54 protein-coding genes (2 of these 54 running past the window's edge) are annotated in these 54715 nt (G+C 67.4%); 27 read left to right on the top strand and 27 right to left on the bottom strand.

The window, feature by feature from the left end:
• The 6 genes from ACE3RQ_RS01085 to ACE3RQ_RS01060 form a co-directional block, all read left to right on the top strand.
• Positions 1-530: the 3' end of a multicopper oxidase family protein gene (locus tag ACE3RQ_RS01085; protein ID WP_374519048.1), read on the top strand. It extends 874 nt beyond the left edge of the window; only the last 530 of its 1404 coding nucleotides appear in the window; its start codon lies off the left edge, out of view; its stop codon occupies positions 528-530.
• Positions 530-1048 carry a plastocyanin/azurin family copper-binding protein gene (locus ACE3RQ_RS01080; RefSeq protein WP_374519046.1) on the top strand — a complete coding sequence of 173 codons (519 nt, stop codon included), beginning with the start codon at positions 530-532 and terminating at the stop codon, positions 1046-1048. Before ACE3RQ_RS01085 ends, ACE3RQ_RS01080 begins: the two co-directional genes overlap by 1 nt.
• A gap of 5 nt (positions 1049-1053) precedes the next feature.
• Entirely contained in the window at positions 1054-1536 is a 483-nt protein-coding gene (locus tag ACE3RQ_RS01075; RefSeq protein ID WP_374519044.1) for a DUF411 domain-containing protein, read from the top strand.
• A gap of 20 nt (positions 1537-1556) precedes the next feature.
• Entirely contained in the window at positions 1557-1919 is a 363-nt protein-coding gene (locus ACE3RQ_RS01070) for a copper-binding protein (protein ID WP_374519042.1), read from the top strand.
• A gap of 128 nt (positions 1920-2047) precedes the next feature.
• Positions 2048-3622, top strand: a complete 1575-nt coding sequence (locus ACE3RQ_RS01065) for a methyl-accepting chemotaxis protein (RefSeq protein ID WP_374519040.1) — start codon at positions 2048-2050, stop codon at positions 3620-3622.
• Between the two features lie 74 nt (positions 3623-3696).
• On the top strand, positions 3697-5076 hold the full coding sequence (locus ACE3RQ_RS01060) for a TAXI family TRAP transporter solute-binding subunit (protein WP_374519038.1): 1380 nt from the start codon (positions 3697-3699) through the stop codon (positions 5074-5076).
• Here ACE3RQ_RS01060 and ACE3RQ_RS01055 read toward each other — a convergent pair.
• From ACE3RQ_RS01055 to ettA, 3 genes are all read right to left on the bottom strand, one after another.
• The gene (locus ACE3RQ_RS01055; RefSeq protein ID WP_374519036.1) at positions 5037-7100 is read right to left on the bottom strand and encodes a DUF1631 family protein; all 2064 of its coding nucleotides are present in this window, start codon (positions 7098-7100) and stop codon (positions 5037-5039) included. The two genes, ACE3RQ_RS01060 and ACE3RQ_RS01055, sit on opposite strands and share 40 nt — an antisense overlap.
• Before the next feature lie 100 nt (positions 7101-7200).
• Positions 7201-7749: a DUF1415 domain-containing protein gene (locus ACE3RQ_RS01050; RefSeq protein ID WP_374519034.1), complete on the bottom strand. Its 549-nt coding sequence runs from the start codon at positions 7747-7749 to the stop codon at positions 7201-7203.
• Between the two features lie 5 nt (positions 7750-7754).
• Positions 7755-9416 (bottom strand): energy-dependent translational throttle protein EttA, encoded by a 1662-nt coding sequence (gene ettA, locus ACE3RQ_RS01045; protein ID WP_374519032.1) that lies wholly within the window; start codon positions 9414-9416, stop codon positions 7755-7757.
• Positions 9417-9729: 313 nt separating this feature from the next.
• Between ettA and ACE3RQ_RS01040 the strand changes: the two genes are divergently transcribed.
• Positions 9730-11472 (top strand): DEAD/DEAH box helicase, encoded by a 1743-nt coding sequence (locus ACE3RQ_RS01040; RefSeq protein WP_374519030.1) that lies wholly within the window; start codon positions 9730-9732, stop codon positions 11470-11472.
• Positions 11473-11491: 19 nt separating this feature from the next.
• On the opposite strand, the gene ACE3RQ_RS01035 is transcribed toward ACE3RQ_RS01040, so the two are convergent.
• Positions 11492-11875: a hypothetical protein gene (locus ACE3RQ_RS01035; protein ID WP_374519028.1), complete on the bottom strand. Its 384-nt coding sequence runs from the start codon at positions 11873-11875 to the stop codon at positions 11492-11494.
• A 140-nt stretch (positions 11876-12015) separates the two neighbouring features.
• Here ACE3RQ_RS01035 and ACE3RQ_RS01030 point away from each other — a divergent pair, with 140 nt between their 5' ends.
• Positions 12016-12678, top strand: coding sequence for a response regulator (locus ACE3RQ_RS01030; protein WP_374519026.1), 663 nt, complete (start codon positions 12016-12018; stop codon positions 12676-12678).
• Positions 12675-14078, top strand: coding sequence for a sensor histidine kinase (locus ACE3RQ_RS01025; protein ID WP_374519024.1), 1404 nt, complete (start codon positions 12675-12677; stop codon positions 14076-14078). The genes ACE3RQ_RS01030 and ACE3RQ_RS01025 overlap by 4 nt, the downstream gene beginning before the upstream one ends.
• A gap of 14 nt (positions 14079-14092) precedes the next feature.
• Here the strand turns inward: ACE3RQ_RS01025 and ACE3RQ_RS01020 are convergent, their stop codons facing one another.
• A complete protein-coding gene (locus tag ACE3RQ_RS01020; protein ID WP_374519022.1) occupies positions 14093-14674 on the bottom strand; it encodes a DUF4148 domain-containing protein in 582 nt (193 codons plus the stop codon).
• A 158-nt stretch (positions 14675-14832) separates the two neighbouring features.
• On the opposite strand from ACE3RQ_RS01020, the gene ACE3RQ_RS01015 reads away from it, so the two are divergent.
• Positions 14833-15765 (top strand): LysR family transcriptional regulator, encoded by a 933-nt coding sequence (locus ACE3RQ_RS01015; RefSeq protein ID WP_374519020.1) that lies wholly within the window; start codon positions 14833-14835, stop codon positions 15763-15765.
• A gap of 47 nt (positions 15766-15812) precedes the next feature.
• Here the strand turns inward: ACE3RQ_RS01015 and ACE3RQ_RS01010 are convergent, their stop codons facing one another.
• Positions 15813-16313, bottom strand: a complete 501-nt coding sequence (locus ACE3RQ_RS01010; protein ID WP_374519019.1) for an OmpA family protein — start codon at positions 16311-16313, stop codon at positions 15813-15815.
• On the opposite strand from ACE3RQ_RS01010, the gene ACE3RQ_RS01005 reads away from it, so the two are divergent.
• On the top strand, positions 16312-16938 hold the full coding sequence (locus ACE3RQ_RS01005) for a gamma-glutamylcyclotransferase (protein WP_374519017.1): 627 nt from the start codon (positions 16312-16314) through the stop codon (positions 16936-16938). The genes ACE3RQ_RS01010 and ACE3RQ_RS01005 overlap by 2 nt on opposite strands.
• Positions 16939-16983: 45 nt before the next feature.
• The gene (gene pdxH, locus ACE3RQ_RS01000; RefSeq protein ID WP_374519015.1) at positions 16984-17616 is read left to right on the top strand and encodes a pyridoxamine 5'-phosphate oxidase; all 633 of its coding nucleotides are present in this window, start codon (positions 16984-16986) and stop codon (positions 17614-17616) included.
• 12 nt (positions 17617-17628) lie between these two features.
• Here the strand turns inward: pdxH and folK are convergent, their stop codons facing one another.
• Genes folK through ACE3RQ_RS00975 form a run of 5 tightly spaced genes read right to left on the bottom strand, consistent with a single transcriptional unit; the run spans position 17629 to position 22170 of the window.
• Positions 17629-18099: a 2-amino-4-hydroxy-6-hydroxymethyldihydropteridine diphosphokinase gene (gene folK, locus ACE3RQ_RS00995; protein ID WP_374519013.1), complete on the bottom strand. Its 471-nt coding sequence runs from the start codon at positions 18097-18099 to the stop codon at positions 17629-17631.
• Positions 18086-19729 carry a polynucleotide adenylyltransferase PcnB gene (gene pcnB, locus ACE3RQ_RS00990; RefSeq protein WP_374519011.1) on the bottom strand — a complete coding sequence of 548 codons (1644 nt, stop codon included), beginning with the start codon at positions 19727-19729 and terminating at the stop codon, positions 18086-18088. The genes folK and pcnB overlap by 14 nt, the downstream gene beginning before the upstream one ends.
• A complete protein-coding gene (locus ACE3RQ_RS00985; protein WP_374519009.1) occupies positions 19726-20394 on the bottom strand; it encodes an HAD family hydrolase in 669 nt (222 codons plus the stop codon). Before ACE3RQ_RS00985 ends, pcnB begins: the two co-directional genes overlap by 4 nt.
• A gap of 3 nt (positions 20395-20397) precedes the next feature.
• Complete coding sequence (gene hda, locus ACE3RQ_RS00980) at positions 20398-21084, bottom strand: DnaA regulatory inactivator Hda (RefSeq protein ID WP_374519007.1); 687 nt, start codon at positions 21082-21084, stop codon at positions 20398-20400.
• A gap of 9 nt (positions 21085-21093) precedes the next feature.
• Positions 21094-22170: an AI-2E family transporter gene (locus ACE3RQ_RS00975; RefSeq protein WP_374519005.1), complete on the bottom strand. Its 1077-nt coding sequence runs from the start codon at positions 22168-22170 to the stop codon at positions 21094-21096.
• A gap of 133 nt (positions 22171-22303) precedes the next feature.
• Between ACE3RQ_RS00975 and purM the strand changes: the two genes are divergently transcribed.
• Entirely contained in the window at positions 22304-23341 is a 1038-nt protein-coding gene (purM, locus tag ACE3RQ_RS00970) for a phosphoribosylformylglycinamidine cyclo-ligase (RefSeq protein WP_374519003.1), read from the top strand.
• 178 nt (positions 23342-23519) lie between these two features.
• Here the strand turns inward: purM and ACE3RQ_RS00965 are convergent, their stop codons facing one another.
• The 5 genes from ACE3RQ_RS00965 to murJ all read right to left on the bottom strand — a co-directional run bounded on the left by ACE3RQ_RS00965 (position 23520) and on the right by murJ (position 28058).
• Entirely contained in the window at positions 23520-24164 is a 645-nt protein-coding gene (locus ACE3RQ_RS00965) for an NAD-dependent dehydratase (RefSeq protein WP_374519001.1), read from the bottom strand.
• Positions 24161-25063 (bottom strand): PA2778 family cysteine peptidase, encoded by a 903-nt coding sequence (locus ACE3RQ_RS00960; RefSeq protein ID WP_374518999.1) that lies wholly within the window; start codon positions 25061-25063, stop codon positions 24161-24163. The genes ACE3RQ_RS00965 and ACE3RQ_RS00960 overlap by 4 nt, the downstream gene beginning before the upstream one ends.
• 53 nt (positions 25064-25116) lie before the next feature.
• Positions 25117-25509, bottom strand: a complete 393-nt coding sequence (locus ACE3RQ_RS00955) for a PA2779 family protein (RefSeq protein ID WP_374518997.1) — start codon at positions 25507-25509, stop codon at positions 25117-25119.
• Positions 25510-25609: 100 nt separating this feature from the next.
• Complete coding sequence (locus ACE3RQ_RS00950; RefSeq protein WP_374518995.1) at positions 25610-26467, bottom strand: SirB1 family protein; 858 nt, start codon at positions 26465-26467, stop codon at positions 25610-25612.
• Between the two features lie 25 nt (positions 26468-26492).
• Positions 26493-28058, bottom strand: a complete 1566-nt coding sequence (murJ, locus tag ACE3RQ_RS00945; RefSeq protein WP_374518993.1) for a murein biosynthesis integral membrane protein MurJ — start codon at positions 28056-28058, stop codon at positions 26493-26495.
• A 116-nt stretch (positions 28059-28174) separates the two neighbouring features.
• Here murJ and rpsT point away from each other — a divergent pair, with 116 nt between their 5' ends.
• Positions 28175-28468 carry a 30S ribosomal protein S20 gene (gene rpsT / locus ACE3RQ_RS00940; RefSeq protein ID WP_374518991.1) on the top strand — a complete coding sequence of 98 codons (294 nt, stop codon included), beginning with the start codon at positions 28175-28177 and terminating at the stop codon, positions 28466-28468.
• 158 nt (positions 28469-28626) lie between these two features.
• Here rpsT and ACE3RQ_RS00935 read toward each other — a convergent pair whose 3' ends face one another.
• The gene (locus ACE3RQ_RS00935) at positions 28627-28944 is read right to left on the bottom strand and encodes a DUF3579 domain-containing protein (protein ID WP_374518989.1); all 318 of its coding nucleotides are present in this window, start codon (positions 28942-28944) and stop codon (positions 28627-28629) included.
• A 278-nt stretch (positions 28945-29222) separates the two neighbouring features.
• Here ACE3RQ_RS00935 and ACE3RQ_RS00930 point away from each other — a divergent pair, with 278 nt between their 5' ends.
• The 8 genes from ACE3RQ_RS00930 (at position 29223) to kynA (ending at position 35871) form a co-directional block, all read left to right on the top strand.
• A complete protein-coding gene (locus ACE3RQ_RS00930) occupies positions 29223-30422 on the top strand; it encodes an aspartate aminotransferase family protein (protein ID WP_374518987.1) in 1200 nt (399 codons plus the stop codon).
• A 17-nt stretch (positions 30423-30439) separates the two neighbouring features.
• Positions 30440-31387 carry an ornithine carbamoyltransferase gene (gene argF / locus ACE3RQ_RS00925; protein ID WP_374518985.1) on the top strand — a complete coding sequence of 316 codons (948 nt, stop codon included), beginning with the start codon at positions 30440-30442 and terminating at the stop codon, positions 31385-31387.
• 61 nt (positions 31388-31448) lie between these two features.
• A complete protein-coding gene (locus ACE3RQ_RS00920; RefSeq protein WP_374518983.1) occupies positions 31449-32381 on the top strand; it encodes a class I SAM-dependent methyltransferase in 933 nt (310 codons plus the stop codon).
• Positions 32378-32686 carry a YkgJ family cysteine cluster protein gene (locus ACE3RQ_RS00915; RefSeq protein WP_374518981.1) on the top strand — a complete coding sequence of 103 codons (309 nt, stop codon included), beginning with the start codon at positions 32378-32380 and terminating at the stop codon, positions 32684-32686. The genes ACE3RQ_RS00920 and ACE3RQ_RS00915 overlap by 4 nt, the downstream gene beginning before the upstream one ends.
• Positions 32687-32694: 8 nt before the next feature.
• Positions 32695-33015, top strand: coding sequence for a YkgJ family cysteine cluster protein (locus tag ACE3RQ_RS00910; protein WP_374518979.1), 321 nt, complete (start codon positions 32695-32697; stop codon positions 33013-33015).
• A 75-nt stretch (positions 33016-33090) separates the two neighbouring features.
• Positions 33091-33720 carry an arylformamidase gene (gene kynB, locus ACE3RQ_RS00905; RefSeq protein ID WP_374518977.1) on the top strand — a complete coding sequence of 210 codons (630 nt, stop codon included), beginning with the start codon at positions 33091-33093 and terminating at the stop codon, positions 33718-33720.
• Positions 33717-34994: a kynureninase gene (gene kynU / locus ACE3RQ_RS00900; protein WP_374518976.1), complete on the top strand. Its 1278-nt coding sequence runs from the start codon at positions 33717-33719 to the stop codon at positions 34992-34994. Before kynB ends, kynU begins: the two co-directional genes overlap by 4 nt.
• Before the next feature lie 10 nt (positions 34995-35004).
• Positions 35005-35871 carry a tryptophan 2,3-dioxygenase gene (kynA, locus tag ACE3RQ_RS00895; RefSeq protein WP_374518974.1) on the top strand — a complete coding sequence of 289 codons (867 nt, stop codon included), beginning with the start codon at positions 35005-35007 and terminating at the stop codon, positions 35869-35871.
• 43 nt (positions 35872-35914) lie between these two features.
• Here the strand turns inward: kynA and ACE3RQ_RS00890 are convergent, their stop codons facing one another.
• The 7 genes from ACE3RQ_RS00890 to acnA all read right to left on the bottom strand — a co-directional run bounded on the left by ACE3RQ_RS00890 (position 35915) and on the right by acnA (position 45151).
• Positions 35915-36895 carry a Bug family tripartite tricarboxylate transporter substrate binding protein gene (locus ACE3RQ_RS00890; protein WP_374518972.1) on the bottom strand — a complete coding sequence of 327 codons (981 nt, stop codon included), beginning with the start codon at positions 36893-36895 and terminating at the stop codon, positions 35915-35917.
• A gap of 25 nt (positions 36896-36920) precedes the next feature.
• A complete protein-coding gene (locus ACE3RQ_RS00885) occupies positions 36921-38141 on the bottom strand; it encodes an FAD-dependent monooxygenase (protein ID WP_374518970.1) in 1221 nt (406 codons plus the stop codon).
• 75 nt (positions 38142-38216) lie between these two features.
• A complete protein-coding gene (locus tag ACE3RQ_RS00880) occupies positions 38217-39269 on the bottom strand; it encodes a VWA domain-containing protein (RefSeq protein WP_374519672.1) in 1053 nt (350 codons plus the stop codon).
• 8 nt (positions 39270-39277) lie between these two features.
• Positions 39278-40279: a DUF58 domain-containing protein gene (locus tag ACE3RQ_RS00875; RefSeq protein ID WP_374518968.1), complete on the bottom strand. Its 1002-nt coding sequence runs from the start codon at positions 40277-40279 to the stop codon at positions 39278-39280.
• Positions 40280-40289: 10 nt separating this feature from the next.
• Complete coding sequence (locus ACE3RQ_RS00870; protein WP_374518966.1) at positions 40290-41294, bottom strand: AAA family ATPase; 1005 nt, start codon at positions 41292-41294, stop codon at positions 40290-40292.
• Between the two features lie 146 nt (positions 41295-41440).
• The gene (locus ACE3RQ_RS00865) at positions 41441-42352 is read right to left on the bottom strand and encodes a S1C family serine protease (RefSeq protein WP_374518964.1); all 912 of its coding nucleotides are present in this window, start codon (positions 42350-42352) and stop codon (positions 41441-41443) included.
• A gap of 54 nt (positions 42353-42406) precedes the next feature.
• Entirely contained in the window at positions 42407-45151 is a 2745-nt protein-coding gene (gene acnA, locus ACE3RQ_RS00860; protein WP_374518962.1) for an aconitate hydratase AcnA, read from the bottom strand.
• Between the two features lie 342 nt (positions 45152-45493).
• On the opposite strand from acnA, the gene ACE3RQ_RS00855 reads away from it, so the two are divergent.
• From ACE3RQ_RS00855 to ACE3RQ_RS00845, 3 genes are all read left to right on the top strand, one after another.
• The gene (locus ACE3RQ_RS00855; protein WP_374518960.1) at positions 45494-46156 is read left to right on the top strand and encodes a hypothetical protein; all 663 of its coding nucleotides are present in this window, start codon (positions 45494-45496) and stop codon (positions 46154-46156) included.
• Between the two features lie 65 nt (positions 46157-46221).
• A complete protein-coding gene (locus tag ACE3RQ_RS00850) occupies positions 46222-46671 on the top strand; it encodes a hypothetical protein (RefSeq protein ID WP_374518958.1) in 450 nt (149 codons plus the stop codon).
• 12 nt (positions 46672-46683) lie between these two features.
• A complete protein-coding gene (locus ACE3RQ_RS00845) occupies positions 46684-48636 on the top strand; it encodes a hypothetical protein (protein ID WP_374518956.1) in 1953 nt (650 codons plus the stop codon).
• Between the two features lie 102 nt (positions 48637-48738).
• Here ACE3RQ_RS00845 and acnB read toward each other — a convergent pair whose 3' ends face one another.
• The 3 genes from acnB to ACE3RQ_RS00830 are packed head-to-tail and all read right to left on the bottom strand — an operon-like array spanning position 48739 to position 53360.
• Positions 48739-51339: a bifunctional aconitate hydratase 2/2-methylisocitrate dehydratase gene (acnB, locus tag ACE3RQ_RS00840; RefSeq protein ID WP_374518954.1), complete on the bottom strand. Its 2601-nt coding sequence runs from the start codon at positions 51337-51339 to the stop codon at positions 48739-48741.
• Between the two features lie 31 nt (positions 51340-51370).
• Complete coding sequence (locus ACE3RQ_RS00835) at positions 51371-52357, bottom strand: CoA ester lyase (RefSeq protein WP_374518952.1); 987 nt, start codon at positions 52355-52357, stop codon at positions 51371-51373.
• 16 nt (positions 52358-52373) lie between these two features.
• The gene (locus ACE3RQ_RS00830; protein ID WP_374518950.1) at positions 52374-53360 is read right to left on the bottom strand and encodes a malate dehydrogenase; all 987 of its coding nucleotides are present in this window, start codon (positions 53358-53360) and stop codon (positions 52374-52376) included.
• Positions 53361-53549: 189 nt separating this feature from the next.
• Here ACE3RQ_RS00830 and ACE3RQ_RS00825 point away from each other — a divergent pair, with 189 nt between their 5' ends.
• Complete coding sequence (locus tag ACE3RQ_RS00825) at positions 53550-54362, top strand: GntR family transcriptional regulator (protein WP_374518948.1); 813 nt, start codon at positions 53550-53552, stop codon at positions 54360-54362.
• Between the two features lie 166 nt (positions 54363-54528).
• Positions 54529-54715: the 5' end (the start) of a succinate dehydrogenase, cytochrome b556 subunit gene (gene sdhC / locus ACE3RQ_RS00820; protein ID WP_374518946.1), read on the top strand. 245 nt of this gene lie beyond the right edge of the window; 187 of the gene's 432 nt are visible here — the first part of the coding sequence; the start codon lies at positions 54529-54531; the stop codon falls past the right edge of the window.

Here is a 54715-nt window from a genome sequence, read left to right as displayed (position 1 = left end):
CGCGCTGGCCCGAGGTGACCACCGACGTGGCCGTGGGCCAGATGCGGCAGCTGGAGTTCATCGCCGACGAGCCCGGCGACTGGGCCATGCACTGCCACAAGAGCCACCACACCATGGGCGCCATGGGCCACGGCGTGCCCACCATGATCGGCACCGACCACAGCGGCCTGGTGCGCCGCCTGCAGCGCGCCAGCCCCGACTACATGGTCATGGGCGAGCGCGGCATGGCCGACATGGGCGAGATGCAAATGGAACTGCCCCCCAACACCTTCCCCATGATGACCGGCACCGGCCCCTACGGCCCCATCGAGATGGGCGGCATGTTCACCACGCTGAAGGTGCGGGCCGACCTGGGCGCCAACGACTACCGCGACCCCGGCAACTACGCCTTGCCCGCCGGCACCCAGGCCCGACTGGTGGACACCGGCCAGGCCCCTGAACCCACCCGCCCCGCTGCCGCGCCAGCCAGCGACAAGGCCAACGCCACCGTGCGCAAGCCTGGCGCCAACGACCACTCGGCCCACCACTGATGAGCACCCCCCACATGAAGCGCCCACACCCCAACCGACGCACCGCCCTGGCCGCCCTGTCCCTGGCCACCGCCCTGCCCGCCTGGGCCCATGGCGAAAAGCCGCACCAGGCCAAGGGCCCGGTGGTTCGCGAACAAAAGCCCTGGGGCATCGCCGCCGACGCGCGGCAGGCCCGCCGCACGGTGGAGATCCGCATGACCGATGACATGCGCCTGAGCCCCAGCCACCTGGAGGTGAGCGAGGGCGAGACCCTGCGCCTGCGCGCCGTGAACGCCGGGCGCGTGATGCACGAAATCGTGATCGGCACCCCGGAAGAACTGGCCGCCCACGCCGATCTGATGAAAAAGCATCCCGGCATGGAGCACGACGAGCCCTACATGGCCCACGTGCCCCCGGGGCGGCGCGGCGACATTGTCTGGACCTTCAACCGCCCCGGCGAATTCGCGTTCGCCTGCCTGATCGCCGGCCACTTCGAGGCCGGCATGCGCGGCACCATCCGCGTGAACCCGAAAGGATGACCCCCATGAGCACCAACCGACGCCGCTTTTTGCTGGCCGCCACCGCCCTGGCCCTGCCGGGCCTGGCCAGCGCCCAGGCCAAAAACCCAAGCCCTGCCCCCCTGCCCGTGATGCAGGTCTGGAAAGACCCCAACTGCGGCTGCTGCCACGACTGGGTCGAGCGCCTGCAAGCCGAAGGCTTCACCGTGCAGGTGTTCGACACCGGCAACACCGCCATGCGCCAGCGCCTGGGCCTGCCCGTGAAGTACGCCTCGTGCCACACCGCGCGCATCGGCGGCTACGTGATCGAAGGCCACGTGAACCCGCGCGAAATTCGCCGCCTGCTGGCCGAGAAGCCCGATGCGATTGGCCTGGCCGTGCCCGGCATGCCGGTGGGCAGCCCGGGCATGGACGGCGAGGTGTACGGCAATCGCCGCGACCCCTACGACGTGCTGCTGGTGCAGCGCGACGGCACGGCCCGCGTTTACGCCTCGTATTTCAAATCGTGAATCACCCCAAGGCATTGCCCATGAAAACCATCGTCGCCTCCATCGCCCTCACCCTGGGCCTGTCGCTTCAGGCTCAGGCACAAAGCCACGACGCCCACAGCGCCCACACCACCGTGGCGCAGTCCGCACCGACCGCACCCGCCAGCCCCGCCAAGGCCCCTACCCTCGCCCAGGCCGAGGTGCGCCGCATCGACCTGGCCGCCGGCAAGGTCACCCTCAAGCACGGCGAAATCCCCAACCTGGACATGCCCCCCATGACCATGGTGTTCGTGGTGAAAGACCCGAACCAGCTCAAGGGCCTGAAGGTGGGCGATCGCGTGCAATTCACCGCCGAACAACTAAACGGTGCATACACCGCCACCTCCTTGGAACCAATTCGCTAAAAAACCAAGGACAAGCGACGAATGACCGTCAAGTGGCCGTCATTTGTCGCTTTAGGTTTTCTTCTGGGCGGTCGATATCAGGGTAAATACCGGCGGAGGGTATCCACCACCGCCGACCTGGAGCCCCCATGCGCAACAACCTGCCCGTCACCCAGAAAGAGTTCGTCATTCCAGACGGCGTCACCCTGGTCTCTACCACCGACCTCAAGAGCCACATCACCTACTGCAACCCGGCCTTCATCGCCGTGAGCGGCTATGACCGGGAAGAGCTGATGGGCCAGCCGCACAACATCGTGCGCCACCCCGATATGCCAGTCGAGGCCTTCCGCGACATGTGGACCACCTTGCAAAGCGGCTCGCCCTGGTCGGCCCCGGTGAAAAACCGGCGCAAGAACGGCGACCACTATTGGGTGATGGCCAACGCCACGCCAGTGATGGAAAACGGCCAGGTGGTGGGCTACATGTCGGTGCGCACCAAGCCCACCCGCCAGCAGATCGAAGCGGCCGAGGCGCTCTACGCCCGGATGCGCCAGGAGGCGCAAAACGGGCACGCCAGCCTGGCCCTCAACCGTGGGGCGGTGGTGAGCACTGGCCTCGTGGGCCAATTGCGCCAACGCTTTCAGCTCACCGTGGGTCGCAAGCTCGGCTTCGGCGCGGTGGCCCTGGCCGCCGCCGGCTTGGTCGCCGGCGCGTTGGCTGCCCCCTTCGGCACCACCGGCCTGGCCGCGGCCTGCGCCTCGCTTCTGTTGGTGTCCCTGGTGGGTGCGGCCCTGATGCGCCGCCAAGTGGTCACGCCCCTGAAAGAGGCCGTGGGCTTTGCCAACCAAATGGCCGCGGGTGACCTGAGCGCGCGCTTCCAGGTGCAGCACAAGGCCGAATTCGGTGAACTGGCGCGCGCCCTCAACCAGCTCAACGTGAACCTGCAAGCCGTGGTGTCTGACGTTCGCCATGAGGTGGAAGGCGTGCAAGTCGCCTCCAGCCAGATTGCCGCCGGCAACCAAGACCTGTCCTCCCGCACCGAGTCGCAGGCCAGCAGCCTGCAGGAAACCGCGGCCTCGATGGAGGAGCTCACGAGCACGGTGCAGCAAAGCGCCAACAGCTCGCGCGAGGCCACCCACCTGGCCATGCGTGCTGCGCAGGTGGCGCGCGAAGGCAACGCGGCCATGGAACAGGTCGTGAGCACCATGGACGACATCAACCGAAGCTCGCAGCGCATCGGCGAAATCATCCAGGTGATCGACGGCATTTCCTTCCAGACCAACATCCTGGCGCTCAACGCCGCGGTGGAGGCGGCTCGCGCCGGGGAGCAAGGCCGTGGCTTCGCGGTGGTGGCCGGCGAGGTGCGCCAGCTCGCGCAGCGCACCCTGGCCGCGGCCAAGGAAATCAAGGTGCTCATCGACGAGTCGGCCAGCAAGGTGACGCAAGGCAGCCAACTGGTGCACGACACCGGCGCCACCATCAGCAAGGTGGTGACGGCGGTGGAGCAGGTGAACGGCCTGATCACCGACATCACCGGCGCCACCGACGAGCAGTCCATGGGCATTGCCCAGATCAACCAGGCAGTGGGCCAGCTCGACGCCGTGACCCAGCAGAACTCGGCCATGGTCGAGGAACTGGCCGCTGCGGCCAGCTCGCTCACTGCCCAGGCGGCCGTGATGAACGACGCGGTGCGAATCTTCCGACTGCAGCGCAAGGGCGGCTGATCGCAGGGGGTGCACGCCCCTTCTGCAGGGCAACAGGGCGCAGCAGGGCCACGGTTGCGTGATAACGTGCCGCCATGCCCAAAACCCTGCGCTACACCCTCATCTCGCTGCGCGAGATGCTGCTGTCTTCCGGCCCCTTCGCGCTGCTGACCGTGGGGGTGATCGCCCTGGCCTACTGGTGGCTAGACCCCACCCCGCCCAAGACCGTGGTGCTGGCCACCGGTCCGGCGCAAAGCGCCTACGAAACCTTCGGCCGGCAATACGCCCAGGCCCTTGAGCGCGAAGGCATTCGCGTCGAGTTGCTGGCGTCGGACGGCTCGTCGCACAACCTCGCGCTGATTCGCAGCGGACAGGCCGATCTGGGCTTTGTGCAAGGGGGCACCGCCGACATCGGCGCCGACGACCAGGAAGCCATCGTCTCGCTGGGCAGCCTGTTCGTCGAGCCCCTCTGGCTGTTCTACCGAGAGGCACGCGCTCGCCAGCAACACCCCAGCGGCCGCCTCGACGGTCTGAGTGACCTCAAGGGTTGGCGCGTCAACGTGGGCTCGGCCGGCAGCGGCGTCCCGCGCCTGTTCGCCACCTTGCTGGACATCAACCACCTCACCGAGAAAGACCTCAGGCTGAGCGAGCTGGACCAGACCCCGGCCACCGTGGCCTTTTTGAACGGCAGGCTCGATGCGCTGGTGTTCGCCTCAGCCCCCGAGTCGCCCATGGTGCAGATGCTGCTGCAGACGCCGGGCGTGAAGCTGCTGCCCTTTTCCCAAGGCGAGGCGTACTCGCGCCGCCTGCCCTACCTCACCCCGGTGCTCATGCCGCAGGGCATGGTGGACCTGGCGAACAACCTGCCCAGCCGCGACGTGAAGCTGGTGGCCACCACCACCAGCCTGCTGGCCAACAACGGCACCCACCCGGCCGTGCTGCAACTCTTTGCGCAAACGGCCACCGAGCTGCATGGCCGGGCGGGCTGGTTCAGCCGAGCACGCCAATACCCCAACCTGGAGCACAGCGAAGTGCCCATCGCCACCGAAGCCGAACGCGCCATCAAAGGCGGCCCGCCCTTTCTGCAGCGCCACCTGCCGTTCTGGCTGGCCAACCTGATCGAGCGCATGTGGCTGGCCATGGGCCTGATCCTGGCGCTGGCCCTGCCCCTGTCGCGCGTGGTGCCGCCGCTGTACACCTTCCGCATCCGCTCACGGGTGTTCCGCTGGTACGCACAGTTGCGCGACATCGAACAGCGCCAAGAAACGGGCGAGGTCGCCGTGGACGAACTGCTGCGCGAAGTGAACGCGCTGGAGGCCAAGGTGGAGCACGTGGTCGTGCCGCTGAGCTACACCGACGAGCTGTACGCCCTGCGCAGCAACATCCACCTGGTGCGCAAAAAACTGCTGCGCGCCCGTGAGGCGCCGGCAGCCGATCAGGCCTCGCCCGATTTGCCCGAGTTCAGCAAGGCTTGACGGGCCACCGCATCCAGGGCCTCGTCCACCACGCCAGCCGCCGCGATCAGGCGCAACCGGTCTTGCTCCACCAAGCGGTCGAGGCTGCGACGGGTCATGGACATGGAACGCCCGTTGGACGTGGTGAACAAAAACAAGGTGCCGTGTGGGCTGGCCCAGGTCAGCTGACAGCGCAGGGCCAGGCCATCGTTCCACATGTCAAACCAGCTGCCCACCACCAGGTGGGTCACGGTGCGGGCGGCCAGGTCAGCCTTCACGTCGGCCCAGTCGCGCTGCACAGGCAGGGTGTCGGCAAAAGCCGGCTGCGTGGACTCGGCAGGGGCCGAGTCATGGAGGAAGTTGGTCTCTTGCGCCTCGTGGCTCTGCATCCACAACGCGGCGTCTTCCTCGCTGTGCCGGCTGCTCGGGTCATCGGCTGGCTGCTCGATGCGCTGCGTCTTGTAAGCCGCCTCATGCAGCCCCATGAGCGCCTGGAAGAAGGCCTCCGATTGCTCACGCGGGTAGCCGATGCTGTCCAGCCCTTCGCGCAGGGTGCGCAGCAGACGGGGAATGATCTTGACCAGTCGGGGCCGGTTAAGGCTGGCCAGCGCCAGTTGGCTGGACCACAACAGATCGCCCAGGATGTCGGTGTAACGGATCGCCGGTGAATCGGCTGGCGTGAGGGGCATGCCGGCACTGTCGGCCATGCGCGCGTGTGCTACCACCTGGGCCCACGGCCCAGTCAGAAAGCGTCGCACGACACCGGGAGCCTTGGGGTAGTCTTGGCGCGCGCGGAACTCATTGGCCACGCGCTCGGCCAGCAGCTTTCGCTGCTCTACCTTCACCAGGGTCTGCATGGCCTGACCACGCGCCTTCATCTGATCCGGCGGCGCCGTTTCAACTTGGTACCGCTTGAGCCGCTCCAGCAAAGCCTGGAAGCGTTCCGACAGGTCATCGCCAGGGGCCAGCAGCGCTTGCACGATCGCCCGCACCTCGCGAGCAAATCCGGCATAGGCGTCGTCCAGTTCGCTGGTGTAGGCCAGGCTGCCTTCGGTGATGGCGTCCAGCAGCCTGCGGGCGGGGTTCTGCCGGTCGGCAAAAAAGCGGGGGTCGTTGCGCGCCAGCGCCAGCAAGGCGGGCTTCATGCCCATCAGCATTTCCCGAATCGGCTGCAGCAGGCGCTTGTCAGCGGCGATCTGCTGAAGCATCAGGCTCACCACCTCGCCTGCCAGGCTGCGCGCCATGCCGCCGGTCTCCGCGCTGGACGAAGAACGGTCCAAGTTGCCAACGAGTAACTGATGCAAATGATCCAGTGTGAGCAAGCCCTCGCCTGAAAGCCCGGTGGGCAACGGCGCCGCCTCACGCCCGCCGGACGACGCCATCAGGCGGCTGGGACTGACGGGCGGGGGACTGACCACGTACACCGCTGGCTTGACCCCCGCCTGCGCAAGCTGCTGCGCCAAGTGGGTGAACAGTTGCGCCAACTCGGCGCCCAGGGCCATGGCGCCCGCCTGAAGCCAACGCGAGCGAGCAGCCGGCGAGATATGCAGCCGCTTGAGGGTGTCCATGAGCGCCCGCACAAACACATCGGCCTGCAACGACACCGCCTCGGGGCGCACCTCGCGCAACCCGAGCGCCCCGCACAGCAGAGCCACCAAGGCACCTTCGTGCTCCTCCACGGTCATGCTGACCACTTGCTGCAAGCGGGCCAACTCCACCGTTTCCTGCACTTGGTCGTCGCCCATCAACTCCAAGTCATCGAAGCCGAACGACGTGGTGGGTTGGCCTCGCCCTGCGTCGGCATCGCCGATGTGCAAGGCCTCGGCCAGGCTGACCAGGTACTGGGTAATGACGCGATCTCGGTGTTCGGTCAAGGCCACCCGAGCGCTGGCCAGGGCCTGCTTTTCCAGGGCGGTTGGCGCCGTTACCTCACGCTCTCGCAACCCGGCGTGCACTTGGTCCAACCACCTGGGCATCCACTCTCGCGTGCGCGACAGTGCATCGCTCAAACAGGCTTCAAACACTTGGGGTTGCGCTTGGGGCATGGTGCTGATCTCTCCGAGACCCGCAACATGGGTCACGATGCAATTGTCATCGCGATAACTGCACGCAATGGATTGAGGACCTGTGAAAAAAGCCACCAGTTCAGCGTTTGGCCCACAGGGCCTGCCAGCCCGCCAGGCCCAGGCGGCGCAAGGTCTCGATGTTGCGCTCGACGATCTCGTCGGCGTTACCGGCATCGGTGGCCACCGCGCGCTCGATGCTGTCTTCGCGCAGCAGGTGCAGGGTCGGGAAAGGCGAGCGATTGGTGAAGTTGGAAATGTCGTCCGGCTCGGTGCCTTCAAACTGGTAATCGGGGTGGAAACTGGCCACCTGGATCACGCCCTCCAGATCGTGCTCGGCCACCACCTCGTCGGCGATGTCAAGGAAATCGTTGAAGGTCAGGAAATCGGGAAACAAGGTGGGGTGCACCAGCAGCGTGGTGTCGATCTCCTCGGCTGGCGTGCTGGCCAGCAGGTCCAACTCGCGGTCGAGGTCGTCGAGCAGGCCGTCCACATGGCGCGCCGTGCTCACCACGATGCGCACCTGGTTCTTCACCCACACCGAGCGCGCGAAGGGGCAGAGATTCAGGCCGATCACGGCCTTCTCCACCCATTCGCGCGTGGCGGCGATCACATCGGCTTCGCTCGCCATGCCGATCAGCCCAGCGACTTGAAGCGCACGCGCTTGGGCTTGGCGCCCTCCTCACCCAGGCGCTTCTTCTTGTCGGCCTCGTACTCCTGGTAGTTGCCGTCGAAGAAGTACCACTGCGAGTCGCCTTCGGCGGCCAGGATGTGGGTGCAAATGCGGTCCAGGAACCAGCGGTCGTGGCTGATCACCAGGGCCGAGCCGGCGAACTCCAGCAGCGCTTCTTCCAGTGCGCGCAGGGTTTCCACGTCAAGGTCGTTGGAGGGTTCGTCCAGCAGCAGCACGTTGCCGCCCTCGGCCAGCATTTTGGCCAGGTGCAGACGGCCGCGCTCACCACCCGAGAGGTTCTTCACCAGCTTCTGCTGGTCACCGCCGGAGAAGTTGAAACGGCCACAATAAGCGCGGCTGGGCATCTGGAACTTGCCCACGGTGATGTGGTCCAGACCGCCCGAGATGTCTTCCCACACGGTCTTGTCGCCAGCCAGGCCATCGCGGCTCTGGTCCACGGCCGAGATCTTCACGGTCTTGCCGATGGTGACCTCGCCAGCGTCGGGCTGCTCTTTGCCGGTGATGAGCTTGAACAGCGTCGACTTACCGGCACCGTTGGGGCCGATGATGCCGACGATGGCGCCGGCCGGCACCTTGAAGCTCAGGTTGTCGATCAGCACGCGGTCGCCAAAAGACTTGGTGACACCCTTGAACTCGATCACCTCATTGCCCAGGCGCTCGGCCACGGGAATGAAGATCTCATTGGTCTCATTGCGCTTCTGGTAATCGACGTCGCTCAGTTCCTCGAAGCGGGCCAGGCGCGCCTTGCTCTTGGCCTGGCGGCCCTTGGCGTTGGAGCGCACCCACTTGAGTTCTTCCTTCATCGCCTTCATGCGGGCGTCTTCGGTGCGCTGCTCCTGCTCCAGGCGCGCTTCCTTCTGCTCCAGCCAGGTGGAGTAGTTGCCCTTGTAGGGGATGCCATGGCCCCGGTCGAGTTCGAGAATCCACTCGGCGGCGTTGTCCAGGAAGTAGCGGTCGTGGGTGATGGCCACCACGGTGCCGGGGAAGCGTTGCAGGAACAACTCCAGCCATTCCACCGACTCGGCGTCCAAGTGGTTGGTGGGTTCGTCCAGCAGCAGCATGTCGGGCTTGGACAGCAACATGCAACACAGCGCCACGCGGCGCTTCTCACCACCGGACAGCACGCCGATCTTGGCGTCCCAAGGTGGCAGGCGCAGGGCATCGGCAGCGATTTCGAGCTGGTGTTCGCTGTCGGTGCCGGCGGTGGAGATGATGGCCTCCAGCTCGGCCTGTTCGGCGGCCAGGGCATCGAAGTCGGCGTCCGGCTCGGCGTAGGCGGCGTACACCTCTTCCAGGCGCTTCTGGGCAGCGCGCACACCGCTCATGCTGGTTTCCACCGCTTCGCGCACGGTCTGCTCGGGGTCGAGCTGAGGCTCTTGCGGCAGGTAGCCGATCTTGATGCCAGGCATCGGGATGGCTTCGCCCTCGATCTCCTTGTCGATGCCGGCCATGATCTTCAGCAGGGTGGACTTGCCCGAACCGTTGAGGCCCAGCACGCCGATCTTGGCGCCGGGGAAGAAAGACAGGGAGATGTCCTTGAGGATCTGGCGTTTGGGCGGCACGGTCTTGCCGACCCGGTTCATGGAAAAGACGTATTGGGCCATGGTGGGTAGTTCTGTTCGGAAAGGCGCCCGCCGGGCGCGCAAAACCCGGGATTATCCCCGTTTGGGGCTCAGGTGCCCCCTGGGCGGCTGACCCGGGCGTCGGGCCGACGCGGCAAGACCCCGCGGCTCGTGCGACAATATGCGCTGCTTTGCACTTCAGTTGGCTGAGCACCAGCGTCTGTGCTGGGGCGCGCAACACCCCTCGTTGCCGCCACCGATCCCCTGATTTCATCGACCCCGACTGAACGGTCCTGCCCCGCGCAGGCCGACATGGCCGATGCCCCAGCACCCTGGAAGGGTGCCGCTTCACACAATGAATTTCGAAGAACTGAACCTGGCCCCGGCCATCGTGCAAGCCGTGCGCGAGCAAGGCTACGACACGCCCACCCCCATTCAGGCCGAGGCCATCCCAGCGGTGCTGGCGGGTCGCGACCTGCTGGCTGGCGCCCAGACTGGCACCGGCAAAACCGCCGCCTTCACGCTGCCCATGTTGCAGCGCCTGTCCACCACCGAGCGCGGCAAGAACCGCTTCGGCGGCGTGGCCATCCGCGCCCTGGTGCTCACCCCCACCCGCGAGCTGGCCGCCCAGGTCGAGGAATCGGTGCGCAACTATGGCAAGCACCTCTCGCTGACCTCTGCCGTGGTGTTCGGCGGCGTGGGCATGAACCCGCAGATCAATGCCATGAAAAAGGGCGTTGACATCCTGGTGGCCACCCCCGGTCGCCTGCTTGACCTGCAGCAGCAGGGCTTCCTTGACCTGTCCCAGGTGCAGATCCTGGTGCTCGACGAAGCCGACCGCATGCTCGACATGGGCTTCATCCACGACGTGAAGAAGGTGCTGGCCCTGGTGCCCAAGGACAAGCAAAGCCTGCTGTTCTCGGCCACCTTCAGCGACGAGATCCGCGACCTGGCCAACAACCTGCTGAAGGACCCTCAGCACATCCAGGTGACGCCGCGCAACACCACGGTGCAGCGCATCACCCAGGTGATCCACCCCGTGGGCCGTGGCAAGAAAAAGGCCCTGCTGGTGCACATCATCAACCAGCACAACTGGAGCCAGGTGCTGGTGTTCACCCGCACCAAGTTCGGCGCCAACAACGTGGCCGAATACCTCACCAAGAACGGCATTCAGGCGATGGCCCTGCACGGCAACAAGAGCCAGGGTGCCCGCACCCAGGCCCTGGCCGGCTTCAAGAGCGGCGAAATTCGCGCCCTGGTGGCCACCGACATCGCGGCGCGCGGCATCGACATCGACGAGCTGCCGCACGTGGTGAACTACGAAATCCCGAACGTCAGCGAAGACTACGTGCACCGCATTGGCCGCACCGGCCGCGCGGGCAAGAGCGGTGAAGCCGTCAACCTCGTGAGCCTCGACGAAGAAGGCTTCATGATGGACATCGAGCGCTTCACCAAGCAGCAGATTCCGGTGCAGATCTTCCCCGAGTTCATGCCTGAGCCCGGCGAGAAGGCCGAGCCCATCGCCATGGGCCGCCAGACCATCTGGGGTGGTGCCGGCAAGCCGCCGAGCCGCGAGGTGATGGCGGCCGCCGCCAAGGCCGCGCGCCAGGAAATGGTGCAGCGCATCCGCGAGAAGAAGGGCAACGAAGGCGGCCAAGGTCGCCAGCGTGGCCCGCGCGCCCAAGACGGTGAAGGCCAAGGCGAAGGCCAGCCGCGCAACGGTGGCCAGCCCCGCCCCCAGGGTGCACAGGGCAAGGGCCCGCGCCCGCAAGGCAACGGCCAGCAGCGCCAACGCCCGCCGCGCGGTGACCGCCCGGACCGCGGTGACCGCGGCCCTCGCACCGAGCGCGACGGCGAAGAGCGCCATGAGCGCCAACCCGGCCCGAACGCCCACCTGGGCAGCCTGCGCATCCGCGACCCCAAGCCGCGCGTGGGCAACCCGGGTGGCCAGCCTGATCCGCTGCGCACCAGCATCGACGCCATGCGCACCGGCAACCGCAACAAGAAGCGCGGTGGCGGCGGCGGTGGGCGCGGCAGCAAAGAAGCCGGTGGCCCGGCCGATCCGCTGCGCACCAGCTTTGGCCGCATCGGCCACTGACCAAAAAGCCCTGCGGGGCTCAGCCCCGCACGAAAGCCGTCACCAGCGGCTCATCCCCTACCTGCCGGCTCCAGTGGCCGTGCACGGTGGGGTCAAAGGTGGCACCCACGGGCAGGGTGTCGGCCGAATAGAAATGCTCCCCCGGGCCAAAGACGCGGCTGCTCCCATCCTGCAGCCCGATCTCCATGCGCCCGCGCAGCACGAACAGCCATTGCGGCACGCCCGTGCAATGGAAATCGCTGCGGAACCCCACCGGGCTTTCGCGCAGTTGCAGACCCGTGGCCGGCAACACCGGCGACAAGCGCGCCGCCGGCGTGCCCTCGCTCAATTCCAGGGCTTCTTCACGGAACCGGGCGCGGCCATCGGTATCGGTGAACAGAACGACGCGGGTGAAGGTGCTCATGTGGCGACTTTCCTCAAGGCTTTGACTGGGCGGCGGTTGTATCAGATCGCACGACCTTAACCCTTCACTAAGTCTGTCGCCGCCAGAATCCAAGGTTGGGCCGCGATTCCCGACGGCCGTTTGCCGCACACTGCATCGCCATGAAATTGTTGCTCGCCGAAGACGACAGCATGCTCGGCCAGGGCCTGGAGAGGGGCCTGCGCATGGCCGGGTTCACCGTGGACTGGGTCCGCAACGGCCTGTCCGCGCAAAACGCCCTGCAAAGCCAGGACTACGACGTGCTCCTGCTGGACATCGGCCTGCCTGGCCAGGATGGCCTGACCCTGCTGCAATGGCTGCGCACCGCCAACATGCCGCTGGGGGTGATGGTGGTCTCGGCGCGCGACGCAGTGACCGACCGCGTGGCCGGTCTGAACCTGGGCGCTGACGATTACCTCACCAAGCCATTTGACCTGGACGAGCTGATCGCCCGCGTGCACGCGCTGGGCCGCCGCCGCCAGGGGCGCACCCAGCCCGACCTGCGCCTGGGCCGCCTGGAGATGAACCCGCTGCGCCGCGAGGTGCGCCTGGGCGATGAAGTGGTTCCCCTGTCACCCCGCGAGTTCGACGTGCTGGCCGCGCTGATGGAGCGCCCAGGCACCGTGCTCTCGCGCCACCAACTGGAAAGCCGCCTGTACGGCTGGGGCGAGGAAGTGGCCAGCAACGCCATCGAAGTGCACCTGCACCACCTTCGGCGCAAGCTCGGCAGCGGCTGGATCAAGAACGTGCGCGGCGTGGGCTACAAGCTGGTGGAGTCGCCATGAAGGGCATTCGGCAGCGCCTGCTGATCTGGCAGATCACCGCCTTGGTCATCACCGGTGTGCTGGCCAGCGTGCTCACCTACCAGATGGCCTGGAGCGGCTTCAACCGGGTGCGCGACTACGGCCTGCAGCAAATCGCCTACTCCGTCGTGCGACACGGGGTTCGCACCCCGCCCTCAAGACCCTCCGCGCCACCACCAGCAGCACCCGCCGCCGAGCCGGCGACCGGTGCCTCGGCTGCCACGCCGAGCGAGAGCGACGACGACGCAGCCAGCGGTGACCCAGCCGAAGACCTGGGTCAGTTCGTCAGCCAGATCTGGAGCCCCAAGGGCAAGCTGATCTACAGCTCCATTGACGACACCGGCCCGCCCCTGCAAGAAGCCGGCATGCACATCGTCGATTGGGACGGCGAGTCTTGGCGCGTCTACACCTTGCCCGACCGCCACCAGGTGGTGCAGGTGGCGGTGAGCGCGGCGGGGCGTGCCAATCGCTTCTCGACCATGGTGCCCTGGCTGCTGGTGCCCCTGGCGCTGCTGGTGCTGGTGCTGGCGCTGCTCAACCACGCCACGGTCACACGGGCCCTGGCGCCGCTGGACGCCCTGGGCCGTGACATTGGCCGGCGCGAGGTAAGCCAGCTCCATGCCGTGCAAACCCAGTCGCTACCGGAGGAACTGGTGCCGCTGGGCGAAGCGCTGAACCAACTGCTGGCTCGGGTAGAGGCCTTGCTGTCCGGGCAGCGCCGATTGCTGGCCGACGCCGCACACGAACTGAACACGCCGCTGGCGGCCATCAAGCTGCAAGCGCAACTGGCACGACGGGCCACCGAGCAACAGCGAGAAGCCGCACTGAACGAGCTGGACCAAGGCATCGAACGCGCCACCCACCTGGTGGCACAACTGCTGCAGATGGCCCGGCTGGAGCCGGAGGCGCGCGAACGCGAACCCACGGCGGTGCGGGTGGACACCTTGGCCGCGCGCGTGGTGGCGGCGCTGTCGGCCCAGGCCGAGGCACGCGACATTGACCTGGGCTTGGAGCGCAGCGACGTGGCCGAGGTGTGGGGCGACGCCCCTGACCTGCGAGCCCTGCTGGACAACCTGGTGGAGAACGCGCTGCGGCACGCGCCACCTGGCAGCCGGGTGGACGTCAAAGTGGAAAAAACCGACCAAACCGTGGCGCTTGAGGTCAGCGACAACGGGCCTGGCATTGCACCAGAAGATCGGGAGCGGGTCTTACAGCGCTTTGTGCGCCTCAACCCTCAGGACAGCACCGGCAGCGGCTTGGGCCTGGCCATCGTGGCCCGCATCGTGGAGCAACACGGGGGCACGTTGACCTTGACCGACAGCCCCGCCGGGGGCCTGCGGGTGCGGGCGGTGTTCGCCGCGCACCCTGGTCACAGCGGCTGAGCCGCTGGGCTTGCTCAGTTGACAGAGGTCTGGAGCTGGCCGTTGCGACGGGCTTCCACCAGCTCTTGCTTCACCTGCTCGCGGGTCTTGGCCTGAGCCGAGTCCTGGGCGGGGTAACGGTGCGGGTAGAGCTGGCGGTAGGTGGCGCCGGTTTCGCCATCGGCGATCAGGTCGCCGTTGCGCTGGGCCTCGGCCAGTTCGGCGCGCACTTGCTCACGCGTCTTGCCCTGAGCCACTACCTCAGCCTTGGCAGCCGGCGACTTCACGGCAGCGTAAGCGGCGGGGAACAGCTCGTTGGCCTTGGCGCCGGTCTGGCCGTCGGCAATCACGTCACCGCGAGCGATGGCGTCGCGCAGCTCGGCCTGCACTTCGGCGCGGGTCTTGCCGGCCACGACAGGGGCGGCGGGGTACTGGGCGGGGAACAGCTCGCGGAAGGTGGCGCCGGTTTCGCCATCAGCGATCAGGGTGCCGTTGCGCTGGGCTTCGGCCAGTTCGGCGCGAACTTGTTCGCGGGTCTTGGGGGCATCGGCGAAGGCTTGACCAGCGGTCAGGGCAGCAAGGGCAATGGCGATCACGGAGAGACGGGTGGCGTTCATGACAGGTCCTTTCGGGGGGTTTCGATGCCTAGGCATCAGGGTTTGTATCGATGGACAAACTGTATACCTGTCGATTTCATCAAAAAATAGCAAATTAGAAAGTTATCTATTGCTATTTGTGAAACAATCCAGCAAAACATCCACCCATCACCAGCACCATGGACAGACTCACTTCCATCCGGGCATTCCAAAAAGTCGTGGACGAAGGCGGATTTGCCGCCGCCAGCCGCGCCCTGAACCTCTCGCCCGCCGTGGTCACCCGCCTGGTGGCCGACCTGGAAGACCACCTGGGCGTGCGGCTGCTGCACCGCACCACCCGGCGCGTATCGCTCACCGAAGCGGGCGAGACCTACCTGGAGCGCATTCGGCAGGTCCTGCAAGACCTCGACGAGGCCAGCTCAATGGTCAGCTCTCAGACCCGCGAATTGGCCGGCGTGTTGCGTGTCCTGTCTTACCCCGTGCTGGCCACGCACGTCATTGCGCCACTGGTGGCGGGCTTTCGTCGCGCCTACCCCAAGATCACCCTTGACCTGGAGGTGATCTCGCACAACCAGTTCCCCATCGAAGACTTCGACATCACCCTGCTGGGGGCGAACAACGCGTTCGACGGCAACGTGATCGCGCGCAAGGTGGTGTCTTCCGAGGCCATCTTGCTGGCCGCCCCGAGCTACCTCAAGGCGCGTGGGGCGCCCCGCACCCCCGACGAACTGGCTCAGCACGACTGCCTGCGGCTGCGGCCACTCGCGGGCCGCTCCAGCCGCTGGCGCCTGCTCAACGCCGACGAAGGTGACCGCGCCATTGAGGTGGACGTGCACCCCGTGGTGTGGGCCAACCACACCGACACCCTGATGGGCGCAGCGCTCGACGGGGCGGGCATCACCTCCACCACGGTGGAACTGGCCGCACCCTACCTGGCCAACGGTCAGCTGGTGCGCGTGCTCAGCCCTTGGATCACCGACCGGCTGAACCTGTACGCCGCCCTGCCCAGCCGCAAGTTCATTCCCCAGCGCACCCAGGTCTTCCTGGACTACCTCATGACGCAAACCCGCCTGCGGGTGAGCGAAGCCATGGCCGCCACCCGACAGGCGTAAAAAAACCCGGCCTGGGCCGGGTTTCGCGAACCGAGAGCAGACGGGGCTCAGGGAGCGATCGTGACCTCGACACGGCGGGCCTCGGCGGCGCTGCCGCTGCCAGTGGTTTCTTCAGGCTTCTTCAGCTCCAGAGCGGCTTCGGCCACACCGGCGCCCACCAGGGCGTCGCGCACCACCAGGGCGCGCTGCTTGGCCAGTTCGGCGTTGGCGGCGGCGCTGCCAGTGGCGTCGTGGAAGCCGGAGACCACCAGCTTCTTGCCGCCCTTGGCGGCTTCGATGGACTCGGCCAGGGCCTCCAGGGCGCCGGTGGCCAGATCGGCCTTGCCGGTGGCGAAGTAGAACTTCACCACGCCGTTTTCCACCACGATGCTGGCGTCTTCTTCCGACACCACCACGGCCGCGGGGGCTTGCGCTGCAGGAGCAGCGGCGCGGGTGCCAGTGGCGCGCTGGATGCCGAAACCGATCACGCTGCCCACCACCAGCACGAGGATGGCGATGACAACCGCCGCCACGACGCGGGTTTCGATTTCGTTATTCTGTGTGGACATGACTGAGATCTCCGAAAAGGGTTTGTTGGGGTTAGCCCTCGATTTTAGCCAGCGCGATGGCGAGGCCATGAAGCGCAAGGTGCTCGAACAATGGCGCGCCCAGGGTGAGCGCCCTGACCTGTGGGTGTTTGGCTATGCCTCGCTGGTCTGGCGCCCCGAATTCCCTGCCGCCGAAACGCGGCTGGCCCGCGTGCACGGCCACCACCGAAGCCTGCAGATGTGGAGCCACGTCAACCGAGGCACGATGGCCCGGCCCGGCCTGGTGTTTGCCCTGCTGCCCGGGGGCAGTTGCGACGGTCTGGTGCTGCGCATTCCGCACGACGAGGTGGAAGGCGTGATGCCTGGCCTGTGGGCGCGCGAAATGCCCGACCCGGTGTATGACCCGAAGTGGCTGCGCTGCCGCACAGCGCAGGGCCCTGTGCTCGCGCTGGCCTTCACCCTTTCACGCCAGAGCCCAAGCTTCACCGGCCACCTCACGCCTGCGCAATACCGCGACATCTTCGCGCACGCGAGGGGACGCTACGGCAGCACCCTGGCCTACGCCCAACAAACCTTCGATGGTCTGCTGGCCCACGGCATTCACGACCGGGCGCTGGAGCGCCTGCTGCGCCACGCCAGGGATTGACCCGGCGCAATGGTGGTGCGCGTGGGCCTGCCTATACTGCCGCGCATGAACATTGCCGACCTGCGCAAAAGCTACGAGAAGGCCGAACTCAGCGAGTCGGCCTCGCACAGTGACCCGCTGAAGCAGTTTGACCAATGGCTCAAGGAAGCCATTTCGGGCGAGCTGCCCGAGCCCAACGCCATGACCGTGGCCACCGTGGGGCCTGACCTGCGACCCAGCACCCGCGTGGTGCTCATCAAAGGCTTCGACGAACGCGGCATCGTCTGGTACACCAACTACCACAGCCGCAAGGGCAGTGAGCTGGCAGGCAACCCCTTCGCCGCGCTGCAGTTCCACTGGGTGGAGCTGGAGCGGGTGGTGCGCATCGAAGGCCGAGTGGAGCGCGTGTCGGCTGAGGAAAGCGACGCCTACTTCCACAGCCGACCGCTGGACAGCCGCATCGGCGCCTGGGCCAGCCCCCAGAGCCAGGTGATCGACAGCCGCGCGGTGCTGGTGACCAACGCCGCCAAGTACGGCGCGCAGTTCCTGCTCAACCCACCACGCCCGCCACACTGGGGCGGCTTCCGGCTGGTGCCCGACCGCTGGGAGTTCTGGCAAGGCCGCAAGAGCCGCCTGCACGACCGCCTGCGCTACCGCCTGGAGGGTGGCACCTGGGTGCGCGAACGCCTGGCGCCCTAAGCCGGGCCCTTTCTAACGCAAGGGCTCGATGCCCTGCCCCGCCACGGCCTGCAAGGCCGCTGGCGGCACGAGTTCGGGCGCGATCTCGGCCAGCGGCATGAGCACAAAGGCACGCTCCCACATGCGGAGGTGCGGCACTGTCAGGCGCACCGACTCGATGCGGGCATCACCGTACAGCAGCAGATCAAGATCGAGTGTGCGAGGGGCGTTGCGGTAGGGGCGCTCGCGGCCTGCGGCGTTTTCGATGGCCTGAAGGGCGTCCAACAGAGCCGGAGCAGTGAGCGTGGTGGCCACCTGCGCCACGGCGTTTACGTAATCGGGCCCGCTCGAATCGATGGGCGCGGTGCGGTACAGGCCCGAGGCCTGCACGAGCCGCACGCCCGGCACACCCAAGAGCGCGTTCAACGCGTCGCGCAGGGCCTGCGCGGCATCGCCCAAGTTGGCACCCAGGGCGATGAAGGCTGTGACGTCAGGCCGCGCCATCGGCGGGGGGTGCATCGCCCTCGGTGCGCCCAGCGCCAGCGGGCTTGCGGCGGCGCCGGCGGCGCTTCTTGGGCGCGGCGTCGCCGTCGGCGGGCGCCGGGCTCAACGCGCCGGTCGCCTCATCGTCCCCCTCCTCGCCCTCGTCGCCGTCCACCGGGCGGAAACGCGGATCATCGGCTGGCTGGTTGGCGGGGTGATCGGGGTCGGTGCGCTTGACGCGGCGGGCCTTGGCGGCGCCGGGCTTGGCCTGGTTGTCGCGGCGCTGGGCGTCCACCATGTCGCGGCGCATGTCGTCGCTGGCGGTGCTGTAGGTTTCCCACCAATGGGCCAGCTCTTCCGGCACCTCGCCCACCAGGGCGCGCAGGCGCAAGAAATCAAAACCAGCGCGAAACCGCGGCTGCTCCACCAGGCTGAAGGGCGAGCTGCCCACGCGCTTGTCAAAGCGCGGCTGCATGGTCCAGATTTCGCGCATGTCGGTGCCGAGCTTGCCGCGGCCCGACACGTCGCCGATGCGCGCGTCGAAAGCCTCGTCCACCGCGTCTTGCAGGGCGGCAAATGGCGTGGGGGCGCGCTGGCCACCACGCGGCTGCAGGCGCTGCTGCCAGCCTTGGCGCACATCGGCCCACAGCACACACGCCAGCAGGAAGCTGGGCGCCACCGGCTTGCCTTCGGCCACGCGGCGGTCGGTGTCTTGCAGGGCCGCTTTCACGAAGGGGTCTTCGGCGCGCTGCACCACCACGTCGAGCAGCGGGTAGATGCCGGTGGCCAGGCCGGTGGCCTTGAGCTGCGCGATGCTGGCCAGGGCGTGGCCGGTCTGCAGCAGCTTGAGCATTTCGTCGAACAGGCGGCTTTGCGGCACGTCGGCCAGCAGTTGGCGCGAGGCGGCCAGCGGGGCCAGGGTTTTTTCCTCGAAACGGAAGCCCAGCCCGCTGAGCTTGGCGCCGAAACGCACGGCGCGGATGATGCGCACCGGGTCTTCGCGGTAGCGGGTGGCCGGGTCGCCGATCATGCGCAGCAGCTTCTTTTGCGCGTCGCGAATGCCATGGTGGAAATCGACCACGGTCTGCGACTGCGGGTCGTAGTACATGGCGTTGATGGTGAAGTCGCGGCGCGCGGCGTCTTGCTCGATGGGGCCCCACACGTTGTCGCGCAGCACACGGCCACTGGCGTCCACCGCGTGCTTCATGCCGGCGAGTTCGCCCTTGCTGGTGCGCTCGTTGCCGGCCACTTGCTCGGCGTCGGCGCTGTCAAGGTAGGCGCGGAAGGTGGAGACCTCTATCACCTCGTGTTCGCGGCCACGGCCATACACCACGTGCACGATGCGAAAGCGACGGCCAATGATGAAGGCGCGGCGGAACAGGCCCTTGACCTGCTCGGGCGTGGCGTTGGTGGCCACGTCAAAGTCTTTGGGGCGCAGGCCCAGCAGCAGGTCGCGCACGGCGCCGCCCACGATGTAGGCCTCGAAACCGGCGTCTTTGAGGGTGCGCACCACGTCGAGTGCGCGGGCGTCCACCAGCTTGGGGTCGATGCCGTGCACGCTGACGGGCACGTCTTCGCGTCGGCCGAACTTGGGGCCCTTGGCCGTCGGCGCGGACTTGCCCAGCAGCTTGTTGATGAGTTTCTTGATCATGCGAAGAGTCGGAGGATGCGCCAGCCGCGTTCTTGCGCGATGGCGGTGAGCCGGTCGTCCGGGTTGGTGGCCACGGGCTCGTGGACCTTCTCCAGCAGCGGCAGGTCATTGGGCGAGTCGCTGTAGAAGGTGCTGTGCGCCAGATCGGACCAGCCCAGGCCTCGATCGGCCAGCCATTGTTCCACACGAGCGACCTTGCCCTCGCGGAACGAGGGTGTGCCGCGAATGGCGCCGGTGGGTTCGCCGTCGGCGCCGGTCTCCAGCTCAATGGCGATGAGCTGGTCCACACCGAAGGCACGGGCGATGGGGCGGGTGACGAATTCGTTGGTGGCGGTGACGATGAGCACCTCGTCGCCGGCATCCTGGTGGCGCTTGACCAGCGAGAGTGCCTGCTCGGTCATGGCCGGGCGAATGACCTGCTCCATGAATTGCGCGTGAGCGGATTGTGCGCGAGCCAAACCGTGTTCGCGAACGGCGCCGATGGCAAAGCGCACGTACTCGTGGATGTCGAGCGTGCCGTCTTTGTAGGCGGCGTAGAAGTCGTCGTTGGCGCGGCTGAAGGCTTCGGCGTCGCGCCAGCCGAGGGACACGGTGAACTGGCCCCAGGCGTGGTCGGAGTCGAGGGGAATGAGGGTGTGATCGAGATCGAAAAGGGCCAGGCGCATGGGTTATTCGTTTTCCAGCATCGACTTGATGAGCGGAATGGTGATGGCGCGCTGGGTGCGCAGCGCGTAGGCGTCGAGCTGATCGAGCAGCATCATGAGACTGGAGAGATCGCGTGAGAACCGGGTGAGCATGAAGTCCATGACCTCGTCGCCCAGGAACACGCCGCGCTCGTCGGCGGCGCGGCGCAGCACGGCACGCCGCTCGGTCTCGCCCAGGGAATGCAATTGGAACACGTGGCCCCAGCCCAGGCGGGTGCGCAGGTCTTCGCGCAGTTTCAGGTCAGCCGGGGGACAGGCCGCGGCCGCCAGCACCCAGCGCGACGGCCCGTGGGCAGGTGTCTGGGCGTTGACGAACCAGTTGAAGGCGGCGGCCTGTTGCGCGGCGGTGTAGAGGTGGCAGTCGTCCAGCACCACTGCCTCCCAGCGGTCGTCGAACTCGGTGGGCGCGAGCGTGGTGGCGTCCAGCCAACCCACGCGACCACCGTGTTCGCGAAACGCCTCGCGCACGGCGCTGAGCAGGTGGGTCTTGCCACTGCCGCCCTCGCCCCAGAGGTAGGTGGGCACGGGCGAGCGCAGCGGGTTGCCAACCCACAGCTTGAGGTGCTCCAGCAGCGCTTCGTTGCCCACGGCAACGAAATTGTCCAGCGTGGGAATCGGGGCCAGGCCGATGTCGAGGGCGAGCTGTTTCATGCGAAAGCGTCAGGCACGGGGCGCGCCATCTCGGTAAAGGTCACTGGCGAGGTAGCCGCGCTGGGCGCGTCGGAAGGCCACCAGCAGCACGGCGCTGGCCGGCAGGGCCACCAGCATGCCCACAAAGCCGAAAAGGTGGGCGAAGGCCAGCAAGGCGAAGATCACCGCGATGGGGTGCAGGCCGATGCGCTCACCCAGCAGGCGTGGGGTGAGGTACATGCTCTCCACCACCTGCCCCAGGCCATAGACGGCCCCCACCAGGGCCACGCCCCAGAGGGCCTGAAACTGCAGCAGCGCGGCCAACAGGGCCACCACCAGACCCAGACCGAAGCCCAGGTAGGGCACGAACACGGCCAGGCCGGTGAACACGCCAATGGGCAAGGCCAGCTTCAGGCCCACCAACGCCAGGCCCACGGTGTAGAACACCGCCAGGATGCCCATGACCAGCAGCTGGCCGCGCAGGTACTGGCCCAGCACCGCGTCGGTCTCGTCCAGAAACCCTTGCACAGACTCTCGGAAGCGCGGCGGAATCAGGGCCTTGGCGCGATCGACCAGCCGGGCCCAGTCCACCAGCAGGTAGAAGGCCACGATGGGCATCAGGATGAGATTGCCCGCCAGGGCAGCCACGGCGCTGCCGCCAATGCGCAGGGACGAGAGCAGGCCGTCAATGATCTCGCCCTCATGCCCGGTGATGAGGCGGCGCAGGCCGTCGCGCACCAGGGCCACGTCGATCTGCAGATCCAGGCCGAAGCGCGCGGCCAGGGGCGCCAGCCAGGTGTTCACGCGCCCCAGCAGTTCGGGCACCTGGTCGCGCAGCAGCGGGATCTGCTTCGTGATCACCGGCACGATGAGCAGCGCCACCGCCAGCAGCACCAGCATGAGCAGCGCGATGGCCAGGCCTGCGCCCAGCCAGCGCGGCACACGCCGCGCGGCCCAGCGCTCCACCAGCGGGTGCAGGGCATAGGCGATCACCGTGGCCAGCACGAAGGGCATGAGCACGGGCGCCAGCAGGGTCAGGAGCAGCCAGGCCACCAGGGCGATGGCGACCCAGGCCGCGGCACGGGTCTGGTTGGGGGTGAAGTTCATGAATGCGCGGGCGAAAGAGGCCACAAAGGGCGACCCCGTAAAATCGCGGGTCAAATTCTATCGGGCGCACCCAGATGCCCCCGGCAGCCCCCTCACCCCTTGACCGCCGGCCCGAACGGGCCGCTCGTGTGCCATGACCTCGAACACCACCCCTCTCTCCTACAAAGACGCCGGCGTTGACATTGACGCGGGTGATGCACTGGTTGAGCGCATCAAGCCCCTGGCCAAGAAAACGATGCGCGAGGGCGTGATGGCCGGCATTGGCGGCTTCGGCGCCCTGTTCGAGGTGCCCAAGCGCTACCAGGAGCCCGTGCTGGTGAGTGGCACCGACGGCGTGGGCACCAAGCTCAAGCTGGCGTTTGAATGGAACATGCACGACACGGTGGGCATCGACCTGGTGGCCATGAGCGTGAACGACGTGCTGGTGCAGGGCGCCGAGCCCCTGTTCTTCCTGGACTACTTCGCCTGCGGCAAGCTCGACGTGGACACCGCCGCCGCCGTGGTGGGCGGCATCGCCAAGGGCTGCGAGCTCTCAGGCTGCGCGCTGATTGGTGGCGAGACCGCCGAGATGCCCGGCATGTACCCCGTGGGCGAGTACGACTTGGCCGGCTTCTGCGTGGGCGCGGTCGAGAAGAGCAAGATCCTCACCGGCCAGAACGTGAAGCCCGGCGACGTGGTGCTGGGCCTGGCCTCGCATGGCGTGCACTCCAACGGCTTCTCGCTGGTGCGCAAGTGCATCGAGCGCGCGGGCGCCAACCTGCCCGCCACGCTGGACGGCATGCCCTTCAAGGAGGCGGTGATGCGCCCCACCCGCCTGTACGTGAAAAACGTGCTGGCCGCCCTGGCGAAGCACCCCATCAAGGCACTGGCCCACATCACCGGTGGCGGCCTGCTGGAAAACATTCCGCGCGTGCTGCCCGAGGGCACCGGCGCCCACCTCAAGAAGGGCAGCTGGCCCCAGACCGAGCTGTTCGCCTGGCTGCAGAAGACCGCCGGCATCGACGACGTGGAAATGAACCGCACCTTCAACAACGGCATTGGCATGGTGGTGGTGATTGCGGCCGACCAGGCCGCCGCCTGCGCCGCCACCCTGCGCGAGCTGGGTGAGACCGTGTATGAGATCGGCACCATCGGCGAGCGCGGCACGGGCGCGCCCGTCACCGTGTCCTGAAACGCACGAAACCTGTCGTTAGACGGGTGGCCCGCGGCGAGCCCATCGCCGCAAAATGCGGACATGCCTCAGGAGACTGACATGTCCGTTTGTGCTTCTTCGCCTCAGATCACCCGCGCCCGCGAGTTCACCGCCGAGCGCAGCCTCTGAGGGTCGGCACCCGCACAGGCTGAAGCGCTCAAGCCGGCGGCTGCAGCAACACCTCGGACGGCAGCACGTGCACGCCGGGCTGGGCCACGATGGCGGCGCGCAGCAGGTGCTGGGCAATGGACTCGGCCGGCACCACGCGCCAGCGACGCGGTAGCAAGGGTTGCAGCAGCCCCGTGAGCACCACGGCCAGGCGCTCCAGCGGGCGGCTTTCGGCGCGGGCACCCCCAATCAGGCCGGGCCTGACCAGGGTCAACGAGGCGAAGCCCACGGCCTGCAGGTCGCGCTCGGTCTCGCCCTTGGTGCGCGAATAGAACACCCGCGAGCCGGCATCGGCCCCCAGCGCTGAGTTGAAAGCCATGCTGCGCGCACCATGGCGTCGCGCCAGGTAAGCCACCTCCAGCACGGCGTCGTGGTCCACCTGATAGAAGGCCTGTTGTGAACCGGCTTGGCGCAAGGTGGTGCCCAGCGTGCACACCAGCGCGTCCACCGCCCACCACTCGGCCTGCGTCGGCAAGCGGCGAAAGTCCACCACCGGGTTGAGCAGCTTGGGGTGTGCGGGCAGCGGTCGGCGCGTGGGGGCCACCACCTGTGCCACGCGCGGATCGGCCAGGGCCTGCTGCAGCACGTGCCCACCCACCAGGCCAGTGGCGCCCACCAGCATCAGGCGACTCATGGGCGGCGCCCCTCCAGGCGCTCGAGCAGCTCGCGGTACTGCGGCAGGCGTGGCCCGCCCAGGGCCACGGCGCGGCGGGCCGCGTCACGCGCGGCGTCGCGGCGGCCCAACTCCAGGCGCACCTGGGCCAGGTTGTTCCAAGCATCGGCGAAGTCGGGATGGGCCTGCACGGTCGCCTCGTAGGCTTGCGCGGCTTGCGCACGCTGGCCTTGGGCATACGCGGTGTTGCCCATGCCCAGCATCATGATGCGATGCCCGGGCCAGCGGCGCAGCCCGGCCGCGTAGGCACTGCGGGCGGCGGCCACGTCCGACCGCTCCAGGGCGGCCACGGCATTGGCCCAGCCATCGGCGGTGGCGGTCACGGGAATCTGGTCGGGTGCGCTCACGCGCAGACCCCAGTGTTCAGAGCGGGCCCAGGTGCGCTCGAAGGTGGACAAGGCCATGGGCATGCGCGCGGTGGTGCCCGAATGCAGCACGATTTCTTCGCGAGCGCGGTCGTAGCCGATGGCCACGGCGTAGTGCCACTGCGGCGCGAACGCCAGGCCCAGGTTCAGCAAGACCAGCACCGGCTGCCCGGCGGCCAGTTCGGTGAGCAAGGCCTTGAGCTCGGGCGCGACGGGATAGGCCACCAGGCCCTGGCGCCGGGTCGCGGCCTGCATTTCGGCCTGCAAGGCACCCTGGCGACCGGGCAGGTAGACCTGCGGGGTGAGCTGCTCGGGCGTCACGCGCTTGCCCGCGGCCTGCGACACCATGGCCAGGGTGGCCGGGCCGCAGAGGAAATCGTCTTGCGGGAAGAACGGCACCTTGGGCAGCAGCACCTGCGCCGGCAAGCCCGTGGGCCAGGCCTGCTGCAACTCGGCCACCGGAGGTGGCGCCGCGCAGCCGGCCAACAGCGCCACAGAAAGCACAACCCCCGCCAGGGCGGGGGTTGCGGCGTGAGGACGCCAGGGCGTCATCGGATCGGGCGGGTGAAGGGGTAAACCTTGGTGAAGCCCAGGATGTCCGTGACCAGCAGGATCAGGAACACCGTGAACAGCACCCCCACCACACCGGCACCGGCCGGGGCCTTGTCCACGCGGTCGGCCAGCTGGGCCACCTCGGCGTCCGACATGGCCTGCACGCGGGCGATGGCGTCGTCGGCGCTCACGCCCTGCTCGGTCAGCGATTTGCGCACGTCTTCGCGGGCCAGGAACTGGGTCACGCGGTCACGGTTGGCCTGTCCGGCGGGGGTCACCAAGGCCTGCTCGGTGCCGACGATGGCGGCCTGTGCAGACAAGGGCACGCTGGCCAGGGTCATGCAGGGAATGAGGGCAGCGGCCACGATGCGGTAGAGAGATTGGGTCATGGTAGGAATGCTTGTTGTGGGGATCGGGCGATGTTCGTCGCCCGAGCGGCCGCGCGTCAACCGGTCTTACACGCCGAAACAAGCGCCCGGCGCAGCACCCTTAGCTCAGGGCGCGGCGAAGCTCTTGCATCCGGCGCTCGATGGCGTCGCGGTCCATCGTGTCCTCGGTGTGGGCCACGTAAATCTCCAGGTCGCTCACCGCTTGCCGGGGATCGCCCATCTCGGCCCAGGCCAACCCCCGATCGCGGTACTCGATCCAGGCGTCAGGCAGCAGCACGAGCAACCTGTCTTGCACCGCAATCAATCGCAGCCAATCTTCTTGCGTGCGATGAATTTCCTTCAAATTACGCAACATCCGGGCCAGGATGTCGCGCGAATTGGCGGGCTGCAGGTACAGGCCAACCGGCACGTCGTAGTCGTCCACCAGGCCCTGGCGCCGCTTGTAGGGCTCAAGGCGCTCGGACAGGTCTTCCCGGCTGAGAGACTGGCCAGTGAAGGGATCGATCACCACCTGTCCGTTGGGCAGGTTCACCTTCACCATGAAGTGCCCCGGGAAGTTCACGCCCCGCGCCTTCAGGCCCATGCCCTGCGCCAGCTCCAGCCACAGAAGGGCCAGGGTGATGGGAATGCCACGCCGCGTGCGCAGGATGACATTGAGGTAGCTGTTGTCCGGGTCGTAGTAGTTGTTGACGTTGCCGCCGAAGCCCATGTCCCGGAAGAAAAACTGGTTCAGCAGGCGCAGACGCTGCATGGGGCCGGCGTCTGTGGGGCAGCGGCGGCGCAACCGAGCCACCATCTGGTCCACGTCGCCCAGCACCTGCTGCACGTCCAGGTCGGGGTATTCGTCTTGAGCGACCGACACCGCTGCCTCGAAAAGGGGCAGTGCGTCGTCGTCCCCCACCAGCATGGCGAAATACGCCAGCGGCGTGATGGACGGAGGCTCAAAGGGCAAGGACATGGGTGCGACGGGCGATAGGCCCGCGTCATTTTCGGACGAACTGCCGAAGATGCAAACCCGAGAGCAGCAAGGTCACAAAATAAACCACCACCGCCCCCAGCACCACCAGGCCCAGCGTGACCACCCGCATCAAGGCCCGGCCCTCGAAGCCAGTCCAGGCAATGTGCGAGTTGAGCCACATCAAGTAAACCGCCAGCAGGGCGCTGGCTGCAATCACCTGCAGGGCAAACCGCGACCAGCCCGGGGCCGGGCGGTAAGCCCCGCGGCGCACCAACCCGATCAACAGGAAGAGCGCATTGACCATGGCGCCCAGGCCAATGGCCAATGCCAGGCCCGCGTGGGCCAGGTGCGGCACCAGCACCACGTTGAGCAATTGCGTGAGCACCAGCACCCCGATGGCGATCTTCACCGGGGTGCGGATGTCTTGTCTGGCGTAGAAGCCTGGGGCCAACACCTTGATGGCGATCAGGCCCAGCAAACCCGCCCCGTAGCCCATCAGGGCCACGGCGGTCTGCTGCACATCGGCCGCGCTGAACTTGCCGTAGTGATAAAGCACCGCCACCAGCGGCTGCGCAAAGGTGAGCAACGCCACCGCGCAGGGCACCGCCAGCAGCACCACCAGGCGCAAGCCCCAGTCGAGGAGGCCGCTGTAGCGCTGCGTGTCACCGGCGGCCTGCGCCGCGGCCAGCTGCGGCAGCAGCACCACGCCCAACGCCACGCCGAGCATGGCGGTGGGAAATTCCATCAGGCGATCGGCATAAGTGAGCCAACTCACGCTGCCCACCACCAAATGCGAGGCGATCTGGGTGTTGATCAGCAACGAGAGCTGCGCCACGCTCACGCCCAGCAGGGCGGGCAGCATCAAGGTGGTGACGCGCCGGGTGCCCGGGTGGGCCCAGGCGGCTTTCAAGGCCGACCACCGCCAGCCCACGCGGGGCAGCAAGCCCAAGCGATGCAGTGCGGGGACCTGCACCCCCAGTTGAAGGGTGCCGCCCAGCAGCACGCCGCCGGCCATGGCGTAAATGGGGTTGATGCCCATCGAGTCAAACCAGGGGGCGCCCCAGGCGGCGGCCGAAATCATGGCAACGTTCAGCAGCACCGGCGTGGCCGCGGGCACGGCGAAGCGTTTCCAGGTGTTCAGAATGCCGGCCGCCAGCGCCACGAAGGACATGAAGCCGATGTAGGGAAACATCCACCGCGTCATGACCACGGCGGCCTCGAAACCCTCGGGCGACTGCTTCAAGCCAGAGGCCATGGCGTACACCAGCACCGGCGCGGCCAGCACACCCAGCACACAAGTGAGCGTGAGCGCCCAGGCCAGCACGGTGGCGATCTGGTGAATCATCTGCCGCGTGGCGTCCTCGCCCTCTTTTTCGCGAGCGGCGGCCAGCACGGGCACAAAAGCCTGACTGAAAGCGCCCTCGGCGAACAAACGCCGCAAGAGGTTCGGAATGCGAAACGCCACGTTGAAGGCGTCGGTCAGCGCGCTGGCGCCAAAGGTTGAGGCGACGAGCAGCTCTCGCGCCAGACCGGTGATGCGCGAGGCCAGCGTCAGCAGCGAAACGAGGGAGGCGGACTTGAAGAGCGACACCCGGGCAGTGTAACGAGCCCCCGTGACGGCCCCGGGCGAGTCTGGGCAGGCTGGCGAGCGCGGGCTATAATGCTCGGCTTTGCTGGCAACATCCACAAACACTTAAGGAAACTACCATGGCAACCAAGCCGAAGAAAAAGAACCCCCGCCTGGCGTCCGGTCGCAAGCGCGCCCGCCAAGACGTCAAGCTGAACGCCGCGAACTCGTCGCTGCGTTCGAAGTACCGCACCTCCGTCAAGAACGTCGAGAAGGCTGTTCTGTCTGGCGACAAGGCCAAGGCCACCGAGCTGTTTGCCAAGATGCAAGCCGTGGTGGACGCCGTTGCCGACAAGGGCATCTTCCACAAGAACAAGGCCGCTCGCGACAAGAGCCGCCTGTCCGCCAAGGTCAAGGCTCTGGCCGCGGCCTAAGCCTTACCCACCAGTCGCCCTGGCCCTTCTCGGGCCTGCCGTTTGAACCGGGTGCGCTGCCAGCAAAGCAAGAAGCCGTCGCAAGACGGCTTTTTTGTTGCCTGTTCGCGGCGACTTGGCGTCAATGTCCCGCCCCGTGGCGAAAAAAAAGCCGCTGGTTAGGCGGCCGGTGGATCGGGCAGAAGGCAGGCTTCTATCACCTGCAACTCGTTGTCTTTGGCGAAGTTCATGCAGAAGTCCCAGGCCATGGGCTCGGCTTCGCGCAGGTCGCTGTGCACGACCACGCACTTCACGCCATTGAGCGTGGTGGGCACGCACCAGGGGGAGTAGCTGAGGTGGCTGCCGGGCTGGGCACCACCGGGTCGAAACTGGCTCATGACGCCGGCCAAGCGCTCCGCCCAGTCGCTGGGCCGGAAGGTGCGTCCACCACGGGTGATGCCCTGGATGAACACTTGCTTGGCGGTAGGTGAAGCCATTCGGAATGCGCCGTCGGATGGAGGGCTGAGGGGTAAACGATAACCGGTTCGACACCACGGGGATCACCCGCCGTCGAAACTCGGTATTGTATCTTATATAAGACTTGGCCCTGGGGATAACCCGAGTCTGGGGTGCGGCATCGCACCGATGCGCTAGTGTCATGGATGGCCTGCCGGGCTGCCCCTAAAATGCCCCTTCAACGGCTCAACCTGCTGGCATCAGGCGTTGAGCCGCTTCTTTTTTCGGGCATCCCTCGCCCTGTTGACCGGAGTTCCGCATGACCGCTGCCTCGCACACCGCCGCCTCGCCCCACGTGATGAACACCTACGGCCGACTGCCGATCGCGATGTCGCATGGTCGAGGCTGCCGCGTGTGGGACGTCAACGGCAAGGAGTACCTGGACGCGCTGGCCGGCATCGCGGTGAACACCCTGGGCCACGCCCACCCCAAGCTGGTGCCCGCGCTGCAGGACCAGGTGGCCAAGATGATCCACTGCTGCAACTACTACCACGTGCCCGACCAGGAAAACCTGGCGCGCCTGCTGGTGGAGCGCTCGGGCATGAGCAATGTGTTCTTCTGCAACAGCGGCCTGGAAGCCAACGAGGCGGCCCTGAAGCTGGCGCGCAAGTACGGCCACGACAAGGGCATCGAGCGCCCCGAGATCGTGGTCTACGAAAAGGCCTTCCACGGCCGCTCCATTGCCACCCTGTCGGCCACCGGCAACCCCAAGGTGCAGGCCGGCTTCGGCCCGCTGGTGGAGGGCTTCGTGCGCGTGCCGGTGAACGACATCGAATCGCTGAAGAAGGCCACCGAGGGCAACCCCAATGTGGTGGCCGTGTTCTTCGAGACCATCCAGGGCGAAGGCGGCATCAACCCCATGCGCGCCGAGTACCTGCGCCAGGTGCGCGCCCTGTGCGACGAGCGCGACTGGCTCATGATGATTGACGAGGTGCAGTGCGGCATGGGTCGCACCGGCAAGTGGTTTGCCCACCAGTGGGCCGGCATCGTGCCTGACGTGATGCCCCTGGCCAAGGGCCTGGGCTCCGGCGTGCCGGTGGGCGCGGTGGTGGCCGGCCCGAAAGCCGCCAACATCTTCCAGCCCGGCAACCACGGCACCACCTTCGGCGGCAACCCGCTGGCCATGCGCGCGGGGGTTGAGACCATCCGCATCATGGAAGAAGACGGCCTGCTGGCCAACGCCGAGCGCGTGGGTGCCCACCTGAAGGCGGCGCTGGAGAAGGGCCTGGCAGGTCAGGCCGGCGTGAAGGAAATCCGCGGCCAGGGCCTGATGATCGGCATCGAGCTGGCCAAGCCCTGCGGCGTCATCACCCAGCGCGCGGCCGATGCCGGCCTGCTGCTGTCCGTCACGGCGGACACGGTGGTGCGCCTGGTGCCCCCGCTGATCATGACCACCGCCGAGGCCGACGAAGTCGCCGCCATCCTGCTGCCCATCATCCACGCCTTCCTGGCCGAGTAATCCCCACGGAACACGCCATGACGATCCGCCACTACCTCCAGTTCAAGGACCTCAGCGCCGACGAATACGGCCACCTGCTGCAGCGCGCCGCCTTCATCAAGGGCAAGTTCAAGGCCTTTGAGAAGTACCAGCCCTTTGCCGACCCCGACCGCACCCTGGCCATGATCTTCGAGAAGGCCAGCACGCGCACCCGCGTGAGCTTTGAGGCCGGCATGTATCAGCTCGGCGGCTCGGTGGTGCACCTGACCACCGGCGACAGCCAGCTTGGCCGCGCCGAGCCCATCGAAGACAGCGCCCGCGTGATCAGCCGCATGGTGGACATCGTGATGATCCGCACCTTCGGGCAAGACAAGATCGAGCGCTTCGCCGCGCACTCGCGCGTACCGGTGATCAACGGCCTGACCAACGAGTTCCACCCCTGCCAGATCCTGGCCGACCTGTTCACCCTGGTCGAGCACCGCCCCGCCGCCAGCGGCAACCCGCTGGACGCCATTCGCGGCAAGGTGGTGGCCTGGGTGGGCGACGGCAACAACATGGCCAACACGTGGCTGCAGGCCGCCGAGTTGCTGGGCTTCACCGTGCACGTGAGCACGCCCAGCGGCTACGAGGTCAACCCCGAGCTGGCCGGCATCACCGACCGCAACTGCTTCAAGGTCTTCCAAGACCCGCGCGAGGCCTGCGCCGGTGCCGACCTGGTGACCACCGACGTGTGGACCAGCATGGGCTTCGAGGCCGAGAACGAAGTGCGCCGCGCCGCCTTCGCGCAATGGTGCGTGGACGAAGCCATGATGGCCGTGGCCAAGCCCGACGCCCTCTTCATGCACTGCCTGCCCGCCCACCGCGGCGAAGAAGTCACCGGCGAAGTGATCGACGGCCCGCAAAGCGTGGTGTGGGATGAGGCTGAAAACAGGATGCACGTGCAAAAGGCACTCATGGAGTACCTGTTGCTGGGACGTCTGGCGTAACGCAGCCTACCCTCACCTTCACCACCAACGGCCGGGCAATGCCCGGCCCTTTTGTTTGACCATGCAAGCCTTGCTCGACGCCATCGCCACGATGGACCGCCCCACCGATGCCCAGCGCCTTTTCCACGGGCGTGGTGGCCTGCACCCGGGCTGCGAGCACTGGACGCTCGACGCCTACCCGCCCGTGTGGGTGCTGACCAGCTTTGCGCCGGTGAGCGAGGCAGACCTCGCCACCGTGGGCGAGGCCCTGCAAGCGCGCTGGGCGCAGATCGCGCCGGGCGAGCCGCTGAACTGGGTGTTCCAGAGCCGGGCCGAGGCCCGCAGCGAGACGCGCCTGATGGCCGGCAGTGTGCCCGACCCGCACGTGGTCACCGAAGACGGTGCGCGCTACCTGGTGCACGTGCTGCGCGGCCAGAACCACGGCCTGTTCCTGGACATGGCCGAAGGCCGGCGCTGGGTGCGCCAGCACGCGGCCGGGCAGAAGGTGCTCAACCTCTTCGCCTACACCTGTGCCTTCTCGGTGGCGGCGCTGCAAGGTGGCGCGCGGCAGGTGGTGAACCTGGACATGAGCGGCGGGGCCATTGCCATCGGCCAGCAGAACCACGCGCTCAATGGCCTGGCCGGCGCCAGCTTTCTCGCGCACGACCTGTTCAGCACCTGGGGCAAGGTGAACCGCCTGGGCCCGTATGGCCTGGTGATCGTTGACCCGCCCAGCTACCAGAAGGGCAGCTTCGTGGCCACGAAAGACTACGCCCGCGTGCTGCGCCGCCTGCCCGATTTGCTGCGCCCGGGCGGGCATGCGCTGCTGTGCCTGAACGCCCCCGAGCTGGGCCCCGAGTTCGTGCAAGACACCATGCGCGAGACCGCGCCCGAACTGGTGTTCGAGCAGCGCCTGCCCAACCCGAGCGCCTTTGCCGACATCGCCCCCGAGCGTGCGCTCAAGGTGCTGCTGTACCGCGCGCCCGACCTGCCACCCCGCCCCACCGCCCCATGACCGCCTGCACCACCTGTGGCGCCTGCTGCGCCTGCTTTCGCGTGGACTTCTCGGTTCACGAACTCGACGACTTTGGCGGCCACGTGCCCTCGGGCCTGGCCGTCGAGCTGAACGACACCCTGGCCCGGCTGCGCGGCACCGACCACGCCCGTCCGCGCTGCGCCGCCCTCACCGGGCGCGTGGGCGAGAAGGTGGCCTGCGGCATCTACGAGTGGCGGCCCAGCCCCTGCCGCGAATTCGAGGAAGGCAGCGAGGCCTGCGACCGGGCGCGCCGCCAGCACGGGCTGCCGCCACTGAACGCCTGAGGCTTGCCATGTCGGCCTGCCAGAATTGCGGCGCCTGCTGCCAGAGCTACCGGGTGGAGTTCGCGGTGTACGAGCTCGACACCCTGGGCGGCACGGTGCCAAGCGAACTGACGGAAGAGGTCAATGGCGTGACCTGCCGCATGCGCGGCACGGGGCAGGTGCCCATTCGCTGCGTGGCGTTGCGGGGCGGCGCGGGCCAGCCCTTTGCCTGCGGCATCTACGCGCAGCGGCCGCGCCCCTGTGCCGAACTGCAAGAAGGCAGCTACGCCTGCCACAAGGCCCGGCAACGGCATGGGCTGCCACCGCTGGGCGAAGCGCCGGTGGTCTGAGCCCCCGGGCGATTTCCGGCCCTGTTGGAATTAACCGACACCACGGGTTTCGGGCCGGTGCTACTTTCGCCGCCCATGAAAACGCTTTGGGACATTTCGCCTGCGGTGCACGCGGCCGCGCCGGTCTTTCCCGGTGACACGCCCTACTCGCAAACCTGGGTGGCCAGCATCGGCCCAGGCTGCCCGGTGAACGTGAGCGCCATCACCCTCTCGCCCCACGTAGGCGCCCACGCCGATGCCCCGCTGCACTACGACCCGACGGGCGCGCCCATCGGCGAGGTGCCGCTGGAGACGTTCATCGGCCCCTGCCGCGTGGTCCACGCCATCGGCTGTGGGCCGCTGGTGCGGCCCGAGCACCTGCGACACGCGCTGGACCACTTGCCGCCGCGCGTGCTGGTGCGCGTGTACGAGCGCCAGCCCACCGATCGCTTCGACGACGCCCTGCCCGCCTTCGCACCCGAGACCATCGCCCTGCTGGCCGACCTGGGCGTGCGCCTGGTGGGCATTGACAGCGCCAGCGTCGACCCGGCCAGCAGCAAGTCGCTGGAGAGCCACCAGGTGCTGCGCGAGCGCGGCCTGCGCGTGCTGGAAAACCTGCTGCTGGACGACGTGCCCGAAGGCGACTACGAACTCATCGCCCTGCCCTTGAAACTGACCACGGCCGACGCCTCGCCGGTGCGCGCCGTGTTGAGAAAGCTGCCATGACCACCACCCTGCAAGACTGCCAAGCCCTGGACGCGCAAGACCCGCTGCGCCCGCTGCGCGACCTGTTCACCCTGCCGCCGGGCACCATCTACCTGGATGGCAACTCCCTGGGCGTGATGCCCGCCGCCGCCCCGACCCGCGTGGCCGATGTGGTGACGCGCGAGTGGGGGCAAGACCTCATCAAAAGCTGGAACCAGGCCGGCTGGTTCGAGGCCCCGCGCAAGGTGGGCGACAAGATCGCCCGCCTGATCGGCGCCACGCCAGGCACGGTGGTGGCCACCGACAGCACCTCGGTCAACCTGTTCAAGGTGCTCAGCGCCGCGCTGCGCCAGAGCGCGCAAGACCGGCCGGGGCGCTGGCGCATCGTGAGCGAGCGCAACAACTTCCCCACCGACCTCTACATCGCCGAGGCCCTGTGCAAAGACAAGGGCTGGGAGCTGGTGCTGGTAGAGCCCGAAGAGATCGGGGCCCACCTGGACGATCGCCTGGCCATCCTGATGCTCACCCACGTGAACTACCGCACCGGCGCCATGCACGACATGGCCGCCGTCACGAAAGCCGCCCACGACGCGGGCGCGCTGGTGGTGTGGGACCTGGCGCACAGCGCGGGCGCGGTGCCGGTGGACCTGACGGGCGCCGAGGCCGACTTCGCCGTGGGCTGCGGCTACAAGTACCTCAACGGCGGCCCGGGCGCCCCGGCCTTTGTGTGGGTGAACCCGCGCCACGCCGACCGCTTCTGGCAGCCCCTGTCGGGCTGGTGGGGCCACGCGCAACCCTTTGCCTTCACGCCCGATTACCAGCCCGCGCCCGGCATCGCGCGTTACCAGTGCGGCACCCAGCCCATGATCAGCCTGGCCGCGCTGGAGTGCGGCGTGGACACGGTGCTGGCGGCCGAGCCACTGGGCGGCATGGCCGCGCTGCGCGCCAAATCGCTGGCGCTCACCGACCTGTTCATTGAACTGGTGAACGGGCGATGCGCCGGCCATGGGCTTGAACTTGTCACGCCGAAGGATCACGCCCACCGCGGCTCGCAAGTCTGTCTGTCCCGGGACACCGGCGCCTACGCCATCGTGCAGGCGCTGATCGCGCGTGGCGTGATTGGTGACTTCCGTGCCGGCGACGGCCAGCGCCACCCCGACATCCTGCGCTTTGGCTTCACGCCGCTTTACCTGGGCTTTGCCGATGTGTGGCACGCCGTGGAGCACCTGCGCCAGGTGCTGGAAAGCGGCGAATGGCAGCGTCCCGAGTTCCACCGCCAGCACGCCGTCACCTGAGGAGAGCCGCATGTGCCCGCACGCCAACCCGTCCCCCGCACACCGCACCGAGGCCATCGTTCAGCAAGAAGGCGCGCAACTCGACTTCAGCCGCGACATGAGCTATGGCGACTACCTGCAGCTCGACCGCATCCTGGCGGCCCAGAAGCCGCTGTCGCCGGCCCATGACGAGATGCTCTTCATCGTGCAGCACCAGACCAGCGAGCTGTGGATGAAGCTCATGCTGCACGAGCTGCACGCCGCCGTGCGCCATGTGGCGCAAGACGAGCTGCAGCCGGCCTTCAAGATGCTGGCGCGCGTGTCCAAGATCATGGAACAACTGGTGCACGCCTGGGACGTGCTGGCCACCATGACACCGCCCGAGTACAGCGCGGTGCGGCCCTACCTGGGCAAGTCCAGCGGCTTCCAGAGCCACCAGTACCGCTGCATCGAGTTCATGCTGGGCAACAAGAACGCCGCCATGCTCAAGCCGCACGCCCACCACCCCGACCGCATCGCGGCGGTGCAGGCGGTGTACGAGGCACCTTCGCTGTACGACGAGTCGCTGCGCCTGCTGGCGCGGCGCGGCCTGCCTGTGCCGGCCAGCCACCTGCAACGCGACTGGACTCAGCCCTACGAGGCCAGCGACGCCGTGGAACAAGCCTGGCTGGCCGTGTACCGCGACCCCAAGGCCCACTGGGACCTGTACCAGCTGGGCGAAGAACTCACCGACCTGGAAGACGCCTTCCGGCTCTGGCGCTTTCGCCACCTCACCACGGTGGAGCGGGTGATTGGCTTCAAGCGCGGCACCGGCGGCACGGGCGGCGTGAGCTACCTGCGCCAGATGCTCGACGTGGTGCTGTTCCCCGAAATCTGGCACCTGCGCACCGCGCTCTGAGCGCGGCGCACAGCAAGGGCGAGAAGGGGCGAGATGGGGCGCATCAGCCCCCGGGCTTGATCTGGTTGCGCCGGATCACGTCCGCCAACACGGGGGTTTCGGCCTGAATGCGCCGCGCCAGGCCCTCGGCGTTGGTGCCGGCCACCGTCCAGCCCTGGGCCAGGATTTTTTCGCGAATCTCGGGGCGGCGCACGATGTCCACCAGCAGCGCCGAGAGCTTGGCCACGTGCGCCTTGGGCAGGCTGTTGGGCGCGGCCACCGCGTTCCAGATTTCCAGTTGCAGGTTCTGCACCCCGGCCTCCGACAGGCTGGGCACATCGGGCACCACGCTGCTGCGGCCCGGCGAGGTAACGCCGATGGCGCGCAGCTTGCCGCCACGCACCTGGGCCATGGCCAGGCCTGGGGGCAGCAAGGCCATTTGCACCTGGCCACCGATCATGGCGGTGATGACCTGCGGGTTGCCGGGGTACGGCACGTGCACCGGCGCGAGCTTGGCGCGCGACTTCAGCACCTCCATGCCCAGGTGGGCCACCGTGCCCACGCCGGGGCTGCCGTAGTTCCACTTGTCACCGGCCTGGCGCGCGGCGGCCAGGAAGGCCGCGCCGTCGGCCGGGGCCGACAGGGGCGCGGTGAGCACCAGCGGGGCGGTGGCCAGCAGGGAGACCGGCGTCAGTTCCTTGAGCGGGTCGTAGGTGGCGTCGGGGTTGAGGATCTTGGCGATGGTGAGGTTGCCGTTGATCATCAGGCCGATGGTGTGGTCATCGGTGGCGCGGGCCACGGCGGTGGCGCCAATGTTGCCGCCGGCACCGGGGCGGTTTTCCACCACCACGGGCTGGCCCAGGGCCTGGGCCAGTGGCTCGGCGATCAGGCGGGCCATCAGGTCGGGCGACGAACCGCCAGGGAAACCCACCACGATCTTCAGCGGGCGATTGGGCCAGGTGGCCGCCTGGGCGGGCAGCGCGCTGGCGGCCACCAGCGCGGCGGCCGTGGCGATCAGGTGGCGGCGGTTGGGGTGTCGGGTCATGAAGGGGTCTCCTGTGGTGTGGGGGTCAAGGCTGTGGCTCAGGCTTGGGCGGCCCGCCGTACAGCCAGGGATTGTCCAGCAGGCGCTCGCGCAACAAGGCCATGGCGCTGTTGCGCCCCCAGCGCACCAGGCCGGTGGCGTGAAACACGCTGCCATTGCGACGCGACTGGGCCTGCACCCGCGCGTTGCGGCGCCAGCGCAGCGCGGCGTAGCGCTCGAACACGCCCGGCCAATCGATGGGGTGCTGGTGCCGGTCGACCAGCTTGCCCAGGGTCCAGGCGTCTTCCAGGGCCATGGCCGCGCCCTGCGCCAGGTAGGGCTGCATGGGGTGGGCGGCGTCGCCCAGCAGGGCCACGCGGCCGCTGGCGTGCTCGCCAGGGCCGGCCATGGGCGCGCGGTCGTGCAGGGCCCACAGGCTCCACTGGGGCACGGCCTCGATCATGCCCAGCAGGTCGGCGTGCGCCGCCCCCAGCAAGGCACGCAACTCGGCATGGCCGGCCTCGTGGTACCAGCCGCGCGGGTCCACCGGGCCCAGCGCCGCTTCGCGCATCGCGGCCTGCACCACCACCACCACGTTGAAGGCCTCGCCCCGGCGCACCGGGTAGTGCACCACGTGCAGCCTGGGCCCCAGCCAGGCGGTGACCACCGGCGTGCGCAAGCCCACCGGCAGATCGCGGGTGGGCACCAGGCCACGGTAGGCCAGGTGGCCAGTGGGCGCGGCCGGCGCGTCGCCCAGCAAGGCAGCACGCACGCGGCTCCAGACACCATCGCAGCCCACCAGGGCATCGCCCATCAGGGCTTGGCCGTCTTCCAGCGCCACCGAAACGCCGCTGGCCGATGGCGCCATGCCCTGCAGCCGCGCCCCCAGCACCAGCTCGGCCGGCGTTCGCGCACGCACGGCGCCCAAGAGCATGGCGTGAAGATCGGCACGGTGCACAGTGGCATAGGGCTGGCCATAGCGCGCCAAGGCCACCGGGCCCAGGCGCAACTGGCCCAACAGGCCGCCACCGCCGGCGTCTCGCACGCGCAGCGCATCGGGAAAAGCCGCGCACGATTGCAGCGCATCGGTCAGCCCCCATTGGGACAAGACCCGCACCGCGTTGGGGCCCAGTTGCACACCGGCCCCCACCTCACCGAACGATTCGGCCTGCTCCAGCACCGTCACCGGCACGCCTGCCCGGCCCAGGGACAGCGCGCACGCCAAGCCCCCAATGCCACCACCTGCCACCAACACCCGTCTGTTCATTGGGGCATGGTACCGAGAGGGCAATGCCGTGGCGTTGACGTGGGTCAGGCCCGGGCCAGACTGAGCCCCAAGACCTCACACCACGCGGTTGAACCACCACAGCGACAGGCCGGCCGCCCCCAGCACCAGCACGCCAGCCAGCAAGGCCAGCAGGCCGGCCACCTCGGTCTCTTTTTTCTCCACCGTCAGGCGGGTGCTCAGCGTCTCGTAGACCTTGCGCAAGCCCTCGGCGGTGCCGGCGTAGAAGTACTCGCCCACGGTGGTGCGGGCGACCTCTTTCAAGGTGTCCTCGTCCAGCCGCACGCGCATGGACCAGCCCTCAAAGCCGATCACCTCGCCGTCCACCGTGCCCACGCCCACGGTGTACACGCGCACGCCGCGATCGGCCGCCATCTTGGCCGCCTCCATCGTGTCCACGCCGGTGGTGCGCTGGCCGTCGGTGAGCAGGATGATGGCCGCCGAACCGTAAGAGCCCGGCGCCACCGGGGTGAAGGCATTCTCTTCGCTGCGCGGCTGGTCAATGGCGCGGCCCTTGGGCGCGAAGGGATCGCTGGAGCGGTTGAACACCATCTGCCCCACGTCGATTCCCTGGTTGGGGAACAGCTCGGCCAGCGACACCACGATGGCGCTGCCGATGGCGGTGGCGCGCTGCAGTTGGAACTTGTCGATGGCCGCCACCAGGTCTTCGCGACTGAGCGTGACGGGCTGCACCACCTGGGCCGAACCGGCGAAGGCCACGATGCCCACCTTCACGTGGCGCGGCAGCTCGGCCAGAAAGGCCTTGGCCGCGTTCTGCGAGGCCACCAGGCGGTTAGGCTGCACGTCCTCGGCGCGCATGCTGCCCGACACGTCCATGGCCAGGATGATGGTCTGCTGGGTGGACGGCAGGTAGAGGGTGGTCACCGGCCGCGCCGCGGCCACCATAAGCGCGGCCAGGGCCAGCGCGATCAGGGCGGGGGGCACGTGGCGGCGCCAGCCAGCGCCCCGGCCCATGGCCTGGCGCACCAGGGCCAACTGGGCGTACGGCAGGGCCTGGCGGCTGCGGCGGCGCAAGAGCCAGAAGTAGAGCCCCACCAGCAGGGGCAGCAGCGCCAGCAGCCACAGAAACTGCGGCCAGAGAAAGCTCACGGGCAGGTTCATGGTCGGGCTCCTTGGGTGCCGCGAGCGGCTGTGCCGGGCAATCGCACGCGGCGGTGGCGCAGGTCAACGAAGCGGCGCAGCGCCTCGGCCAGGTCGTCGTCGGTAGACAACTCCAGCGTGTCAACGCCCGCGCGCGCCAGGCCTTCGCGCAACTGCGCCTCGCGCTGCGCGGCCAGGCGGGTGAAGCGCTGGCGAAAGCCGGGGTCGCTGGTGTCCACCAGCAGTTGCTCGCCGGTCTCGGCATCGCGAATCGGGATCAGGCCCAGGTTGGGCAGGTTCAGCTCCAGCGGGTCCAGCAGGCGCACGGCCACCACGTCGTGGCGGCGGGCCAGCTCGCCCAGGGGCTTTTCCCAGCCGGGCTCGCTGATGAAATCGGACACCACGAACACGGTGCTGCGCTGGCGCAGCGTCAGCCCGGCCGAGCGCAGCAGCGTGCCCAGCTCGGTGGGGCCAGGGGCGCGGGCAGGCGCATCGGCCAGCAGCAACTGCAGCAGGCGAAGAACGTGCAGGCGCCCGCCCCGGGCCGGCAGCACCGCGTCGGCCCCGCCCGAGCCGCGCCCGCCGTAGAGCATGGCGCCCACGCGGTTGCCGTGGCGGGCCACCAGGCGGGCCAGCACCACGGTGAAATCGCGCAGTACCTCGCGCTTGCGCTGGTTGCCCGAGCCGAAGTCCACCGAGGGGCTGAGGTCCAGCAGAAACCAGGCGGCCATTTCGCGGTCTTCGGTGAACACGCGCACATGGGGCTGCTGCAGCCGGGCGGTCACGTTCCAGTCGATGTGGCGCACGTCGTCGTGCAACTGGTACTCGCGCAGGTCGGCCAGGTCCAGCCCGGTGCCGCGCATCACGGTGCGGTGGTCGCCCTGCAGCCAGCCGTCCAGGCGCTTGAGCACCGTCCACTCCAGGCGGCGCAGCAAGGCCTCGGCGCGCACCGCAGGGGCGGCGGCCACGGGCGGCGGTGGCGTGGCCTGGGCCGGGCGTGAGAACAGGCGGCGCCACATGGCTTGCCCCTCAGGCCACGCGGGCCTCGGCCTCCAGCGGGCGCGGCGGCGGGGCGATCTGTTTCATGATGCGCGCCACCAGGGCATCGCTGCTCAGGCCCTCGGCCAGGCCTTCGTACGACAGCACCACGCGGTGGCGCAGCACGTCGGGCACGAGGTCCACCATGTCTTCGGGCAGCGCATAGCGGCGCCCGCGCATCAGCGCCAGGGCGCGCGCGCCTTCCACCAGCGAGATGGTGGCGCGCGGGCTGGCGCCGAAGGTGATGAGGCGGCCCATGTCCTTGAGGCCATGGCGCTCGGGCTGGCGCGTGGCCGACACCAGGCGCACCGCGTACTGCACCAGCGAGGGATCGACATACACCTCGCGGCACTGGGCCTGCAGGGCCGCGAGTTGCTCGGTGCTGGCCACCGCCTGCACGGCGATGGCGGGGCCGGTGACGCGCTCGACGATGGCCACCTCTTCCTCGTCGCTGGGGTAGTCCACCGTCACCTTCATCATGAAACGGTCCACCTGGGCCTCGGGCAGCGGGTAGGTGCCCTCGGTCTCGATCGGGTTTTGCGTGGCCATCACCAGAAAGGGCTCGGGCACGCGGTGGCTTTCGCCGGCGATGGTGACCTGCCGCTCCTGCATCACCTCCAGCAGCGCGCTCTGCACCTTGGCCGGCGCGCGGTTGATCTCGTCGGCCAGCAAGAGGTTGGCGAACACCGGGCCCAGGGCGGTGCTGAAGTCACCGGTCTTCTGGTTGTACAGGCGGGTGCCCACCAGGTCGGCCGGCACCAGGTCGGGCGTGAACTGGATGCGCTTGAAGCGCCCCTGCACCACCTGGGCCAGGGTCTTCACGGTGAGGGTCTTGGCCAGGCCAGGCACGCCCTCCACCAGCAAATGCCCCTGGGCCAGCAGCGCCACCATCACGCGCTCCAGAAACCGGTCTTGCCCCACCACCACGCGCTTGACCTCGTAGAGGATGCGCTCCATCAGTTCGGCGGTGTCGGGGGTCTGGGATAGGTCGTCCATGGTGCCTCCAAAAAATCAGTTGACACCCAGCGGGGGGCGCGAGGATGCGTCGTCGAGAGCCACCGCCGGGCCGGCTTTGCCGGACGGCTGGTGCCGCCCCCTTGAGGGGGTAGCGCGGAGCGCTGCGGGGGTGTTCATGCGCTCTTTCAGAAAGGGGGCAGCCCGGCCGCCGTGGCCGCGCTTTCGATGGGCACCGCAAAGCCGATGCCCAGAAAGGTTTTGTGCGAGGTGGGGTTGAGGATGCCGGTGACGATGCCCACCACCGCCCCATCGAGCGTGACCAGCGGGCCGCCCGAGTTGCCGGGGTTGGCGGCGGCGTCGAACTGAATGAGGTTGCCGATCTCTTGCTGCCCCTCGGGCGAGCGGAACGAGCGCCCCTTGCCCGACACCACCCCGGCCGACACCGAAGGCCCGATGCCGAAGGGAAAGCCCACCGCCACCACCGCGTCGCCGGGCAGCAAATCGTCGGTGGAGCGCATGGTGGCGGCCTTGAGGTCATCGGGCACGGTGTGGGCCTGCAGCACCACCAGGTCTTGCTCGGGCCGCGCGCCCACCACCGAGGCGCCCGATTCGGTGCCATCGGCAAAGGTCAGGCGCACGCTGCGCGAGCCTTGCACCACGTGCAGGTTGGTGAGGATCAGGCCCTTGTCCACGATGACCACGCCGGTGCCCACGCCCAACTCCACTTCTTGCCCCTTGGCGTTGCGGCCCAGCGATTGCACGTGCACCACCGACGGCGCCACGGCGGCGGCCGCGCGGGCCTGGGGCGAGGGCAGCACCTCGGTGCTGAGGGTGCGCAGTACGGCTTCGTCAATGGCCTTTTGGGTGAGGGGCGCGGGGGCGTGCTGCAGGCGCCACCCCAAGGCCAGCACGGCAGCGGCCAGCAGGCCGATCACGCCCCACAGCGTGGCCGGGTGGCCCAGGCGGCGGGCCCAGGCGCCAGGGCGCGGCCCGCGCGCGGCCGCCGCCTCGGGCGGGACGGCGGGCATTGGCGGTTCACCGGGCGGCGTCGGGGCCGTGGGCGGGCGCGACGCGCTGTACAAGGCAGGTCTTCGCATGGCGGCCCCTGTTGACGGCGGACAGGGCCATCATGCCGCGAGACGCCAACCCGCTCAAGCGCTCAACAATTGCCGCAGCACGAAGGGCAGGATGCCGCCGGCCCGGTAGTAGCCCACCTCCACCGGGGTGTCGATGCGCAGGATGAGGCGGTGCTCGTCTTGTGTGCCATCGAGTCGCGTCACAACCAATCGCGCCTCACTCTGTGGCGCGAGGTCTTCGGCCGGCACGATGTCGATCACCTCGTCGCCGCGCAGGCCCAGCGTCTGCCAAGACTCACCGGGGCGGAACTGCAGCGGCAGCACGCCCATGCCCACCAGGTTGGCGCGGTGGATGCGCTCGAAGCTGCGCGCCACCACGGCGCGGATGCCCAGCAGGCGCGTGCCTTTGGCGGCCCAGTCGCGGCTGGAGCCGGTGCCGTATTCCTCGCCGGCGAACACCACGGTGGGCACGCCCTGGGCCTGGTAGCGCTGGGCGGCGTCGAAGATGGCCATCTTTTCGCCCGTGGGCTGCAGCAGGGTGAGACCGCCCTCTTCGCGCGAGCCGTCGGCCCGGGGCGGGATCATCAGGTTCTTGATGCGCACGTTGGCGAAGGTGCCGCGCACCATCACCTCGTGGTGGCCGCGGCGTGCGCCGTAGCTGTTGAAATCGGCCGGCTTCACGCCCTGGGCCTGCAGCCACAGGCCCGCTGGCGAACTGGCCTTGATGGAGCCGGCGGGCGAGATGTGGTCGGTGGTGATGGAGTCGCCCAGCAAGGCCATCACGCGCGCACCGCGCACCGCCGCGTCAGTGGCGGCTGGCGCTTGCAGGGCGAAACCATCGAGGAACGGCGGGCGGGCGATGTAGCTGCTGGCCGGCCAGTCGTACACCTGGCCACTGGCGCCCTGAATGCGCGACCACAGCTCACCCGGCTCGGCCTTGGCGCGGGCGTAGTTGTCGCGGTAGGCGGCGCCGTTCATGGCGCTGGCCATCAGCGCGTGGACCTCATCGCTGCTGGGCCAGATGTCGCCCAGGTACACATCGCGCCCGCCCTTGCCCTGGCCCACGGGCTCGGTCATCAGGTCGCGCATGACGGTGCCGGCCAGGGCGTAGGCCACCACCAGCGGTGGGCTGGCCAGGAAGTTGGCCTTGAGGTTGGGGTGGATGCGCGCCTCGAAGTTGCGGTTGCCCGAGAGCACGGCCGCGCAGACCAGGTCGTTCTGCGTGATCACGTCGTTCAGCTCAGGCGTGAGGTCGCCGGCGTTGCCGATGCAGGTGGTACAGCCATAGCCCGCGAGAAAGAAGCCCAGTTGTTCCAGGTAGGGCAGCAGGCCGGTGGCGCGCAGGTACTCGGTGACGATGCGCGAGCCCGGGGCGAGCGAGGTCTTGATGTGCGGCTTCACCTTCAAGCCCTTCTCCACCGCCTTCTTGGCCAGCAGGCCGGCGGCCAGCAGCACGCCCGGGTTGCTGGTGTTGGTGCAACTGGTGATGGCGGCGATCAGCACGTCGCCGTTCTTCACCGCCAGGCCGTCGCGCGTCTTGAAGGCCTTGCCCAGCTTGGCCTTGGGCTGCAGGAAACCGCCCTGCTCCATCGGCGCGCTGAACAGCTCGCCAAAGCGCCGCGCCACCTGCCCGATCTCGATGCGGTCTTGCGGCCGCTTGGGGCCGGCCAGGCTGGGGGCCACGGTGCCCAGGTCAAGCGAGATGACCTGCGAGTAGTCGATCTCGCCCTTGCCCTGCGAGGCGCCCGGCGCACCGGGCACGCCGAACAGGCCCTGGGCGCGGAAGTAGGCCTCGAACAGTGCGATCTCGTCGGCGCTGCGGCCGGTGCCAAGGAAGTAGTCGAGCGTTTTCTCGTCCACCGGGAAGAAGCCCATGGTGGCTCCGTACTCGGGCGCCATGTTGGCGATGGTGGCGCGGTCGGGCAAGGAGAGCGAGGCGGTGCCTTCGCCAAAGAACTCGACGAACTTGCCCACCACCTTGTGCCGGCGCAGGATCTCGGTGACGGTGAGCACCAGGTCGGTGGCGGTCACGCCTTCGCGCAGCCGACCCGTCAGCTCAAAGCCCACCACGTCGGGCGTGAGGAAGTAAACCGGCTGCCCCAGCATGGCGGCCTCGGCCTCAATGCCGCCCACGCCCCAGGCCACCACCCCCAGGCCGTTGATCATGGTGGTGTGGCTGTCGGTGCCCACCAGCGTGTCGGGGTAAACCACACCGTCTTTCACGTGCACGCCGCGGGCCAGGTGCTCCAGGTTCACCTGGTGCACGATGCCCACGCCCGGCGGCACCACGCCGAAGGTGTCAAAGGCCTGCATGCCCCATTTCATGAACTGGTAACGCTCGCGGTTGCGGTGGAATTCCAGCCGCATGTTCAGGTCAAGCGCATCGGGCGTGCCGTAGTGGTCCACCGTGACCGAGTGGTCCACCACCAGGTCCACCGGCACCAGCGGCTCCACGCGCTGGGGGTCGCGGCCCAGCGCTTGCGCGGTGCTGCGCATGGCGGCCAGGTCGGCCAGCAGCGGCACGCCGGTGAAGTCTTGCAGCACCACGCGCGCCACGGTGAAGGGAATCTCGTCGGTGCGCACGGCGTTGGGCTGCCAGCACGCCAGTTGCGTCACGTGATCGGGCGTGACGCGCTCGCCATCGCAATGGCGCAGCACGCTCTCCAGCACGATGCGCAAGGACTGCGGCAGGCGGTTCACCGAGGGGAACTCGCGCGCCAGTTCGGGCAGCGAGAACAGCTGTGCCTGGCCCGTGCCAGGCAAGGGCAGTGCCCGGATCACATGGGCGAAGGAATGGGCGCGACGTGTCGATTGAGACATGGCTTGGATCCTCAGTGCAAAGTGGAGGCGACCCATTCTGGCGCGGACAAATGACCCTCAGCGCACTCACGGTTTCAACCCGATAGGCGGGGCAAAGGCAACAGCCCAAAGTGGCGTTTTGATCCTGACACATCGGACGCCTTCATGATCCCTAAGACCTTGGCACAAACGCGTCGCCTTTGCCCATGGGCCTCGCTTCCCGCCCCTCACACCCGCCAGTTCGTTAGCCTCGAGGTGCTTCGTCTTATCCAGAGCACCCCATTGGGATGCGCGGCGATGTCGGCCTTCAGGTTCCAGTTGCGCGGTGACTGTGAGGCCAATTCTCGATGGATGCAATGGGCATTGACCAACATCCTGGTGGGCGGAGGTTTTGCCTCGCGACTCGCCTTGGAATCACCGAACGAGAGCTCCTGCCAGTGGCCCATCGAAAGCGCGGGGGCTCTCCTGAAAGTCAACGCCGAATGCGGCCCCTTGGTGCTCACGCTTTTCAGAGCCTTGGCTGCCGATCAGGGAGCCGACGTCTACCTGCGACAACACTGCGTCGTGCTGCTCACCAGTTTCAGACACCGGGAGCGTGACCTGGGCCTGCTGCTCGATGGCAACGACCTGCAAAACAACCCCGTGATGGACCACTTGCGCGAGTGGCTGCGCAACGAGGGCCGGGGCCGCTCAGTAGGCGACCTCACAAGTGAAGAGCTGATCCAGATCGGTCGGACCTGGGCCCATCAGACTGGAAACAAACCCGAGCTTCACCAGAGCGCCTTCCGGCTGGTGGATCTCGGCGAACTGATCCGGCGATCCCGGGCAGAGGATGCCCACCAGTCTCCAGCTGGTTGGTGGGAGTGGCTCATGGGGAACGCACCACGCACACAAATGCGTTGGGCCAAGTACTACAAGTGCCACAAGCCCTGCCTGTCCGACCAAGCGCTCTGCGAACTCAAGGCACTTGTCGATCAGAACCCTCAGTTAGTGGAAACCGCCATGCCAGAACGCCCAGAGCTTTGAGCCTTGATCCACCGGAACGCAAACCACCCCGGGCCATCAACATCGATCCACCCCAAAGAAGCACCATGAATTTTGACCAGTACCAGGCCCTGTGCGCCGCTGCCATTGCCTCCCTCAATACCGCATCAATCGCCGTGACAGCTGTTAAGGGCGACAGCTTCACCCTCAACGGCGTGACTTTGGATCTGCTGTTCGATGAACCGCAGTCGGTGTTGTCGGTGGTCTGTCATCTGGGACAACCAGCCGATGCACATCGCACGCAGGTCTACGAGCAGCTGCTGTACCTGCAAACGATGACTCTCCACCTGACAGGTGTTCGGTTCGGCTACGACCCGAAACTGGATGAGGTGCTGTTCTGCTCCAGTGCCGAAGTGGGCACCGACACCCCACCCGAATGGCTGGCCAGGCTCATGAGCACCATGGCGCAGCAGGCGCTGGCTTGGCGAGACGGCATGCTCGACGGTCAGGTGGCAAGACTGGCCACGGAGTTGGAGGAGGAACTGCAGGGCAACTGAAGCGAGAAATTCATGATGGACATCGAAATCCAAGGCAATCCAGCGAAACGTCAACGCCGGACCGACGAAGAAGCCGACTCTTACACCGATCACTTGGCGGCCCGAATCAACTTCCAGGCCATCGAGTGGAATGCCTACCTGAAGTCACCAAGCCGACGACGGCATGCCGGACAGCCAGAACTGACCGATCGAACAAACGAGGCCGAGAACACGGCCATTCAGCTGAAAAAGGCCTTCTGCCAGGCCGTTCAGGAGATGCAGCAGACTGCAGCCCATTTGCTGAATAGCCACGAGCACCAAGCCCAGGCGATCAAAGCACACCCGCCGGCCACTGCCAGCTTCTGGCGCGGCGCGCTGGCAGGTGGGAGCGCGGGTTACCTCGTGTCGTTCTTCGCTGCCAAGGCTCTGACCCTAGCATTCGTGCAAGTTGGCGAGCAAGCGCGGTGGGCATTTGCGCCGCTGGCAGGAGTGCTTCACGCGACGCTAGGCGAAGCCGTCGGAGGCGGCCTGCGGTCCACGTTCGCCACCTATCAATCCCCCGACGGCGCACTGTGGGCAAATCTCATCAGCGCCATGAGCGACTACGCGCTGTACACGGTCGGCGGCCGCACACGAGGACGAGCCAAGGCCAGGCATGCCATGCAGGAAGCCGTGACCCATATTCAGAGGAGTCTGGATGCTCGTCTGGGTCCCGATCCCAATAGATCACAAACCATCGCTCTCTTTGGCGCGTGGTGGCGGTCTCTGGTCTGCGATGAGCTGGCCTTCCTTGCCTTCGCCGTGGCCTACACAGGCACCGGCGCGCTACAGCCCGTCTTGCGCAGGATGGTGGACACCCGCCTGAGCCGGGGGGTCGATTTCGGCTCTACCCTGGTGTGTGGATTGCTGGGAGCTTCGTTCACGGGCGCGCTACAGAACTGGATGCGCCAACATCTCCAGCGCGCGGCGTTCATCACCGGCAGCAACCACAACGCGGAGCGCGTGGCCCGACAGGGGCTTCTGACCGAAACCATCAAGGCTCTGCAGCATGAGCGGGCCCGCATTGAGCACTGCAGCCAAAAATTCCTCGATCTGTTCACTTCCGACGAGACCAATGAGGCCGTCATCGGACAGCGCAGGGCCATCCAAGCAGAGGCACAAAGGGCGATCCAGTCAATCGACTCGAAGTTGGACGAATTTGCCAAGGAACTGCTGAAATGCGAAACCAATGAGCGCATCGGCGCCACCAGCCAGGCAATCATCGCCACTGGGAAGGCTCTGTTCTGCGGGCCTGCCGACCCCAAGACGCCCTGGCTGGGGGGTGGTGCCAAACTGCGTCGGGCACTGGCCAAGTCAATCGCCAACACCGCTGCCGTGGCCACCTATCTGTACTACCTGAACGAGGTAGCCAACACGCTGCACCCGCTGGCCCCCACGACAGTGGTCAATCAGACAGCCGACTACCCTGCCATGACCACGCCATCTCCGCCAGCCGCGTTGATGGAGCATGTGGACTTCGCACTGCACGGCTTCGTCCTGATCGGAGCCTGGTGCGCACGTACCATCGTGAGCAACGCCACTGAACTGGTTGCCTTGTCCGCGGTTCCTGGCCTTGGTTTGCGCATAGCTTCTGCCACCCAGATGCTTTGGGGATGTGCTCACGCGGGCCATGTGCCAGAAACCGATGCCACACAGAACCACGCGGCTCCATCAGATGATGACGAGCTCAGTTCAAGCAGCCCACTGAATGCACAAGACGAGGAGAGTCGAAGCAACTTGGATGGGGGTTCTGCCAATACCCAGAACAATGAGCACGGCAGTCGCGCCAGGGAAGACGATGGCACATCCAGCGAAAGTGAGAGTGCACACCAGTCAGCCGGCGAGATGATCGCGGACGCGGGTGATGTGGTCTTCGATTTGACGGAAATCGGAAAGGCTCTGGGCTCACCTTACGACAACGAAGCCTCAAACCACGCTGACAACTGAGCGCGCACCACATCGAGCCCGGCGTGCGCCAAGCTAGGCCACCTTGACAAAAAACCCCCGGCACCTCGCGGTGCCGGGGGTTTTTCTTCAGGTGGCGAGTGCTCAGGCCTTCACGGTCTTGGCGGTCTCGGCGTATTCCTCGATCTGGTCGAAGTTCATGTACTTGTACACGCTGGCGGCATCCTGGTTGATGATGCCCATGGCCTCCTGGTACTCGGCCACGGTGGGGATCTTGCCCAGCTTGGAGCAAATGGCGGCCAGTTCAGCCGACCCCAGGAACACGTTGGTGTTCTTACCCAGGCGGTTGGGGAAGTTGCGGGTGGAGGTGGACATCACCGTTGCGCCTTCCTTCACCTGCGCCTGGTTACCCATGCACAGCGAGCAGCCCGGCATTTCGGTGCGCGCACCGGCGGTGCCGAAGGCGGCGTAGTGGCCTTCCTTCATCAGCTCGCTCTGGTCCATCTTGGTCGGCGGGGCCACCCACAGCTTCACCGGGATGTCGCGCGCGCCGCCCAGCAGCTTGGCCGCGGCACGGAAGTGACCGATGTTGGTCATGCACGAACCGATGAAGGCCTCATCGATCTTGGTGCCGGCCACTTCCGACATGAACTTGGCGTCGTCCGGGTCGTTGGGGCAGCAGACGATGGGCTCCTTGATCTCGTTCATGTCGATCTCGATCACGGCGGCGTACTCGGCGTCCTTGTCGGCCTCCAGCAGCTCGGGCTTGGCCAGCCAGGCTTCCACCTTCTCGATGCGGCGCTGCAGGGTCTTCGCGTCGGCATAGCCGTCGGCGATCATGTTCTTCATGAGCACCACGTTGCTCTTGAGGTACTCAATGACCGGCTCTTTGTCGAGCTTGATCGTGCAGCCGGCGGCGGAGCGCTCAGCCGAGGCGTCAGACAGCTCGAAAGCCTGCTCCACCTTCAGGTCAGGCAGGCCTTCGATTTCCAGGATGCGGCCCGAGAAGATGTTCTTCTTGCCGGCCTTGGCCACGGTCAGCAGACCGGCCTTGATGGCGTACAGCGGAATGGCGTGCACCAGGTCGCGCAGGGTCACGCCGGGCTGCAGCTTGCCCTTGAAGCGCACCAGCACCGACTCGGGCATGTCCAGTGGCATCACGCCGGTGGCGGCGCCGAAAGCCACCAGGCCAGAGCCGGCCGGGAAGGAAATGCCAATGGGGAAGCGGGTGTGCGAGTCACCGCCGGTGCCCACGGTGTCGGGCAGCAGCAGGCGGTTGAGCCAGCTGTGGATCACGCCGTCGCCCGGGCGCAGGGCCACGCCGCCACGGTTGCTGATGAAGGCGGGCAGCTCGCGGTGCATCTTCGCGTCCACCGGCTTCGGGTAAGCGGCGGTGTGGCAGAAGGACTGCATCACCAGATCGGCCGAGAAGCCCAGGCAAGCCAGGTCCTTCAGCTCGTCGCGGGTCATGGGGCCAGTGGTGTCCTGCGAACCCACGGTGGTCATCTTGGGCTCGCAGTAGGTGCCCGGGCGGATGCCCTGACCTTCGGGCAGGCCACAGGCGCGGCCCACCATCTTCTGGGCCAGGGTGAAGCCGGCCTTGGTGGCGGCAGGCGCCTGGGGCAGGCGGAACACGGTGGAAGCGGGCAGGCCCAGGGCTTCGCGCGCCTTGGCGGTGAGCGAGCGACCGATGATCAGGTTGATGCGGCCGCCGGCGCGCACTTCGTCGAACAGCACGTCGCTCTTGAGCTTGAACTCGGCCACGGTCTCGCCGTTCTTGACGATCTTGCCGTCGTAGGGCAGCACGTCGATGACGTCACCCATTTCCAGCTTGGACACGTCCACCTCAATCGGCAGCGACCCCGAGTCTTCCTGCGTGTTGAAGAAGATGGGGGCGATCTTGCCGCCCAGGGTGACGCCGCCAAAGCGCTTGTTCGGCACGAAGGGGATGTCTTGGCCGGTGGCCCAGATCACCGAGTTGGTGGCCGACTTGCGGCTGGAGCCGGTGCCCACCACGTCGCCCACGTAGGCCACCAGGTGGCCCTTCTTCTTCAGGTCTTCAATGAACTGGATCGGGCCACGCTTGCCGTCTTCCTCGGGCTTGAAGGCCGCGTCAGGGCGGGTGTTCTTCAGCATCGCCAGGTAGTGCAGCGGGATGTCCGGGCGGCTCCAGGCGTCGGGCGCGGGCGAAAGGTCGTCGGTGTTGGTCTCGCCGGGCACCTTGAACACGGTGACGGTGATCTTCTTCTCGACCTCGGGGCGGCTGGTGAACCACTCAGCGTCGCCCCACGACTGCAGCACTTCACGGGCCTTGGCATTGCCGGCCTTGGCCTTCTCGGCCACGTCGTTGAAGTAGTCGAACATCAGCAGGGTCTTCTTCAGGCCCTCGGCGGCCACACCCGCCACTTCGGCGTCGTCCAGCAGCTCGATCAGCGGGTGCACGTTGTAGCCACCCACCATGGTGCCCAGCAGCTCGGTGGCCTTGGCCTTGGAGATCAGGCCCACCTTCACGTCACCGTGGGCCACGGCCGCCAGGAAGCTGGCCTTGACCTTGGCCGCGTCGTCCACGCCGGGCGGCACGCGGTGGGTGAGCAAGTCCAGCAGGAAAGCGTCCTCGCCAGCGGGCGGGTTCTTGATGAGGTCGATCAGGGCGTCGACCTGCTTGGCGTCCAGCGGCAGCGGCGGAATGCCCAGCGCGGCGCGTTCGGCGGCGTGGGCGCGATATTCGGACAGGAAGTTGGACATGGCGATCTCCGTGGGAGGGGTGGTAATCAGATCAGGTCGGGGCCACAAGGGCCAGAATCTGTGACGGCAGCGGGCGGCCCGTGCGGTGGGCACGGTCCAGCACCTGCCAGTAATAGCGGTAGCTCGCGCGGTCGTGCAGGCGACCGCCAAATTGCACCGGCGCCCACTGGGCAGCGGCGGCGCGTTCGATCAGCTCAGCGGCCTCGTCCACCTCATCGGTGGCGGGTGCCATGGCGGCCAGAATGGGCCGGATCTGATCGGGGTGAATGCTCCAGACGCGGGTGTAGCCCAGCTCGCCAGCGGCCCGGCGAACCGCCACCTGCAGGGCATCGGGGTTCTTGAACTCGGTGATGACGCAATGCGCGGGCACCTTGCCATGGGCATGGCAGGCACTGGCCATGTCCATCTTGGCGCGCAGCACCAAGGGGTGGGTGAACTGCCCCTGCACGCTCATGGCGCTGGCGGGAATGGCCCCGCCGTGGGCAGACACAAAATCCATCAGGCCAAAGCTCAGGCTTTGCACCCGGGGATGCGCCGCGATGTCAAAAGCGCGGTGCACCGCCGCCGGCGACTCGATCAGCGCGTGCAGCATGAGACCGGTGGCGCCAGCGGCGTCCAGGGCATCGGCGGCGCGCTGCACGTCCTCCACCCGCTCCACCTTGGGCACCATCACGTGGCACAGGCGCTGGCCAGCGCGGCCCACGATGTGGGCCACGTCGGCGTCAAAGGCGGGGTGATCGACGGCGTGCACGCGCACGGCCACGCGGGCCTTCGGGTCAGCCGCCAGGGCCAACTCCGTCACCAGCGCGGCGTGCTCGGCCTCGCCCCCCACCGGGGCACCGTCTTCGCAATCGAGCGTCACGTCAAAGACGCAAGCGCCGAACTCTTGCGTGAGTTCGGCCTGCAGCGCCAGGCTCTTGCGCATGCGCGCCTCCACCCCGCTGTAGTGGTCACAGACCGGCAGCGAAAACGCGCCGGCCTGGGCACCCAGCAAGATGGCGGCGGGGTTGGCAGGCACGGGAGTTACCAAGCGGTTACAGCAGGTGCTTCACGCCGTCCTGCTCGCCTTGCAGCTCGGCCAGGGTCTTGTTGATGCATTCTTGCGAGAAAGCATCGATCTCCAGGCCTTCGACGATCTTGTACTCGCCGTTCTCGGTGGTCACCGGGAAGCCGAACACGATGCCGGCGGGAATGCCGTATTCGCCATTGGAGGGCACGCCCATGGTGACCCACTCGCCCTTGGAGCCCAGGGCCCAGTCGCGCATGTGGTCAATGGCGGCGTTGGCGGCCGAGGCGGCGGACGACAGGCCACGTGCAGCGATGATGGCGGCGCCACGCTTGCCCACGGTGGGCAGGAACACCTCAGCGTTCCACACCTGGTCGTTGATGGCGTCCTTCACCGACTTGCCGTCCACGGTGGCGAAGCGGTAGTCGGCGTACATGGTGGGCGAGTGGTTGCCCCACACGGCCAGCTTCTCGATGTCGCCCACGGCAACGCCGATCTTGGCGGCGATCTGCGAGGCGGCACGGTTGTGGTCCAGGCGCAGCATGGCGGTGAAGTTCTTGGCCGGCAGATCGGGGGCCGACTTCATGGCGATGTAGGCGTTGGTGTTGGCGGGGTTGCCGACCACCAGCACCTTCACGTTGCGCGAGGCCACGGCGTTCAGGGCCTTGCCCTGCACGGTGAAGATGGCGGCATTGGCGGCCAGCAGGTCGGCGCGCTCCATGCCAGGGCCACGGGGACGGGCGCCAACCAGCAGGGCGTAGTCGGTGTCCTTGAAGGCTTGCATCGGGTCAGAGTGCGCCTCAATGCCGGCCAGCAGCGGGAAGGCGCAGTCTTCGAGTTCCATGATCACGCCCTTGAGCGCGTTCTGGGCCTTCTCGTCCGGGATCTCCAGCAGCTGAAGAATCACAGGCTGGTCTTTGCCCAGCATTTCGCCAGAGGCAATGCGGAACAGCAGGGCGTAGCCGATCTGGCCAGCGGCGCCGGTGACGGCGACGCGAACGGGCTTCTTGTTCATGGTAAGAACTCCAAGTGAGAGGGAAAGACTGGGCCAGAAGCGGCCGAGACCCCGGGCGCGGGGAGTTGAGCCCGGGATGGAATCGGGGCATGAGTGTACCCGCGCAAACCCTAGAGCGTCAATTTGTCTTATGTCTTATATAAGATATGATTGACTCGCCTCCGCCACGACGCAGCGGCCCCAATCCCCATGCCCTCTTCATCGCCCCTCACCCCAGACCAGTCCGGCGCCGACAACCGCCCGGGCGGTGACGGAGCGATCGCAAGCGCCACGCCCACGCCAGCCTTCAGCCCGCTGTACCAGCAGATCAAATCGTTAATACTGCGCAGCTTGCAAGACGGCGAATGGAAGCCGGGCGACATGATCCCCAGCGAACTGGAACTCGCCGGACGCTACAAGGTGAGCCAGGGCACAGTGCGCAAAGCCATTGACGAACTGGCCACAGACAACCTGCTCGTGCGCCGCCAGGGCAAAGGCACTTTCGTGGCCACCCACGCCGAGCAGCACATCCAATACCGCTTCCTGCGCCTGCTGCCCGACGCCGGCAGCCTGGACAGCCAGGGCCCGGCCGAGCGACGCATCATTGAGTGCCGCCGCCTGCGCGCACCAGCCGAGGTGGCGCGCCTGCTCAACCTCAAGACAGGCGACGCAGTGCTGCAGGTGCGGCGCGTGCTGTCGTTTGGCGGCCAACCCGCCATCCTGGAAGAGATCTGGCTGCCCGGCACCCCCTTCAAAGGCCTGACGCTGGAGACGCTCTCCAGCGACAAAGGCCCGATGTATGCCCTCTTCGAGACCCAGTTTGGCGTGCGCATGGTGCGCGCCACCGAAAAGATCAAGGCTGTCGCCGCAGACCGCGAGGCCGCTGAGCGGCTGGCCCTGCCCCCTGGCGAACCGCTGCTGAGCGTGGAGCGCCTGGCCTTCACTTACAACGACGTGCCCATGGAACTCCGCCGCGGCCTGTACCGCACCGATACCCGCCATTACCGAAACGAATTGAGCTGATAGCCCCCCCACTCCCCACCGATGACCCCGAAGCCTGCTCGAATGTCCCCCCGGAGACATGTTGCGTTGCAATAGAATTTGCGACCGCTGGCTGCGAGTTACCAGTCGGTTACATACCTTTCCCCCCCAGCCCTCATCGGAGCCCCCTCCGACAGAAAGCCCCACCATGACCGAGTTGACCCGAAAGCGGCCCGAGTTCCGCAACATCAACGCCTTCAAAGACCTCACCACCTACCGCATGGCCGCGGCGGCGTGGGTCTCGATCCTGCACCGCGCCAGCGGTGGCCTGATGTTCCTGCTGCTGCCGCTGATCGTCTGGCTGTTTGACACTTCGGTGTCCTCGGAAATTTCCT

This window comes from Hydrogenophaga sp. (assembly GCF_041913525.1).
In the GTDB taxonomy this organism is placed as follows: Bacteria; Pseudomonadota; Gammaproteobacteria; order Burkholderiales; family Burkholderiaceae_C; genus Hydrogenophaga.
The sequence above is the reverse complement of the archived record's forward strand: the minus strand, read 5'-3'. Positions and strand labels throughout refer to the sequence as shown.

What these genes read in the sequence shown, in the direction of transcription:
- ACE3RQ_RS01080 (WP_374519046.1), top strand. Translation starts at nt 530, where the DNA reads ATGAGCACCCCCCACATGAAGCGCCCACACCCCAACCGACGCACCGCC.
- ACE3RQ_RS01075 (WP_374519044.1), top strand. Translation starts at nt 1,054, where the DNA reads ATGAGCACCAACCGACGCCGCTTTTTGCTGGCCGCCACCGCCCTGGCC.
- ACE3RQ_RS01070 (WP_374519042.1), top strand. Translation starts at nt 1,557, where the DNA reads ATGAAAACCATCGTCGCCTCCATCGCCCTCACCCTGGGCCTGTCGCTT.
- ACE3RQ_RS01065 (WP_374519040.1), top strand. Translation starts at nt 2,048, where the DNA reads ATGCGCAACAACCTGCCCGTCACCCAGAAAGAGTTCGTCATTCCAGAC.
- ACE3RQ_RS01060 (WP_374519038.1), top strand. Translation starts at nt 3,697, where the DNA reads ATGCCCAAAACCCTGCGCTACACCCTCATCTCGCTGCGCGAGATGCTG.
- ACE3RQ_RS01055 (WP_374519036.1), bottom strand. Translation starts at nt 7,100, where the DNA reads ATGCCCCAAGCGCAACCCCAAGTGTTTGAAGCCTGTTTGAGCGATGCA.
- ACE3RQ_RS01050 (WP_374519034.1), bottom strand. Translation starts at nt 7,749, where the DNA reads ATGGCGAGCGAAGCCGATGTGATCGCCGCCACGCGCGAATGGGTGGAG.
- ettA (WP_374519032.1), bottom strand. Translation starts at nt 9,416, where the DNA reads ATGGCCCAATACGTCTTTTCCATGAACCGGGTCGGCAAGACCGTGCCG.
- ACE3RQ_RS01040 (WP_374519030.1), top strand. Translation starts at nt 9,730, where the DNA reads ATGAATTTCGAAGAACTGAACCTGGCCCCGGCCATCGTGCAAGCCGTG.
- ACE3RQ_RS01035 (WP_374519028.1), bottom strand. Translation starts at nt 11,875, where the DNA reads ATGAGCACCTTCACCCGCGTCGTTCTGTTCACCGATACCGATGGCCGC.
- ACE3RQ_RS01030 (WP_374519026.1), top strand. Translation starts at nt 12,016, where the DNA reads ATGAAATTGTTGCTCGCCGAAGACGACAGCATGCTCGGCCAGGGCCTG.
- ACE3RQ_RS01025 (WP_374519024.1), top strand. Translation starts at nt 12,675, where the DNA reads ATGAAGGGCATTCGGCAGCGCCTGCTGATCTGGCAGATCACCGCCTTG.
- ACE3RQ_RS01020 (WP_374519022.1), bottom strand. Translation starts at nt 14,674, where the DNA reads ATGAACGCCACCCGTCTCTCCGTGATCGCCATTGCCCTTGCTGCCCTG.
- ACE3RQ_RS01015 (WP_374519020.1), top strand. Translation starts at nt 14,833, where the DNA reads ATGGACAGACTCACTTCCATCCGGGCATTCCAAAAAGTCGTGGACGAA.
- ACE3RQ_RS01005 (WP_374519017.1), top strand. Translation starts at nt 16,312, where the DNA reads ATGACTGAGATCTCCGAAAAGGGTTTGTTGGGGTTAGCCCTCGATTTT.
- ACE3RQ_RS01010 (WP_374519019.1), bottom strand. Translation starts at nt 16,313, where the DNA reads ATGTCCACACAGAATAACGAAATCGAAACCCGCGTCGTGGCGGCGGTT.
- pdxH (WP_374519015.1), top strand. Translation starts at nt 16,984, where the DNA reads ATGAACATTGCCGACCTGCGCAAAAGCTACGAGAAGGCCGAACTCAGC.
- folK (WP_374519013.1), bottom strand. Translation starts at nt 18,099, where the DNA reads ATGGCGCGGCCTGACGTCACAGCCTTCATCGCCCTGGGTGCCAACTTG.
- pcnB (WP_374519011.1), bottom strand. Translation starts at nt 19,729, where the DNA reads ATGATCAAGAAACTCATCAACAAGCTGCTGGGCAAGTCCGCGCCGACG.
- ACE3RQ_RS00985 (WP_374519009.1), bottom strand. Translation starts at nt 20,394, where the DNA reads ATGCGCCTGGCCCTTTTCGATCTCGATCACACCCTCATTCCCCTCGAC.
- hda (WP_374519007.1), bottom strand. Translation starts at nt 21,084, where the DNA reads ATGAAACAGCTCGCCCTCGACATCGGCCTGGCCCCGATTCCCACGCTG.
- ACE3RQ_RS00975 (WP_374519005.1), bottom strand. Translation starts at nt 22,170, where the DNA reads ATGAACTTCACCCCCAACCAGACCCGTGCCGCGGCCTGGGTCGCCATC.
- purM (WP_374519003.1), top strand. Translation starts at nt 22,304, where the DNA reads ATGACCTCGAACACCACCCCTCTCTCCTACAAAGACGCCGGCGTTGAC.
- ACE3RQ_RS00965 (WP_374519001.1), bottom strand. Translation starts at nt 24,164, where the DNA reads ATGAGTCGCCTGATGCTGGTGGGCGCCACTGGCCTGGTGGGTGGGCAC.
- ACE3RQ_RS00955 (WP_374518997.1), bottom strand. Translation starts at nt 25,509, where the DNA reads ATGACCCAATCTCTCTACCGCATCGTGGCCGCTGCCCTCATTCCCTGC.
- ACE3RQ_RS00950 (WP_374518995.1), bottom strand. Translation starts at nt 26,467, where the DNA reads ATGTCCTTGCCCTTTGAGCCTCCGTCCATCACGCCGCTGGCGTATTTC.
- rpsT (WP_374518991.1), top strand. Translation starts at nt 28,175, where the DNA reads ATGGCAACCAAGCCGAAGAAAAAGAACCCCCGCCTGGCGTCCGGTCGC.
- ACE3RQ_RS00935 (WP_374518989.1), bottom strand. Translation starts at nt 28,944, where the DNA reads ATGGCTTCACCTACCGCCAAGCAAGTGTTCATCCAGGGCATCACCCGT.
- ACE3RQ_RS00930 (WP_374518987.1), top strand. Translation starts at nt 29,223, where the DNA reads ATGACCGCTGCCTCGCACACCGCCGCCTCGCCCCACGTGATGAACACC.
- argF (WP_374518985.1), top strand. Translation starts at nt 30,440, where the DNA reads ATGACGATCCGCCACTACCTCCAGTTCAAGGACCTCAGCGCCGACGAA.
- ACE3RQ_RS00920 (WP_374518983.1), top strand. Translation starts at nt 31,449, where the DNA reads ATGCAAGCCTTGCTCGACGCCATCGCCACGATGGACCGCCCCACCGAT.
- ACE3RQ_RS00915 (WP_374518981.1), top strand. Translation starts at nt 32,378, where the DNA reads ATGACCGCCTGCACCACCTGTGGCGCCTGCTGCGCCTGCTTTCGCGTG.
- ACE3RQ_RS00910 (WP_374518979.1), top strand. Translation starts at nt 32,695, where the DNA reads ATGTCGGCCTGCCAGAATTGCGGCGCCTGCTGCCAGAGCTACCGGGTG.
- kynB (WP_374518977.1), top strand. Translation starts at nt 33,091, where the DNA reads ATGAAAACGCTTTGGGACATTTCGCCTGCGGTGCACGCGGCCGCGCCG.
- kynU (WP_374518976.1), top strand. Translation starts at nt 33,717, where the DNA reads ATGACCACCACCCTGCAAGACTGCCAAGCCCTGGACGCGCAAGACCCG.
- kynA (WP_374518974.1), top strand. Translation starts at nt 35,005, where the DNA reads ATGTGCCCGCACGCCAACCCGTCCCCCGCACACCGCACCGAGGCCATC.
- ACE3RQ_RS00890 (WP_374518972.1), bottom strand. Translation starts at nt 36,895, where the DNA reads ATGACCCGACACCCCAACCGCCGCCACCTGATCGCCACGGCCGCCGCG.
- ACE3RQ_RS00885 (WP_374518970.1), bottom strand. Translation starts at nt 38,141, where the DNA reads ATGAACAGACGGGTGTTGGTGGCAGGTGGTGGCATTGGGGGCTTGGCG.
- ACE3RQ_RS00875 (WP_374518968.1), bottom strand. Translation starts at nt 40,279, where the DNA reads ATGTGGCGCCGCCTGTTCTCACGCCCGGCCCAGGCCACGCCACCGCCG.
- ACE3RQ_RS00870 (WP_374518966.1), bottom strand. Translation starts at nt 41,294, where the DNA reads ATGGACGACCTATCCCAGACCCCCGACACCGCCGAACTGATGGAGCGC.
- ACE3RQ_RS00865 (WP_374518964.1), bottom strand. Translation starts at nt 42,352, where the DNA reads ATGCGAAGACCTGCCTTGTACAGCGCGTCGCGCCCGCCCACGGCCCCG.
- acnA (WP_374518962.1), bottom strand. Translation starts at nt 45,151, where the DNA reads ATGTCTCAATCGACACGTCGCGCCCATTCCTTCGCCCATGTGATCCGG.
- ACE3RQ_RS00850 (WP_374518958.1), top strand. Translation starts at nt 46,222, where the DNA reads ATGAATTTTGACCAGTACCAGGCCCTGTGCGCCGCTGCCATTGCCTCC.
- ACE3RQ_RS00845 (WP_374518956.1), top strand. Translation starts at nt 46,684, where the DNA reads ATGATGGACATCGAAATCCAAGGCAATCCAGCGAAACGTCAACGCCGG.
- acnB (WP_374518954.1), bottom strand. Translation starts at nt 51,339, where the DNA reads ATGTCCAACTTCCTGTCCGAATATCGCGCCCACGCCGCCGAACGCGCC.
- ACE3RQ_RS00830 (WP_374518950.1), bottom strand. Translation starts at nt 53,360, where the DNA reads ATGAACAAGAAGCCCGTTCGCGTCGCCGTCACCGGCGCCGCTGGCCAG.
- ACE3RQ_RS00825 (WP_374518948.1), top strand. Translation starts at nt 53,550, where the DNA reads ATGCCCTCTTCATCGCCCCTCACCCCAGACCAGTCCGGCGCCGACAAC.